Genomic DNA, 41,331 nt, shown 5'->3' with positions numbered 1-41,331 from the left:
AAAAACAAACACGCTGTTGAGTTCTCAAGAATCGGACACACACCTGCGGTCCGGACCTGGTCGGTCTTTGTCCGCCCGGGGCAACCTCTCCAGCCTACCCGATCCTCCGGCCCGGTGTCACATCCGTGGGAGGTGACCGTGTGGGGGGATGGATCCTGGTCCTGCTGGCGCGTCCTCCGCTTCTGCGTCGGCCGCGAGGAACAACACTACACGCCCGCAGGACCGAGGTGCAAACTCAGCCCGTGGCCGAGGTGCGGCGGACCTGGATCCCCAGCTGGCCGCCGCTCTCGCCGGCGGCCATACGCGCCAGTGCGGAGCGGGTGTCGGCCAGTCCGACGACCCCGCCCACGGCGGGCCGGAGCCGCTCCCGGGACACGAGGCGGGCCAGGGCCGCCAGCTCGTCGCGGGTCCCCATGGTGGAGCCCTGGACGCGCAGCTGCTTGAAGAAGATCTTGGTCAGCTCGGCCTTCTCCGGTGCGTCCCCCGACGTCGCCCCGCAGATGACGATGGTGCCCCCCGGCCGGAGGGAGTTGACCGAGTGGGACCAGGTGGCCGCACCGACGCTCTCCAGCACGGCGTCGACCCGACCCGGGAGTCGCTCGCCCGTCTCGAAGGTCGCGTCGGCACCCAGCTCCTGCGCCCGGACCCGCTTGGCCTCCGAACGGCTGGTCACCCACACGGTGAGCCCTGCCGCGGCACCGAGCTGGACGAGGGCGGTCGACACCCCACCGCCGGCCCCCTGCACGAGCACGGTGTCGCCCGGTCGGACCCGGGCCTGGGTGAAGAGCATGCGGTAGGCCGTGAGCCAGGACGTGCACAGGGCCGCGGCCTCCACGGCGCTCAGGTGCTCGGGCCGTGGCACCCAGGCACCCTCCGGCACGCTGACGAGCTCGGCGAGGGTGCCCTGGTGCTGCTCCGACAGCAGGGATCGCCGGGGGTCGAGGGTGGGGTCCCCCTCCCACGAGGGCGTGCCGGTCACCACGGGGTGGATGACCACCTCCCCCAGCTCGGGGTGCTCCGCCACGGCGTCGCACCCCAGGATCATCGGCAGCCGGTCCTCCGTCAGTCCCACCCCGCGCAGCGACCACAGGTCGTGGTGGTTCAGGCCGGCGGCCACGACGGGGAGCACGCGCCAGCCGGGCCGCTCCTGCGGCTCCGGGCGCTCGCCCACCACCAGCCCGCTCAGCGGGTCGTCGGGGTGGAGGCTCTCGGCGTAGGCGGCCAGCATCTGCTCATCCAACCAGATCAGTCGGGGCGCTGCGCCCGGACGGCCCGGCTCTCCTCACCGCGCCGGCGCTGCCTCTCCACGGTCTCGGGGTAGGTGATCTCCTCCAGGCAGAGTCCGTGGGCGGGCATGACCCGCACCCCGGGGTCGCGGCGCCGGGCCTGCTGGACCTGCTCCGGCCAGCCGGGCGGACGGCGGCCCTCCCCCACCGGCACGACGGCGCCGACGAGGGCGCGCACCATGCTGTGGCAGAACGCGTCGGCCACGACGGTCCCCACGACGACCCCGGCGTCGTCCCTGCGCCAGCGGAAGTCCAGCAGCGTGCGGATGGTGCTGGCCCCCTCGCGCCGCTTGCAGAAGGCCGCGAAGTCGCGCAGCCCGACGAGGGTCCGGGCCGCCTCGTCCATGGTGTCGACGTCGAGCCGGTGCCGCACCACGACGGTGTCGTGCCGGCGCAACGGGTCCGCGTCGGCAGCACGGTCCTGCAGCCGGTAGCTGTAGCGGCGCCGCAGGGCCGAGAAGCGGGCGTCGAAGTCGGCGTGCACCTCGGTGGCGGACCGCACCGCGACGTCGGCGGGCAGCACCCCCCGCAACCGCGTCACCAGCGCCTCACCGGGCGGGCGGTCCGACCGGCCGGGCACGAGCCGCCACACCTCCTCCTCCACGTCCAGGTGGCAGACCGACCCCCGCGCGTGGACACCGGCGTCCGTCCGTCCCCCCACGACCAGCCTCGGGGGGTCCACCCGCAGCACCCGCCCCAGGCCGTCCGCGAGCGTCTCCTCGACCGTCCGCAGGCCCGGCTGCCGGGCCCACCCGGAGAAGTCGGTGCCGTCGTAGGCGAGGTCGATCCTGATGCGCACCCGCCCATCCTGCCCTGCGCCCCGCGGTGGGGGACGGCGAGGGCCGCCCACCCCTTCAGGGGATGGGCGGCCCACCGGTGCGTCAGGGACGCGAGCTCACTTCGCGGTGTCGTCGTCCTCCGCAGGCTGCTCGGCGTCGTCGGCTCCACCGGAGACCATCGCGGCCTCGGTGGTGTCGTCGGCGGCCTCGTTGTCCGCGACCTCGGTCAGCTCGCCGTCGGCGGCCGGCTCCGCGCCCTGCTCGGCGGCGGCGTCGGCGGCCTCGACCTCGGCCTGCGCCTGGTCGACCTCGGCGGCGTCGGTGGTGGTGGGCTCCTCCGCCTCGAGCTCGGCGTCGCTGATCGCGGCGGCCTGGCGGTCCTTGGCCGAGCGCCGGGTGGCACCCTCGGCCTGGGTGACCACGGCCTTGCGCTCGACCGGCTCACGCACCAGCTCGATGACCGCCATCGGGGCGTTGTCGCCCTTGCGCGGGGCGATCTTGGTGATGCGGGTGTATCCACCCTGACGCTCGGCGACGTCCGGGGCGATCTCGGTGAACAGCCGGTGCACCACGCCCTTGTCCCGCACGATGGCCAGGACCTTGCGACGGTTGTGCAGGTCTCCGCGCTTGGCGAAGGTCACCAGGCGCTCGGCCAGCGGCCGCAGCCGCTTGGCCTTCGCCTCGGTGGTGGTGATCCGGTCGTGCTCGAACAGAGCGGTCGCCAGGTTGGACAGGATCAGGCGCTCGTGCGCCGGACCGCCGCCGAGGCGCGGACCCTTCTTGGGGGCAGGCATGGGTTCTCCTTAAGCCTTCTCGTGTCTCAGTACTGCTCGTCCTCGGCGAAGGCGGCGTCGCCCTCGTCGTCGTACGTGCCGTCCTCGTAGGCGGCCGCACCCTCGAACCCGGGCGGGCTGTCCTTGAGGGCCAGGCCCATCTCCGCCAGCTTGTCCTTGACCTCGTCGATGGACTTGGCGCCGAAGTTGCGGATGTCGAGCAGGTCGGCCTCGCTGCGGCCCACGAGCTCACCCACGCTGTGGATGCCCTCGCGCTTCAGGCAGTTGTAGGACCGGACGGTGAGGTCGAGCTCCTCGATCGGCAGCGCCAGGTCGGACGCCAGGGCGCCCTCCCCCGCGGACGGGCCGATCTCGATGCCCTCTGCCTCGACGTTGAGCTCACGGGCCAGCCCGAACAGCTCGACCAGGGTGCGGCCCGCGGAGGCGACGGCGTCGCGGGGAGCCATCGAGCTCTTGGTCTCGATGTCGAGGACGAGCCGGTCGAAGTCGGTGCGCTGCTCCACGCGGGTCGCCTCGACCTTGTAGGTGACGGCGAGGACCGGGGAGTAGATGGAGTCGACGGGGATGCGCCCGATCTCCTGGTCGCCCGACTTGTTGAGCTGGGCGGAGACGTAGCCCCGGCCGCGCTCGACGGTCATCTCCATCTCCAGCGAGGCGGACTCGCCGAGGGTGGCGATGTGCAGGTCCGGGTTGTGGACCTCCACGCCGGCCGGCGGGGCGATGTCGGCCGCGGTCACGGCGCCGGCGCCCTGCTTGCGCAGGTACATGACGACCGGCTCGTCGTGCTCGCTGGAGACCACGAGCGACTTGAGGTTGAGGATGACCTCGGTCACGTCCTCCTTGACCCCGGGGATCGTCGAGAACTCGTGGAGCACGCCGTCGATGCGGATGCTGGTCAGGGACGCACCGGGGATGCTGGACAGCAGGGTCCGGCGCAGGGAGTTGCCGAGGGTGTAGCCGAAGCCGGGCTCGAGCGGTTCGAGGGAGAACCGGGAGCGGCTGTCGGAGACGACCTCCTCGGTCAGGGTGGGGCGCTGTGCGATGAGCACGTTTCGTTCCTTTCCACGGGCGACCGCCATATGACGCCGCGTGCGGGAGCCCGGCATACCTCTGTCCGTATGCCGGGGCCCGGGAATCCGGCGAGCGGAGCGAGGCCTGGATTCCCGGAACGACCAGGAGCGCGAGCGAAGCGAGCTCCTGGTCGTGGGGGTAGGTGGGGGCGAAGCCCCCACCCGATCAGTTCTTGGAGTAGAGCTCCACGATGAGCTGCTCGGTGAGGATCGTGTCGATCTGCTCACGGGTTGGCAGCTGGTGGATGAGGATCTTCAGCGAGCCGGGCACGACCTTCATCCAGGCGGGGACCGGCCGGTCGCCGTAGGTCTGGCGGGCCAGCTCGAACGGGAAGGTCTCGACCGACTGCGGACGGACCTCGACGATGTCGTACTGCTCGACCCGGTAGCTGGGCACGTCGACCCGCTTGCCGTTGACCAGGAAGTGACCGTGGGTCACCAGCTGACGGGCGGCGCGACGGGTCCGCGCCAGGCCGGCGCGGTACACGACGTTGTCGAGGCGGGACTCCAGGATGATGAGCAGGTTGGCGCCGGTCTTGCCGGGACGGCGGGCCGCCTCAGCGTAGTAGCGACGAAACTGCTTCTCCATGACGCCGTAGGTGAAGCGGGCCTTCTGCTTCTCCTGCAGCTGGGTCAGGTACTCCTTCTCCTGGCTGCGACGGCGGCCGTGCTGCCCCGGGGGGAAGGGACGCAGGTCGAAGTTCTTGTCGCCGCCGACGAGGTCGACCTTGAGCCGGCGGGACTTCTTGGTGATGGGTCCGGTGTAACGGGCCATGATGTGTCTACCTTGTTCCTTCCGGGGCGGTCAGTTGCGACGCTTCTTGGGCGGGCGGACGCCGTTGTGCGCCTGCGGCGTCACGTCGGAGATCGCGCCGACCTCCAGGCCGGCCGCGGTCAGCGAGCGGATCGCGGTCTCGCGACCCGAGCCCGGACCCTTGACGAAGACGTCGACCTTCTTCATGCCGTGGTCCATCGCGCGACGCGCGGCGGCCTCGGCGGCCATCTGGGCGGCGTAGGGGGTCGACTTGCGCGACCCCTTGAAGCCGACCTGGCCCGAGGAGGACCAGGCGATGACGGCACCGGTCGGGTCGGTGATCGAGATGATGGTGTTGCTGAACGTGCTCTTGATGTGAGCCTGCCCGAAGGCGACGTTCTTCTTCTCCTTGCGGCGCACCTTGCGGGCGCCGGTGGCCTGACGGCTCTTGGGGGGCATGTGGTTCTCCTAGCGGAAGAGCAAGACTGAGGTGTCGGGGCGAGGCCGCGACAGGATTACTTGCCGGCCTTCTTCTTGCCGGCGACGGTGCGCTTGGGTCCCTTGCGGGTGCGCGCGTTGGTCTTGGTGCGCTGACCGTGCACCGGGAGCCCGCGGCGGTGCCGCAGCCCCTGGTAGCTGCCGATCTCCACCTTGCGGCGGATGTCGGCGGCGACCTCGCGGCGGAGGTCGCCCTCGAGGCGGAAGCTGCCCTCGAGGTGGTCGCGCAGGGAGACCAGCTGCTCTTCCGTCAGGTCCTTGACCCGGGTCGACGGGTCGACGCCCGTGGCCTGGAGAGTCTGCTCGGCGCGGGTGCGGCCCACGCCGAAGATGTAGGTGAGAGCGACCTCGACGCGCTTGTCGCGCGGCAGGTCGACACCGATGAGTCGTGCCATGTGGCAGTGCTCCTTGGGAGTCGTGCGAGAGTCTGGTGCAGCACCGGTCCGCATCGTCTGGTGGGCTCGGTCGCCCGCGGTCCCCGGCTCTCGCGGCCAGGGGTGACGTCCCGCCGGTCGGCGGGGGTCGGGTGCTGCGTCATCTGGGTGGTGACGGTATGCAGTTGTGGTCGACGCATCGAAGCTGCGACGCGTGCGCTGGGTGGTGGTCTGCTCAGCCCTGACGCTGCTTGTGGCGCAGGTTGTCGCAGATCACCATGACCCGCCCGTGACGGCGGATCACCTTGCACTTGTCGCAGATCTTCTTCACGCTCGGCTGAACCTTCATGGCTTCCTGCCTTCGGTGGAGTGGATCTGTGCGGGGGTGGGGTGAGGATCGCGGCCGGGAGGCCGCGGACCTCAGCGGTAGCGGAAGACGATGCGACCGCGGGTCAGGTCGTACGGGCTGAGCTCCACCACCACGCGGTCCTCGGGGAGGATCCGGATGTAGTGCTGCCGCATCTTCCCGGAGATGTGAGCCAGCACCACGTGACCGTTGGTGAGCTCGACCCGGAAGTTCGCGTTCGGGAGGGCCTCGACAACCGTGCCCTCGATCTCAATGACGCCGTCCTTCTTCGCCATGTCCTCCACATTCCCTGTATTGCACTGGACTCGGCCCACGCAGGGCCGACGCACCATCCTACGGGAACGGCAACCCCCAAGGCCAATCGCCCGGACCCCCAGCGGGCCCGCTCCGGTCCTAGGACGCCCGCGTCAGTCGCACAGGGGGGCGAAGTCCGCGCCGACGCGGGCGAGCCCGGCCGCTCCCCCGTCGGTCGCCGTGAGCACCCACAGCCCCGCGTCGGTGACCGCGACGGTGTGCTCCCAGTGGGCCGCGCGGCTGCCGTCGGAGGTGACGACCGTCCAGTCGTCGGCGAGGGTCCGCGTCTCGATGCTGCCGAGGGTGACCATCGGCTCGATGGCGAAGGTCGACCCGGAGGGGACCGTGGGTCCGCTCGAGGTGACCCCGTAGTTGGGCACGTGCGGGTCCATGTGCATCTCCCGGCCGATCCCGTGACCGGTGTAGTCCTCGAGGATGCCGTAGACCTGCACCCCCGGCACCCCCTCCCGACGGCGTCGCTCCAGGGCCGCGTCGACGGACTCCTCGACCGCGTCCCCCACGGCGTACAACCGGCCCCCCGGACGCAGCGCCGCGATGCCGGCCCACAGCGATGCCTCGGTGTCGTCCATGAGGGCGAGGTCCGCGGCGCGAGCCCGGTCCCGGCCGCCGACGACGAGGCTGACGGCGGCGTCCCCGTGCCACCCCTCGACGATGGCCCCGCAGTCGATGGAGACGAGGTCCCCGTCGGCCAGGACACGCGGTCCGGGTATGCCGTGCACCACCTCGTCGTTGACCGAGATGCACAGGCTGCCGGTGAAGCCGTGGTAGCCCAGGAAGCTCGGTGTCGCCCCGGCGCTACGGATCGCCTCCTCGGCCAGGGTGTCGAGCTCGCGGGTGCTCGTCCCGGCGCTGGCGTGCTCGGTGGCCAGGGCCAGCGTCCGCGCCACCACCTGGCCCGCCCGCCGCATGGCGATGAGCTGGTCCGGGGTCTTGGCCTCGATGCGGGGCCGACGCCGGAGGAGGGACATCAGCTCTCGCCGGTGGTGCCCGGCGTGCCGGCGGCAGCGGCCGGCACCTGCGACAGGGCGGCCTCGATGCGGCCGGTGACCTCCTCGACGGACCCCATCCCGTCGACCCGCCGGAGCAGGCCGCGCGCCTTGTAGTGGGCGGCGAGCGGGGCCGTCTCCTCGGCGTACATCCGCATGCGCTCGCGGATGACCTCCTCGGTGTCGTCGGCCCGGCCCTGCTCCTGGGCCCGGGCGAGCAGCCGCTGGACGACCTCGTCGGTGTCGACCGTCAGCTCGACCACGACGTCCAGCTGGTGGCCGGCGTCGCCGAGCATCTCGTCGAGCGCCTCCACCTGGCCGGTGGTCCGGGGGTAGCCGTCGAGCAGGAAGCCCGCGGCCGCGTCGGGCCGGGCCAGGCGGTCCCGCACGATCGCGTTGGTGATCTCGTCGGGGACGTAGCCCCCGGAGGCGGTGATCTGCTTGACCTGCAGGCCGAGGTCGGTCTCGTCCTTGATGTTGGCCCGGAAGATGTCACCGGTGGAGATGGCGGGGACGCCATGGGCGGCGGACACGTGGGCGGCCTGGGTGCCCTTGCCGGCACCGGGGGGCCCGAGCAGGATGAGGCGCATCAGCGGAGGAACCCTTCGTAGTCGTGCTGCTGGAGCTGGGACTCGATCTGCTTCACCGTCTGCAGGCCGACGCCCACGATGATGAGGATCGAGGCGCCGCCCAGCGGGAAGTTGGCCACCCCCATGACGTTGAAGGCGATGAGCGGGATGACGGCCAGTCCGGCGAGGTAGAGCGCACCGGGGGTGGTGATGCGGTTGATGACGTACTCGAGGTACTCGGCGGTGGGACGACCGGCCCGGATGCCCGGGATGAAGCCGCCGTATCGCTTCATGTTGTCCGCCACCTCGGTCGGGTTGAACGTCACCGACGTGTAGAAGAAGCAGAAGAAGATGATCATGGCCGCGTAGAGCAGCATGTAGACCCAGTGGGTACCGGAGCCGGTGGCACCCATGGACAGGTAGCGGTCGATGAAGCCCACCCAGGCGGGAGCCGTGGCCCCCGGCTCCGTCGGCCGGTTGAAGTTGGCCAGCAGCGAGGGGAGCATGAGGATCGAGCTGGCGAAGATGATGGGGATGACGTTGGCCATGTTGAGCTTGAGCGGGATGTAGGTCGAGGTCCCGCCGTACTGGCGACGACCCACCATCCGCTTGGCGTACTGCACCGGGATGCGGCGCTGGCACTGCTCGACGTAGACGACCAGCGTCATGATGACCAGACCGAGCAGCATGACGAGCACGAAGGTGGTCACCGAGCTCTGGTAGATCGTGCCCAGGGCCGCCGGGAACCCCGCGGCGATGGAGATGAAGATCAGCAGCGACATCCCGTTGCCGACACCCTTCTCGGTGATCAGCTCGCCCAGCCACATGATGAGGCCGGTGCCCGCGGTCATCGTCAGCACCATGAGCGCCAGCGTCCAGATGCCGTCGTCGGGCATCACGGTGGTGCACGTGGTGCCGAACAACCGGGCCGGCTCCCGGGCGATGGTCACGAGGGTGGACGCCTGGAGGACCGCGAGGCCGATCGTGAGGTAGCGGGTGTACTGGGTCATCTTGGTCTGACCCGACTGCCCCTCCTTCTTGAGCTGCTCGAACCGCGGGATGACCACGGTGAGCAGCTGCACGATGATCGCCGCGGTGATGTACGGCATGATCCCCAGCGCGAAGATGGACAGCTGCACCATGGCCCCGCCGGAGAACAGGTTGACCATGCCCAGCACGTTGCCCGAGAGCTCGGCGGTGTTGAGGCACTGCTGCACCAGGCCGTAGTCGACGCCGGGCGTCGGGATGTGCGTCCCGAGCCGGTACAGCGCCATGATGGCGAGCGTGAAGAGGATCTTCTTGCGAAGATCGGGCGTCTTGAACGCGCGCACGAAGGCGGAGAGCATTCAGGTCCTCCTGTGGGTCTCCCCCGACGCCGGTCGTCGCGGTCGACGACGCGCCCGGGGAGGCGAGCATGAGTCGCCCCCGACGATAACACCAGGGGTGGTGGGGGTGGGTAGCAGTGAGGCCCCGCGCCGCGGGGCGACGCAGGGCCTCACTGGAGGTGTGGCGGGGCCGGGCCCGGAACCTCAGGCCTCGGTGGCGCTCCCACCGGCAGCCTCGATCTTCTCCTTGGCGGAGGCCGAGAACTTCGTGGCGGTCACGTCGAGCGCGACCGACACCTCGCCGGTGCCGAGCACCTTGACGGGCTGGCCCTTGCGGACCGCACCCTTGGCGACGAGCTCGTCGGTCCCGACGGTGCCGCCCTCGGGGAAGAGGGTGGCGAGGGTGTCGAGGTTGACGACCTGGTAGGTCACCTTGAACGGGTTCGTGAACCCACGCAGCTTGGGCAGCCGCATGTGCATGGGGGTCTGGCCGCCCTCGAAGGTCGCCGGCACCTGGTACCGGGCCTTCGTGCCCTTGGTGCCACGACCCGCGCTCTTGCCCTTGGACGCCTCACCGCGACCCACACGGGTCTTCGCGGTCTTGGCGCCGGGGGCCGGACGCAGGTGGTGCACCTTCAGCGCGGCCGCCTCGCGGCGGGTGGTGCTGTCGGCCATATCAGTCAACCTCCTCCACGGTCACCAGGTGGGCGACCGTGCGGACCATGCCCCGGAACTCCGGGCGGTCCTCCTTGACGACGGTGTCCCCGATCCGCTTGAGGCCCAGGCTCCGGACGGTCTCCCGGTGCATGTGCTTCGTGCCGACGGTGGACTTGATCTGGGTCACCTTGAGCTTGGCCATCAGGCACCTGCCTTCGCCTCGGCCGCGGCCTCCGCACGAGCCTTGAGCATGGCGTGCGGCGCGACCTCCTCGAGCGACTTGCCCCGACGGGCCGCGACGGCCTCGGGCTGCTCGAGACCCTGCAGCGCCGCGACGGTGGCGTGCACGATGTTGATGGAGTTGCTCGACCCGAGCGACTTGCTCAGGACGTCGTGGATCCCCGCGCACTCGAGCACGGCGCGCACCGGACCACCGGCGATGACACCGGTACCCGGGCTGGCCGGCTTGAGCATGACGACACCGGCGGCGGCCTCGCCCTGGATCGGGTGCGGGATGGTGCCGGCGATCCGGGGGACGCGGAAGAAGTTCTTCTTCGCCTCCTCGACGCCCTTGGAGATCGCGGCCGGCACCTCCTTGGCCTTGCCGTAGCCGACGCCCACGGTGCCGTCGCCGTCCCCCACCACGACGAGCGCGGTGAAGCTGAAGCGGCGGCCACCCTTGACGACCTTGGCCACGCGGTTGATCGTCACGACGCGCTCGAGGTACTGGTTGCGGTCGTCGTCCCGACCCCCGCGGCCACCACGGCCGTCACGGTTGTCTCGGTTGTTGCTGTCCCGGCCGCCGCGACGGTTGTCGCGGGCGTCGCCGGACGTGGAACCGGACCCGGTTCCACGTCGCTGGAAGTCACCAGCCATCGAAAAGTCCTCTTTCCTCGTTCTCGCAGGTCCGAATCAGAGCGCCAGGCCGCCCTCGCGGGCGCCCTCCGCGATCGCGGCCACGCGGCCGGCGTACCGGTTGCCGCCACGGTCGAAGACCGCCGCGTCGACGCCCGCCGCCTTGGCACGCTCGGCGATCAGCTCGCCGACCCGCCTGGCCTTGGCCGTCTTGTCGCCCTCCAGGGCACGCAGGTCCGCCTCCATGGTGGAGGCAGAGGCCACGGTGGCGCTCTTGGTGTCGTCCACGAGCTGGACGAAGACGTGACGCGAGGACCGGTTGACCACGATGCGCGGACGCTCCGCGGTCCCGGTGACCTTCTTGCGCAGCCGCACGTGACGACGGCCCCGTGCTGCGCTCTTGCTCTTGGCGCGCTTGACGATCTGTGCCATGGCTTACTTACCAGCCTTTCCGACCTTGCGGCGGATGCGCTCACCCTCGTAGCGCACGCCCTTGCCCTTGTAGGGGTCCGGCCTGCGCAGCTTGCGGATGTTCGCGGCGACCTCGCCGACCTGCTGCTTGTCGATGCCCGTGACCGAGAACCGCGTGGGGTTCTCGACCGTGAAGGTGATGCCCTCCGGGGCCTGGATGAGGATGGGGTGGCTGTAGCCGAGCGCGAACTCGAGGTCACTGCCCCGGGCCACCACGCGGTAACCGGTGCCGTGGATCTCGAGCTTCTTGGTGTAACCGTTGGTCACACCCTCGACCATGTTGGCGATGAGGCTGCGGGTGAGCCCGTGCCGCGAGCGCGAGTCGCGCTCGTCGTCGGGTCGGGTCACCTCGATGCTGCCGTCCTCGCCCGCAGCCACCGAGATGGGCTCGACGACGTCGAGCGCGAGCTGACCCTTGGGCCCCTTGACCGTGACGGTCGAGCCGTCGATGGCCACGTCGACACCGGAGGGGACGGTGACGGGGAGTCGTCCGATACGAGACATTCTTGTGAGCTCCTTACCTTCTGCTCCGGGTCACCAGACGTAGGCGAGCACTTCGCCGCCGACGCCCTTCTCGGCCGCCTGACGGTCGGTGAGCAGGCCGGAGGACGTGGAGATGATCGCCACGCCCAGGCCGCCCAGCACGCGGGGCAGGTTGGTGGACTTCGCGTAGACACGCAGGCCCGGCTTGGAGACGCGGCGCACGCCGGCGATGGAGCGCTCCCGGTTGGGGCCGTACTTGAGGTCGATGATCAGCGTGGTGCCCACCTCGGCATCCGCGGAGGACCAGGAGGCGATGTAGCCCTCGGCCTTGAGGATGTCGGCGATGGTCGCCTTCAGCTTGGAGTACGGCATGGAGACCTGGTCCTTGTGCGCCGAGTTGGCGTTCCGGATCCGGGTCAGCATGTCCGCGATCGGGTCGGTCATGGTCATGGGCTTCGTGCCCTTTCTCACCGCGGTTTCCCCCCGGGCATGGTGCCCGGGGCGACCTTCGATGTTCCAGGTAGGTGGTTACGTCAGTGGGGGGTGTGCCGGAGGACGGGCGGGACGGCCCGCCTCACCAGCTCGACTTGGTGACACCGGGCAGCTCGCCGCGGTGCGCCATCTCGCGCAGGCAGATGCGGCACAGGCCGAACTTGCGGTAGACCGAGTGCGGGCGGCCGCACCGCTGGCAGCGGGTGTAGGCGCGCACCTTGAACTTCGGCTTGCGGTTGGCCTTGTTGATGAGAGCGGTCTTGGCCATGCTCAGTTCTCCTTGAACGGGAAGCCCAGGTGCTTGAGCAGCGCCCGGCCCTCGTCGTCGGTCGAGGCCGTGGTCACCAGCGTGATGTCCATGCCGCGGACCCGGTCGATCTTGTCCTGGTCGATCTCGTGGAACATCGACTGCTCCACCAGGCCGAAGGTGTAGTTGCCGTTGCCGTCGAACTGCCGCGGGGACAGCCCGCGGAAGTCACGGATGCGCGGCAGCGCGAGGGAGAGCAGCCGGTCGAGGAACTCCCACATCCGGTCCCCGCGCAGCGTCACGTGGGCGCCGATCGGCATACCCTCGCGCAGCTTGAACTGGGCGATGGACTTGCGGGCCTTGGTGACGGACGGCTTCTGGCCGGTGATCGTCGCCAGGTCCCGGATGGCGCCCTCGATGAGCTTGCTGTCGCGAGCGGCCTCCCCGACACCCATGTTGACGGTGACCTTCACCAGGCCGGGCACCTGCATGGGGTTGGCGTAGCCGAACTGCTCGGTCATGGCCGGGACGATGTCCTGGCGGTACCGCGCCTTGAGCCGGGGTGCCGCCGCGGCCGAGGAACCGGCCTGCGTCTCGGTGGTCTCGGTGATCGTGTCAGTCATGCTCAGAGGTCCTTACCCGAGCGCACCGCCACGCGGGTGCGCACCGTCTTGTCACGGCCATCGCGGTCCACCTGCTCGACACGGGTCTTGATCCGCGTCGGCTTCTTGGTCTCCGGGTCGACCACCATCACGTTGGACACGTGGATGGGGGCCTCCTGGACCTGGATGCCGCCGGTGTTGACGCCGCGCTGGCCACCGGCACGCGTGTGCTTGGTGATGCGGTTGACGCCCTCGACCAGCACGCGTCCGGTGTCGGTGTGCACGGCGATGACGCGGCCCTGCAGGCCCTTGTCCTTGCCGGCGATGACCTGCACCAGGTCGTTCTTCTTGATCTTCATCTTCGCCATGTCTCAGATCACCTCCGGCGCGAGCGAGACGATCCGCATGAATCGCTTGTCGCGCAGCTCGCGGCCCACCGGGCCGAAGATGCGGGTGCCGCGGGGGTCTCCGTCGTTCTTGAGGATGACCGCGGCGTTCTCGTCGAAACGGATGTAGCTGCCGTCGGGACGACGGCGCTCCTTGCGGGTGCGGACGACGACCGCCTTGACGACATCGCCCTTCTTGACGTTGCCGCCGGGGATGGCGTCCTTCACGGTCGCCACGATGGTGTCCCCGATGCCCGCGTAGCGGCGGCCGGAACCGCCGAGCACGCGGATGCACAGGAGCTCCTTGGCACCGGTGTTGTCGGCGACGCGCAGTCGCGACTCCTGCTGGATCACTGTTCGTTCTCCTACTGCCGGCTGGTTCTCGCCCGCGGGGGCCGAGCCTGGCCAGACGTCGTGGATGAAAGGGTTCGTTGGCGGGACCCGGGGGGTCCCGCACGGGTTCGGCCTACTTGGCCTTCTCGAGGATGTCGACCAGCCGCCACCGCTTGGTGGCGGACAGCGGGCGGGTCTCCATGATGAGGACCCGGTCGCCGACGCCCGCGGTGTTGGCCTCGTCGTGCACCTTGACCTTGTTGGTCGTGCGGATGACCTTGCCGTAGAGGCCGTGCTTCACGCGGTCCTCGACCTGGACGACGATGGTCTTGTCCATCTTGTCGCTGACGACGTAGCCCTGACGGGCCTTGCGGTAGTTGCGGTCTCCGCCGTGCCCGAGCGAGCTCTCGCTGGGCTCGTGCGCCTCGACCGACGCGGGGGCCGTGTCGGCCTGGGTCTGGGTGCTCTCGCTCATGCTCAGCCCACCTTCTCGTTCTCGTCGGACGCACGGCCGATGCCGAGCTCGCGCTCGCGCATCTCCGTGTAGATCCGCGCGATGTCCTTGCGGACCGCGCGCAGCCGGCCATGGCTCTCCAGCTGCCCGGTGGCGGACTGGAAGCGCAGGTTGAACAGCTCCTTCTTGGCCTCGGCCAGGGCATCGGCCAGGGGGCCGTCCTCCAGACCGCGCAGCTGCTCGGGGGTCAGGTTGTCGGAACCGACAGCCATCAGATGTCACCACCCTCACGGGAGACGAAACGGGACTTCATGGGCAGCTTGTGCATCGCCAGACGCAGCGCCTCGCGGGCGACGTCCTCGGACACACCGGACAGCTCGAACATGACGCGGCCCGGCTTGACGTTGGCCACCCACCACTCGGGCGAGCCCTTGCCGGAGCCCATGCGGGTCTCGGCCGGCTTCTTGGTCAGCGGACGGTCGGGGTAGATGTTGATCCACACCTTGCCGCCTCGCTTGATGTAGCGGGTCATGGCGATACGAGCCGACTCGATCTGCCGGTTGGTGACGTAGGCCGGCGCGAGGGCCTGGATGCCGTAGTCACCGAACGCGAGCTGGGTGCCACCCTTGGCGGTGCCGGAGCGGCCCGGGTGGTGCTGCTTGCGGTGCTTGACGCGACGGGGAATCAACATCAGGACTGCTCTCCCTCGGTGGTAGCGGGGGCGGCGGTCGCCGAGTCGGCCTGCGCAGCCGCGGGGGCCTGCTCGGAGGTCGCGGCCTCGTCGCGGCGCGGGGCACGGCCGCGGCGCTCGCCACGCTCGCCCCCGGGGCCGCCACGGCCACCGCGGCCGCCGCGCCGGTCGCCCCGCCCGCTGGGGGCCTGGGCCTCCTCGCGCGCGAGCTCCTTGGCGGTCAGGTCGCCCTTGTAGATCCAGACCTTCACGCCGATCCGGCCGAAGGTCGTCTTGGCCTCGTACAGGCCGTAGTCGATGTTGGCGCGCAGGGTGTGCAGCGGCACGCGGCCCTCGCGGTAGAACTCCGACCGGGACATCTCGGCACCGCCGAGACGGCCCGAGCACTGGATCCGGATGCCCTTGGCGCCGGCGCGCAGGGCGGACTGCATGCCCTTGCGCATCGCGCGACGGAAGGTCACGCGGGCGGCCAGCTGCTCGGCGATGCCCTGGGCCACCAGCTGGGCGTCCACCTCGGGGTTCTTCACCTCGAGGATGTTGAGCTGGACCTGCTTGCCGGTGAGCTTCTCCAGGGCGCCCCGCAGACGGTCGGCCTCGGCACCGCGGCGCCCGATGACGATCCCCGGGCGGGCCGTGTGGATGTCGACGCGGACGCGGTCGCGGGTGCGCTCGATCTCGACCTTGGAGATGCCGGCCCGGTCCATCCCGGTGGACAGCAGCTCACGGATCGCGACGTCTTCCTTCACGTAGTCGCGGTAGCGCTGCCCCTCCTTGGTGGAGTCGGCGAACCAGCGGCTGCGGTGGTCGGTCGTGATGCCCAGGCGGTAGCCGTTCGGGTTGATCTTCTGCCCCATCAGCGGGCACCTCCCTTGGTCTTCTCGGCGACGACCACGGTGATGTGGCTCGTGCGCTTGTTGATGCGGCTGGCGCGGCCCTGGGCGCGCGGCCGGAACCGCTTCATGGTCGGGCCCTCGTCGACGAAGGCGGAGGCGACGACGAGGCGGGCCTCGTCGATGCCCGTGCCGCTGCTGTCGGCGGCGTGCCGGGCGTTGGCGACCGCGCTGTTCAGGACCTTGAGCACCGGCTCGCTGGCGCTCTGCGGGGCGAACCGCATGAGGGCCTGCGCCTCCGGGACGCTCTTGCCCCGGATGAGGTCGACGACACGGCGGGCCTTCATCGGCGTCACGCGGACGAACCGCGCCTGCGCCCTGGCTTCCATGACGAATCCTTCTTCCGTGGTGTTCGTGGTGGTCGTCATCGGCGGCGACCCTTCCTGTCGTCCTTCTCGTGACCCTTGAACGTGCGGGTCGGAGCGAACTCACCGAGCTTGTGGCCGACCATCGACTCGGTCACGAAGACCGGGACGTGCTTGCGGCCGTCGTGCACGGCCAGGGTGTGGCCGAGCATGTCGGGGGTGATCATCGACCGGCGGGACCAGGTCTTGATGACGTTCTTGGTTCCGGCCTCGTTCTGCGCGTCCACCTTCTTGGTGAGGTGGTCGTCGACGAACGGGCCCTTCTTCAGGCTGCGAGGCATACTTCGGACTGCTCCTAAACTCAGCGCTTCTTGCCGGTCCGGCGACGACGCACGATGAGCTTGTCGCTGGGCTTGTTGGGCTTGCGGGTACGACCCTCGGGCTGACCCCAGGGGCTCACCGGGTGACGGCCACCGGAGGTCCGGCCCTCACCACCACCGTGCGGGTGATCCACCGGGTTCATGACCACACCGCGGACGGTCGGGCGCTTGCCCTTCCACCGCATCCGGCCGGCCTTGCCCCAGCTGATGTTGCTCTGCTCGGCGTTGCCGACCTCGCCGATGCTGGCGCGGCAGCGGGCGTCGACGTTGCGGATCTCCCCGGAGGGCATGCGCAGCTGCGCCATGCTGCCCTCCTTGGCGACCAGCTGGACCCGGGCCCCGGCCGAACGGGCGATCTTGGCTCCCCCACCGGGCCGCAGCTCGATGGCGTGGATGACGGTACCGACCGGGATGTTGCGCAGCGGCAGGTTGTTGCCGGGCTTGATGTCGGCGGACGGGCCGTTCTCGACGGTGTCGCCCTGCTTGAGCCGGTTCGGCGCGATGATGTAGCGCTTCTCGCCGTCGGTGTAGTGCAGCAGGGCGATGCGGGCCGTGCGGTTGGGGTCGTACTCGATGTGCGCGACCTTGGCGTTGACGCCGTCCTTGTCCGCACGACGGAAGTCGATCACCCGGTAGGCACGCTTGTGCCCGCCACCGATGTGCCGCGTCGTAATGCGACCGGAGGCGTTGCGCCCACCCGTCTTGGACAGCGGCTTGACCAGCGACTTCTCGGGGGTCGTCCGGGTCACCTCGACGAAGTCGGCCACGCTCGAGCCACGTCGGCCCGGCGTCGTCGGCTTGTACTTGCGAATAGCCATTCTCGAAAGTCCTCTAGCTTCTCGTCTCGTGCCCCGGCGCTCAGAGCGTGCCGAAGATGTCGATGGATCCCTCACGAAGCGTGACGATCGCCCGCTTCGTGTCCTTGCGGCGGCCCATCCCGAACCTCGTGCGACGGGCCTTGCCCTGCCGGTTCATCGTGTGGACCGAGGAGACCTTCACGTCGAAGATGGCCTCGACGGCCTTCTTGATCTCCGACTTGTTGGCGCGGGGGTCGACCAGGAAGGTGTACTTGCCCTGGTCCAGCAGCGCGTACGACTTCTCGGACACGACCGGCGACAGCAGGATGTCCCGGGGGTCCTTCTGGGTGCTGAAGGTGCTCATGCTCACTGGCTCTCCTCGGCAGTCGTGGCGCTCACGCCGGAGATGAAGGTGTCCAGGGCGGCCTGGGTGAAGACCACGTCGTCGGAGCACAGCACGTCGTAGGTGTTGAGCTGGTCGACGAACAGGACGTGCACGTCGGGCATGTTGCGCACGGAGCGCAGCCCGAGGTCGTCCGCGCGGTCCAGGACCACGAGGAAGTTGGGCCGGTCCGACAGGCCCTGCAGGACCGTGCGCGCGGTGCGGGTGGAGGGGGCCTCCCCCTCGACCAGCGCCGAGAGCACGTGGATGCGTCCGTGACGGGCGCGGTCCGAGAGGGCACCGCGCAGGGCGGCGGCCTTCATCTTCTTGGGCGTCTTCTGGGCGTAGCTGCGCGGCTGCGGGCCGTGGACCGTGCCACCGCCGGCGAACTGGGGGGCGCGGGTCGAACCCTGACGGGCGCGGCCGGTGCCCTTCTGGCGGTAGGGCTTGCGGCCACCGCCGCGGACCTCGCCGCGGGTCTTGGTGGCGTGCGTCCCCTGCCGGGCCGCGGCCAGCTGGGCCACGACGACCTGGTGGATGAGGGGCACGTTGGTCTGCACGTCGAAGAGCTCCGCGGGCAGGTCCACCGTGCCGGCGTCCCCACCGGCGGGCTTGGTGATGGTGATGGTGGTCATGTCAGGTTCACGCACCCTTCGCGGCCGTGCGCACGAGGACGACGCCGCCGCGGGGGCCGGGAACGGCACCCTTGATGAGCAGCAGGCCCTTGTCCGCGTCCACGGCGTGGACGGTCAGGTTCGAGGTGGTCTGGCGCTCGCCGCCCATCCGGCCGGCCATGCGCAGGCCCTTGAAGACGCGGCCCGGGGTGGCGCAGCCACCGATGGAGCCCGGCTTGCGGTGGTTGCGGTGAGCACCGTGGGAGGCGCCGACGCCGGAGAAGCCGTGCCGCTTCATGACGCCCGCGAAGCCCTTGCCCTTCGTGGTGCCGGTGACGTCCACCTTCTGGCCGCCCTCGAAGGTCTCGGCGGTGATCTCCTGGCCGAGCTCGTAGTCGCCGGCGTCCGCCGTGCGCAGCTCGGCGACGTGCCGTCGCGGGGTCACCCCGGCCTTGGCGAAGTGGCCCTTGAGCGGCTGGGTCACCTTGCGCGGGTCGATCGCCCCGAAGGCGATCTGGACCGCGTCGTAGCCGTCGGTCTGCGCGTTGCGGACCTGGGTCACGACGGCGGGGCCGGCCTTGATGACCGTGACCGGCACGAGACGGTTCTCGGCGTCCCAGACCTGGGTCATGCCGAGCTTCTCGCCGAGCACGCCCTTGACGGTGCGCCGGGTGGTCGATGCAGTGGTCGCAGTAGTCATCGTCGTCACACTCACAGCTTGATCTCGATGTTGACGTCCGCCGGGAGGTCGAGACGCATCAAGGAGTCGACCGCCTTGGGGGTGGGGTCGACGATGTCGATCAGCCGCTTGTGGGTTCGCATCTCGAAGTGCTCGCGGCTGTCCTTGTACTTGTGCGGCGACCGGATGACGCAGAAGACGTTCTTCTCCGTCGGGAGCGGCACCGGGCCGACCACCGTGGCGCCAGCACGGGTCACCGTGTCAACGATCTTGCGCGCCGAGCTGTCGATGACCTCGTGGTCGTACGACTTCAGCCGGATGCGGATCTTCTGTCCCGCCATCGCTTGTCTGACTCTCTCTCGTCGTCCGTCTGGAACATTCGTGGTCCGGTCCGACGGGCCTTCCACCGACCCCCGCGGTCGGGCGTGTCGCGCCTCCCGCGGACGTCACCCATGGATCCTCAGATCGTTCTGGGCGGTGTCCGTGCCCGGCTCGGCCGGGGCTTGCGCTGCCGTCGCCCGCGCCCCGGGGGGCGCGTGCCGGACGGCCGGCGGCGCACACATGGGTGAGCACCGCGCGTCAAGCAACCTGTCCAGTGTGCCATGCGGCGTCGGCATACCTCAAATCGGCGCCAGGAGGACCCTGGAGGGTCTCCCTCGCACCGGTGCCAGCAGGACCCGGTACGCCGTGCTCACACCGCTGCCCCCAGGCATTCCAGCAGCTCCTCCCGCGACCAGGCCTCCTCGACGACCGGGGTGGCCCGCAGGTAGTCCACCACGGCCTCCGGGCTCATGCCGTGGCTCTCGCGCAGGCCCTCGGCGATGGTGCGCAGGTAGGGCGCGGTCGGCGCCCGCGAGCCCAGCGCGTCCACGTCCTCCGCGGTGAAGGTCAGCACCGGGAGGTCCTCGATGGTCCCGACGCGGTGGATGGTCTCGTAGCGCCCCGGCCCGGCGACGTCGTAGCCCTCGGCCAGCACCCGGGACAGGTCCAGCCTCCCCCGGGGCTCGCGGTGCATCTCCTGGGCCGCGACGTCCAGGAACTGCTCCGCGGTCAGCAGGTAGGCGCGGGCCGCGACCCCGCGCGGGTCCTCGCCGGGGACGTAGAAGGCGATACCGCCGCCCCACGTCACCGACTCCCACCCGAAGTGCAGCCGGCCGGGGAGGTGGACCGGCCGGTCCCCCGTGGGTGGCTGGGGGTCGCGGGCCCCGGTCTGCGTCCGGCGGGCCCCCGAGGCCGTACCCCCCTGCAGGTAGGTGAGGAAGCGGTGGCGGCTGAGGTTCGACCCGTAGGCGGCATACCAGACCCTCATCCCCCCAGCCTGCCACGCGCGACCCCGGCCTCCGGAGCCGCACCTGCCCGGGGACGCCAGGAGCCCCCGTCACCGAGATCGGCGACGGGGGCTCCTGCGCGGGACGAGCCCGGCTCAGGTCACTTGAGGATCTTGGTGACCCGGCCGGCGCCGACGGTGCGGCCGCCCTCGCGGATGTTGAACATCAGGCCCTCCTCCATGGCGATCGGCTGGATCAGCTCGACCTTCATGTCGGTGTTGTCCCCGGGCATGACCATCTCGGTGCCCTCGGGCAGGTGCACGACACCGGTGACGTCCGTGGTCCGGAAGTAGAACTGCGGACGGTAGTTGTCGTAGAACGGCGTGTGCCGGCCACCCTCGTCCTTGGACAGGATGTAGGCCTGCGCCTCGAACTCGGTGTGCGGGGTGATGGTGCCCGGCTTGACGATGACCTGGCCGCGCTCGACGTCCTCGCGCTTGGTGCCACGCAGGAGCAGGCCGACGTTCTCGCCCGCGCGACCCTCGTCGAGCAGCTTGCGGAACATCTCGATGCCGGTGACGGTCGTCTTGCTCGAGCCCGGGCGGATGCCGACGATCTCGATCTCCTCGTTGACCTTGAGGATGCCGCGCTCGATGCGACCGGTGACGACGGTGCCACGACCGGTGATCGTGAAGACGTCCTCGACGGGCATCATGAACGGCTTGTCCAGGTCGCGCTCGGGCTCCGGGATGTACTCGTCCACGGTGTCCATGAGCTCGAGGACGGTGTTGGCCCAGGCCTCGTCGCCCTCCAGCGCCTTGAGCGCGGAGACCTTGACGACGGGCAGGTCGTCACCGGGGAACTCGTAGGAGGACAGCAGCTCGCGGACCTCCATCTCGACGAGCTCCATGATCTCCTCGTCGTCGACCATGTCGGCCTTGTTGAGGGCCACGACGATGTAGGGGACGCCGACCTGGCGGGCCAGGAGGACGTGCTCCTTCGTCTGCGGCATCGGGCCGTCGGTGGCGGCGACCACGAGGATGGCACCGTCCATCTGCGCAGCGCCGGTGATCATGTTCTTGACGTAGTCGGCGTGACCCGGGCAGTCGACGTGCGCGTAGTGACGCTTCTCCGTCTGGTACTCGATGTGCGCGATCGAGATCGTGATGCCGCGCTGCTTCTCCTCGGGCGCCTTGTCGATGGAGTCGAAGGGCGACGCCTGGTTCAACTCCGGGTACTTGTCGTGCAGCACCTTGGAGATGGCAGCCGTGAGGGTGGTCTTGCCGTGGTCGATGTGACCGATGGTGCCGATGTTGACGTGCGGCTTGCTCCGCTCGAACTTGGCCTTCGCCACTGGGGTGTCCTCCTGTTGGACTCGGGATGTGCGATCGTCACCGGTGCAGGACCGGGGGCGACGTCTGGATGGGTGTTGCTCGGTCCATCACTCCGCGGACGGAGTGAACGGGCTCACTCGCCGCGGACCTTCTTGATGATCTCCTCGGCGACGTTCTTGGGAACCTCGGCGTAGGAGTCGAACTGCATCGTGTAGTTGGCACGACCCTGGGTCCGGGACCTGAGGTCACCAACGTACCCGAACATCTCGGACAGCGGGACCACGGCCTTGACGACCTTGGCACCGGAGATGTCCTCCATGGACTGGATCTGCCCACGGCGGGAGTTGAGGTCGCCGATGACGTCCCCCATGTAGTCCTCCGGGGTCCGGACCTCGACGGCCATCATGGGCTCGAGCAGCACCGGGTTGGCGCGGCGGGCGGCCTCCTTGAAGGCCATCGAGCCGGCGATCTTGAACGCCATCTCCGAGGAGTCGACGTCGTGGTAGGCACCGTCCAGCAGGGTGGCCTTGATGCCCACGACCGGGTAGCCGGCCTGGATGCCCACCTGCATCGCGTCCTGGATGCCCTGGTCCACCGAGGGGATGTACTCCTTGGGCACCCGGCCGCCGGTGACCGAGTTGGCGAACTCGTAGAGCTCGCCCTCGGAGGTCTCCATCGGCTCGAAGGTCAGCTGCACCTTGGCGAACTGGCCCGACCCACCCGTCTGCTTCTTGTGGGTGTAGTCGTACTTCTCCACGGCCTTCTTGATGGTCTCGCGGTAGGCGACCTGCGGGGCGCCGACGTTGGCCTCGACCTTGAACTCGCGCTTCATGCGGTCCACGAAGACGTCCAGGTGCAGCTCGCCCATACCGCCGATGACGGTCTGACCGGTCTCCTCGTCCAGCCGGACGGTGAAGGTCGGGTCCTCCTGGACCAGCTTCTGGATCGCGGTGGACAGCTTCTCCTGGTCGCCCTTGGTCTTGGGCTCGATGGCGACGTGGATGACCGGCTCCGGGAAGCTCATCGACTCCAGCACGATGTGCTGGTTCATGTCGGAGAGCGTGTCACCGGTGGTGGTGTCCTTGAGGCCGATCATCGCGTAGATGTGGCCGGCCGAGGCCGAGCCCACCGGGTTCTCCTTGTTGGAGTGCATCTGGAACAGCTTGCCGATGCGCTCCTTCTTGCCCTTGGTCGCGTTGTACACGGGCTGACCGGCGTCGATCTTGCCCGAGTAGACGCGCACGTAGGTCAGGGTGCCGAAGAACGGGTGGGTCGCGACCTTGAAGGCCAGACCGGAGAACGGCTCGCTGGAGTCCGGGCGCCGGGTCAGCTCGACGGTCTCGTCGTCGGGGTCGTGGCCGATCATCGGCGGGACGTCCAGCGGAGAGGGCAGGTAGGAGATGACCGCGTCCAGCATCGGCTGCACGCCCTTGTTCTTGAACGCCGAGCCGCACAGGACCGGGTAGGCCTGCGAGGTGACGGTCATGGCACGGATGCCCGCGACCAGCTCCTCCTCGGTCAGCTCACCCTCCTCGAGGTAGCGCTCCATGAGCTCGTCGGTCGCCTCGGCGACCTGCTCGACGAGCTTCTCGCGGTACTCCTCGGCCTGGGCCTGCAGGTCCGCGGGGATCTCCTCGACGGCGTAGTCCTCGCCCTTCTCGACCTCGCCGCGCCACGTGAGCGCACGCATCTTGATGAGGTCGATGACACCGATGAAGTCGCTCTCGGCGCCGATGGGCAGCTGGACGACCAGCGGGGTCGCGCCCAGGCGGTCCTTGATGGTCTGCACGGTGAAGTAGAAGTCGGCACCGAGCTTGTCCATCTTGTTGACGAAGCACACGCGCGGGACGTCGTACTTGTCGGCCTGGCGCCACACGGTCTCGGACTGCGGCTCGACACCCTCCTTGCCGTCGAACACCGCGACCGCGCCGTCGAGGACGCGCAAGGAGCGCTCCACCTCGACGGTGAAGTCGACGTGCCCCGGGGTGTCGATGATGTTGATCTGGGTGTCCTTCCAGAAGCAGGTCGTCGCGGCCGACGTGATCGTGATGCCGCGCTCCTGCTCCTGCTCCATCCAGTCCATCGTCGACGCGCCGTCGTGCGTCTCACCGATCTTGTAGTTGATGCCGGTGTAGAACAGGATCCGCTCGGTGGTCGTCGTCTTGCCGGCATCGATGTGAGCCATGATGCCGATGTTGCGGACCTTGTTGAGGTCCGTGAGGACGTCGAGTGCCACAGTCTCTCTTCTCTGGTTGTCTCTCGTGGTCAGTGCGATGCCGGTGCGCGGTCGGGGCGGGGGCGCGGCCGGCGCGCCGTCCCTGCCCCGACCCGCAGGTCACCAGCGGTAGTGGGCGAACGCCTTGTTGGCGTCGGCCATCTTGTGGGTGTCCTCGCGACGCTTCACCGCGGCGCCCAGGCCGTTGCTCGCGTCGAGGATCTCGTTCATGAGGCGCTCGGTCATGGTCTTCTCCCGGCGCTGCCGCGAGTAGCCCACGAGCCAGCGCAGGGCCAGCGTGGTGCTGCGGCCGGGCTTGACCTCGATCGGCACCTGGTAGGTGGCGCCACCGACGCGGCGGGACTTGACCTCCAGGGCCGGCTTGACGTTGTCCAGCGCGCGCTTGAGCGTCTGCACGGGGTCGGTGCCGGTCTTGGCGCGGCAGCCCTCGAGGGCGCCGTAGACGATGCGCTCGGCAGTCGCCTTCTTGCCGTCCAGGAGGATCTTGTTGACCAGCTGGGTCACCAGGGTCGAGCCGTAGACCGGGTCGTTGATGAGGGGACGCTTGGGAGCAGGGCCCTTACGAGGCATTACTTCTTCTCCTTCTTCGCGCCGTAGCGGGACCGGGCCTGGTTGCGGCCCCGGACGCCCTGGGTGTCCAGGGACCCGCGGATGATCTTGTAGCGGACACCGGGCAGGTCCTTCACCCGGCCGCCGCGGACGAGCACGATCGAGTGCTCCTGGAGGTTGTGGCCGACCCCCGGGATGTAGGCCGTGACCTCGACGCCGCTGGTCAGGCGCACACGGGCGACCTTGCGCAGGGCGGAGTTCGGCTTCTTGGGGGTGGTGGTGTAGACACGGGTGCAGACGCCGCGGCGCTGCGGGTTGCCCTTGAGGGCCGGGGAGTTGGTCTTCTTGACCTTGTCCTGCCGGCCCTTGCGGACAAGCTGGTTGATCGTAGGCACTGATGCTCCGTCAGTCGTGGATGGTCTTCGCTGGCCGCGCGGGGGTCCGCACGGGTCACGCTCCTTGGGTTGCGCCGCTCCTCGACCCCCGCACCCGGGTGTGTCGGAACCGCTGCTCTCCCCTGCACTTCCCGTCCGGACCACCGAGCGGCAGGGACGCCGCGCGAGACCCGGGCGGACTGCCCGGCGAGAGGTGGGTGCGGGCCTGGCGCCCGCGTACGCGCAGGACCTAGCCTGCACACAGTTCTCCAGGATACCGGGAGCGGGGGCGCAGGGACAAATCCGTCAGCAGGCGCACGCGCCAGGGGCGGGTATGCCGTGGGTCACGGCATACCCGCCCCTGGCGGTGTGCGAGGTCGGCCCTGCGCTCAGTAGCGCGGCTCGTCCATGGGGACGTCGTCGAGGCGGACGGCCTCGCCGCTGCCCTGGCCGAACGTGCCGGCGTAGTCGAAGTCCTCGTAGTCCGGGACCGCGTAGGCCGCGGCCTTGGCCTCCTCGGTGGGCTCCACCGTGAGGTTGCGGTACCGCGTCAGGCCGGTCCCCGCGGGGATCAGCTTGCCGAGGATGACGTTCTCCTTCAGGCCCAGCAGCGGGTCGCTCTTGGCCTCCATCGCGGCCTCGGTGAGGACGCGGGTGGTCTCCTGGAAGGAGGCCGCGGAGAGCCAGGAGTCGGTCGCCAGCGAGGCCTTGGTGATGCCCATGAGCTCCGGACGGCCCGAGGCCGGGCGCCCACCCTCGGAGACGACCCGACGGTTCTCGGTCTCGAAGCGACCACGCTCGGAGAGGGTGCCGGGCAGCAGCTCGGTGTCCCCCGCCTCGATGATCGTGACGCGCCGCAGCATCTGCCGCACGATGACCTCGATGTGCTTGTCGTGGATCGACACACCCTGCTGGCGGTACACACCCTGGACCTGGTCGACCAGGTGCTGCTGGGTGGCCCGTGGGCCGAGGATGCGCAGGACCTGCTTGGGGTCGATCGCGCCGACCACGAGCTGGGTGCCGACCTCGACGTGGTCGCCGTCGGCGACCAGCAGGCGGGCCCGCTTGCTCACCGGGTAGGCGTGCTCGTCGCTGCCGTCGTCCGGCGTGAGGAGGAGCCGGCGCGACTTGTCCGTGTCCTCGACCTCGATCCGGCCGGTCGCCTCGGCGATCGGGGCGACCGCCTTGGGCGTGCGGGCCTCGAACAGCTCGACGACACGCGGCAGACCCTGCGTGATGTCGTCACCGGCCACACCACCGGTGTGGAAGGTGCGCATCGTCAGCTGGGTGCCGGGCTCACCGATGGACTGGGCGGCGATGATGCCGACTGCCTCGCCGATGTCCACCAACTTGCCGGTCGCGAGGCTGCGTCCGTAGCACTTGGCGCAGGTGCCCACCAGCGACTCGCAGGTCAGGACCGAACGGACCTTGACCTCCTCGACGCCGGCGTTCACCAGGGTGTCGATGACGACGTCACCCAGGTCGATGCCGGCCTGGGCGAGCACCTGGCCGTCGACCTCCACGTCCGCGGCGAGGGTCCGCGCGTAGACCGCGGTCTCGACGTCGTCGTGCTCGCGCAGCGCGCCCTCGGCGCCGGCCTGCGCGATCGGCATCACGAAGCCGCGGTCGGTGCCGCAGTCGTTCTCCCGGATGATGACGTCCTGGCTCACGTCGACCAGCCGCCGCGTGAGGTAGCCCGAGTCGGCGGTCCGCAGCGCGGTGTCCGCCAGGCCCTTGCGGGCACCGTGCGTGGAGATGAAGAACTCCAGCACCGACAGGCCCTCACGGAAGTTGGACTTGATCGGACGCGGGATGATCTCGCCCTTGGGGTTGGCCATGAGGCCACGCATCCCGGCGATCTGCCGCAGCTGGAACCAGTTGCCTCGGGCGCCCGAGGTCACCATCCGGTAGATGGTGTTGTCCTTGGGCATCGAGGTCTCCAGCTCCTTGGCGACCTCGTTGGTGGCCTGGGTCCAGATCTCGATGAGCTCCTGGCGACGCTCGTCGTCGGTGATGAGACCGCGCTCGTACTGCAGCTGCACCTTGGCGGCCTTGGCCTCGTAGGAGGACAGGATCTCGGTCTTGCGCTCCGGCGTCTGCACGTCGGAGACCGCGACCGTGGTGCCCGAGCGGGTGGCCCAGTGATAGCCGGCGTCCTTGAGCGAGTCGAGGCTCGCGGCGACCTGCACCTTGGTGTAGCGCTCGGCCAGGTCGTTGACGATCCCGGAGAGCCGCTTCTTGTCCACGACCTCGTCGACGTAGGCGTAGTTGGGCGGCAGGGCGTCGTTGAACAGCGCCCGGCCCAGCGTGGTCTCCATGACGAAGGTGTCGACGACACCGTCCTCGCTCACCTGGGCGCCCTCGGGCAGGGCGAAGCCCTCCGGCGGCGCGGTCTGGTTGAGCCGCAGCCGGATGGCCGTGCCCAGCTCGATCTGCCCGGCGTCGAAGGCCATGCGGGCCTCCGCGACCGAGCCGAAGCTGCGCAGGTGCTGGGTGCCGTCCTCGTCCACGAGGTAGGCCGACCCCGCCTCGCCACGGGTGCTCCCCGAGGTGAGGTGGAACAGGCCGATGATCATGTCCTGGGTGGGCATGGTCACCGGACGGCCGTCGGCCGGCTTGAGGATGTTGTTGGAGCTGAGCATGAGGATCCGGGCCTCGGCCTGGGCCTCCGCGGACAGCGGCACGTGGACCGCCATCTGGTCACCGTCGAAGTCGGCGTTGAAGGCGGTGCACACCAGCGGGTGGATCTGGATGGCCTTGCCCTCGACCAGCTGCGGCTCGAAGGCCTGGATGCCCAGCCGGTGCAGGGTGGGTGCGCGGTTGAGCAGCACGGGGTGGTCGGTGATGACCTCCTCGAGCACGTCCCAGACGACGCTGCGTCCCCGCTCGACCATGCGCTTGGCCGACTTGATGTTCTGCGCGTGGTCCAGGTCGACCAGCCGCTTCATGACGAACGGCTTGAACAGCTCCAGCGCCATCTGCTTGGGCAGGCCGCACTGGTGCAGCCGCAGCTGCGGGCCGACGACGATGACCGAGCGGCCGGAGTAGTCGACGCGCTTGCCCAGCAGGTTCTGGCGGAACCGGCCCTGCTTGCCCTTGAGCATGTCGGACAGCGACTTCAGCGGCCGGTTGCCCGGGCCGGTGACGGCGCGTCCGCGGCGGCCGTTGTCGAAGAGGCTGTCGACGGCCTCCTGCAGCATGCGCTTCTCGTTGTTGACGATGATCTCCGGCGCGCCCAGGTCCAGCAGCCGCTTGAGGCGGTTGTTGCGGTTGATGACGCGGCGGTAGAGGTCGTTGAGGTCGGAGGTCGCGAAGCGGCCACCGTCCAGCTGGACCATGGGGCGCAGGTCCGGCGGGATGACCGGGACGCAGTCCAGCACCATGCCGGCCGGCTCGTTCTTGGTCTGCAGGAAGCTGGTGACGACCTTGAGCCGCTTGATGGCCCGGGTCTTGCGCTGCCCCTTGCCGGTCGCGATGGTCTCGCGCAGCGACTGCGCCTCGGCGTCGAGGTCGAAGCTCTCCAGCCGCTTCTGCAGCGCGGCCGCACCCATGCCTCCCTCGAAGTACATGCCGAAGCGGTCACGCATCTCGCGGTAGAGGATCTCGTCGCCCTCCAGGTCCTGGACCTTGAGGTTCTTGAAGCGGTCCCAGACCTGCTCCAGACGCTCGACCTGGGCGTCGGCGCGCCGACGGATCTGGTTCATCTCCCGCTCGGCGCCGTCCTTGACCTTGCGCTTGGCGTCGGACTTGGCGCCCTCGGCCTCGAGCTCGGCGAGGTCGGACTCCAGCTTCTTGGCCCGCTCCTCGACGTCGGAGTCGCGACGGTTCTCCATCGCCTTCTTCTCGGTCTGGATCTGCGCCTCGAGGCTGGGCAGGTCCTGGTGGCGCCCCTCCTCGTCGACCGTGGTGATCATGTAGGCCGCGAAGTAGATGACCTTCTCGAGGTCCTTGGGAGCCAGGTCCAGCAGGTAGCCGAGCCGGCTCGGGACACCCTTGAAGTACCAGATGTGGGTGACCGGGGCGGCGAGCTCGATGTGGCCCATCCGCTCGCGGCGCACGCCCGCACGGGTCACCTCGACGCCGCAGCGCTCACAGATGATGCCCTTGAAGCGCACCCGCTTGTACTTGCCGCAGTAGCACTCCCAGTCCCGGGTCGGGCCGAAGATCTTCTCGCAGAAGAGGCCGTCCTTCTCGGGCTTGAGGGTGCGGTAGTTGATGGTCTCGGGCTTCTTGACCTCGCCGTGGCTCCAGGTCCTGATGTCCTCGGCCGTCGCCAGGCCGATGCGCAACTCGTCGAAGAAGTTGACGTCTAGCACTTCGTGCTTCCTTCTCTCGTATGCAGAAATCTCACGTTCATAGACCGCGGGCTACGCCCGCCCGACAGACGCGGACGGGCTGCGCCCGCCGGTCTCGACACAGGTGTGACAAGGCGCTGCGCGCCGTCACACCTCCTCGACCGAGCTGGGCTCGCGGCGGCTCAGGTCGATCCCGAGCTCCTCGGCGGCCCGGAACACCTCGGTGTCCGACTCGCGCAGGTCGATCTGGCTGCCGTCGGAGGACAGGACCTCGACGTTCAGGCACAGCGACTGCATCTCCTTGATGAGCACCTTGAAGGACTCGGGGATGCCGGGCTCGGGGACGTTGTCGCCCTTGACGATGGACTCGTAGACCTTGACCCGACCGGTGACGTCGTCGGACTTGATGGTCAGGAGCTCCTGCAGGGCGTAGGCGGCGCCGTACGCCTCCAGCGCCCACACCTCCATCTCACCGAAGCGCTGGCCACCGAACTGGGCCTTACCACCGAGCGGCTGCTGGGTGATCATCGAGTACGGCCCCGTGCTGCGCGCGTGGATCTTGTCGTCCACGAGGTGGTGCAGCTTGAGGATGTACATGTAGCCGACCGAGATCTCCTCCGGGAAGGGCTCGCCCGAGCGACCGTCGAACAGCTTGGTCTTGCCGCTGTTGTCGATGAGCCGCTTGCCGTCACGGGTCGGCGTCGTCGAGTCCAGCAGCCCGGCGATCTCCTCCTCGCGCGCACCGTCGAAGACGGGGCTCGCGACGCGGGTCCGCGGCTGCGCGCTGCGGGCGTCCTCGGGGATGAGCTCGGCCCACTCCGGCTGACCGGCGATCTCCCAGCCCTGCGCCGCGGCCCAGCCGAGGTGCAGCTCCAGGATCTGGCCGATGTTCATCCGGCCCGGGACGCCCAGCGGGTTGAGCACGACGTCGACCGGCGTGCCGTCCTCGAGGAAGGGCATGTCCTCGACCGGGAGGATCTTGGAGATGACGCCCTTGTTGCCGTGCCGGCCGGCGAGCTTGTCGCCGTCGGTGATCTTGCGCTTGTTGGCGACGTAGACGCGGACCAGCTGGTTGACGCCCGGAGGAAGCTCGTCGCCCTCCTCGCGGTCGAAGACCTTGACGCCGATGACCGTGCCGGTCTCGCCGTGCGGCACCTTCATCGAGGTGTCCCGGACCTCACGGGCCTTCTCGCCGAAGATGGCGCGCAGCAGGCGCTCCTCCGGGGTCAGCTCGGTCTCACCCTTGGGCGTGACCTTGCCGACGAGCAGGTCGCCGTCGCGGACCTCGGCGCCGATCCGGATGATGCCGCGCTCGTCGAGGTCGGCCAGGACGTCGTCGGAGACGTTCGGGATGTCCCGGGTGATCTCCTCCGGACCCAGCTTGGTGTCGCGGGCGTCGATCTCGTGCTCCTCGATGTGGATCGAGGAGAGCACGTCGTCCTGGACCAGCCGCTGGGAGAGGATGATCGCGTCCTCGTAGTTGTAGCCCTCCCACGGCATGAACGCCACGAGCAGGTTGCGGCCCAGCGCCATCTCGCCACCGTCGGTCGCGGGACCGTCGGCCAGCAGCTGCCCCGCCTCGACGTGGTCGCCCACGTCGACCCGGACCTGCTGGTTGTAGCAGTTGCCCTGGTTGGAGCGGGTGAACTTGTTGATCTTGTAGGACTGGTAGGTCCCGTCGTCGTTGGCGACGGTCACCAGGTCGGCGGAGACCTCCTGGACCGCGCCCGCCTTGGCGGCGCGCACGACGTCACCGGAGTCCAGCGCGGCGCGGTGCTCCATACCGGTGCCCACGAGCGGCGCCTCGGCGCGCACCAGCGGCACCGCCTGACGCTGCATGTTGGCGCCCATGAGCGCGCGGTTGGCGTCGTCGTGCTCGAGGAACGGGATCATCGCGGTCGCCGCGGACACCATCTGGCGCGCCGAGACGTCCATGTAGTCCACGTCGGAGGCGGGCACGTCGACGGCCTCGCCCTCACGGGCCCGGACCAGGACGCGCTCGTCGAGGAAGGTGCCGTCGTCGTCCAGCTTGGCGTTGGCCTGGGCGATGACGAACCGGTCCTCCTCGCCGGCCGACAGGTAGTCGACGACGTCGGTGACCTTGCCGTCGCGGACCCGCCGGTAGGGGGTCTCGACGAAGCCGAACGGGTTGATCCGGCCGTAGGACGCCAGCGAGCCGATGAGACCGATGTTGGGACCCTCAGGGGTCTCGATCGGGCACATGCGGCCGTAGTGGCTGGGGTGCACGTCGCGCACCTCCATGCCGGCCCGGTCACGGGACAGACCACCCGGGCCCAGCGCGGACAGACGACGCTTGTGCGTCAGCCCGGAGAGCGGGTTGTTCTGGTCCATGAACTGCGACAGCTGGCTGGTGCCGAAGAACTCCTTGATGGAGGCGACGACCGGCCGGATGTTGATGAGCGTCTGCGGCGTGATCGCCTCGACGTCCTGGGTGGTCATCCGCTCGCGGACGACCCGCTCCATCCGGGACAGGCCGGTGCGCACCTGGTTCTGGATGAGCTCGCCGACGCTGCGCAGGCGGCGGTTGCCGAAGTGGTCGATGTCGTCGACCTCGGCCGGGACCTCGCCGCTCGGGCTGGTCACGGCCTGCTCGCCGGCGTGCAGCGCGACGAGGTACTTGATCGTCGCGACGATGTCGTCGATGCCGAGCACGGACTCGCCGAGCGGCGCCTGCAGCCCCAGCTTCTTGTTGACCTTGTAGCGGCCGACCTTGGCAAGGTCGTAGCGCTTGGGGTTGAAGTAGAGGTTGTTGAGCAGCGTCTCGGCCGCGTCGCGCGTCGGGGGCTCGCCCGGACGCAGCTTGCGGTAGATGTCCAGCAGCGCCTCGTCCTGGTCGGTGGTGTGGTCCTTCTCCAGGGTGAGCCGGATCGACTCGTAGTCGCCGAACTCCTCGAGGATCTGGTCCGTGGTCCAGCCGAGGGCCTTGAGCAGGACGGTGACGCTCTGCTTGCGCTTGCGGTCCACGCGGACGCCGACCTGGTCGCGCTTGTCGATCTCGAACTCCAGCCAGGCACCGCGGCTGGGGATGACCTTGGCGGAGTAGATGTCCTTGTCCGAGGTCTTGTCGAGGCTGCGCTCGAAGTAGACGCCCGGGCTGCGCACGAGCTGGGACACCACGACCCGCTCGGTGCCGTTGACGATGAAGGTGCCGCGCGGCGTCATGAGCGGGAAGTCACCCATGAACACGGTCTGGCTCTTGATCTCGCCGGTGGAGTTGTTGATGAACTCCGCCGTGACGAACAGCGGGGCGGAGTAGGTCATGTCCTTCTCCTGGCACTCCTCGACGGAGTACTTCTGCTCCTCGAACCGGTGGTCGCGGAAGCTCAGCGACATGGAGCCGGAGAAGTCCTCGATCGGCGAGATCTCCTCGAAGATCTCCTCCAGACCGGAGGTGGTGGGGATGTCGTCGCGCCCCTCGGCCTGAGCAGCGGCGACCCGCGCCTGCCAGGACTCGTTGCCGAGGAGCCAGTCGAAGCTCTCGGTCTGGAGCGCCAAGAGATCCGGGACCTCGAGGGGCTCCCTGATCTTGGCGAAGCTCAGTCGTCCGGAGGGCGTCTGAGCGGTGGACACAGTCTTCTTCGCAGTGCGCGAGGCAGCCAAGGATGGTCCTTCCACGGGCCTAAATGTGTGCGGCGGTCAGGCGCCGCCCGACCTGTTCTCGGATGCAGCGCGAGGAGACGGTGTCCAGCGCCTCGGCGGACCGGCCGGGGCGCGCACCGATCTCTTCAGCGGGATCGAGGGCAGGTGAAGGGCAGCGCAAAGAATCATCCTACACGCCGCATGGCCCGACGTCCAACCCTGGACGACGGGGACGGCCGCGGCACCGGACGTCGGCTCAGGGGCGGGCGCGCCCCTGGTGGATCCCGACCTCCGCCACCGGCGGATACGTCCGACGATGGTGCTCCCTGGGCCCCCCGCCCGTCAAGCACGACCGCTCCCCCGCGTGTCCGCCGGCCGGCGACCGCCCGGACGCACCGCGGGCGGGGCCGGGCACCCGAGGGTGCCCCGACCCCGCCCGCGGCGGAGGTGAGAGGTGCCGGTGGGCAGTCACGGCATACGCCGTGCCCCCACCGACGGGCTCACTTGAGGGTGACGGTCGCGCCGGCGCCCTCGAGCTGCTCCTTGGCCTTCTCGGCGGCCTCCTTGTCGACCTTCTCCAGGACCGGCTTCGGCGCACCGTCGACCAGGTCCTTGGCCTCCTTCAGGCCGAGGGAGGTCAGCGCACGGACCTCCTTGATGACCTGGATCTTCTTGTCACCGGCGGCCTCGAGGACGACGTCGAACTCGTCCTGCTCCTCGGCGGCGGCGGCCTCGCCGGCACCACCGGCGGGGGCACCGGCGGCAGCCACGGCGACCGGGGCGGCGGCGGTGACCTCGAAGGTGTCCTCGAAGGCCTTGACGAACTCGGACAGCTCGATGAGGGTCATCTCCTTGAACTGGTCAAGGAGCTCCTCGGTGCTCAGCTTCGCCATGATGGGCGTTCCTTCCTGTTGTATGCCGTGAGTGGCGTTGTGTGGATGCGCTGCTCGCGCGGCCCGGGGGCCGGCACGCTCAGCCCTCGTCGCCACCCTCGGCGACGTCGGTGCCCGCCTCGGCCTCTGCCGGTGCGGTGGTGTCGGCGGAATCCGCCGACGGGGTCTCGTCGGCAGCCGCCGACGTCGCCCCGGAGAGGGGTCCGCCCTGCTCCTCGACCTTCGCGCGCAGCGCGTCGACGACCCGGGCGGTCGAGGACAGCGGAGCGGCGAACAGGCCGGCAGCCTTGGACAGGTTGCCCTTCATGGCACCTGCCAGCTTGGCCAGCAGGACCTCGCGGGACTCCAGGTCCGCGAGCGTGGTGATCTCGGCGGGGGTCAACGGCCTGCCGTCGAGCACCCCACCCTTGATGACCAGGGCCGGGTTGGCCTTGGCGAAGTCACGCAGACCCTTGGCCGCCTCGACCGGGTCACCGGTGACGAAGGCGATGGCCGTGGGGCCCTGAAGGTGCTCGTCGAGGCCCTCGATGCCGGCCTCGGCAGCAGCACGCTTGGTGAGCGTGTTCTTCACCACGGCGTAGGTGGCGTGCTCTCGCACGGAGGCACGGAGCTCGGTGATCTGGCTCACCCGCAGCCCGCGGTACTCCGTGAGCACGGCCCCACCGGAGCTGCGGAACTTCTCCGTCAGCTCGGCGATGGCAGCAACCTTCTCGGGTGTCGCCATTCTGGCCTCCTATCACGTGATGGTGCCGGATACCCCCGGGCCCGGCATGACGAGAGCCCCGGCGCAGGCGCACCGGGGCTCGCAGGACGCTCGTCGACGACAGTCGGACGGCTCGTGCTCGGTACACCTACGCTGGTCGCCCCGACAGTGGTCGGAACCTTCGGCCGACGCCGCCCGACCCGACTCGCGCCGGACCCGGGCACGCCGACAACCGGCGGTCTTGGGTATGTCCTCAGGGTACGGCATACCCGGGGGTGGCCCAAATCCCGGTGCCGGTCTCCGGTGCGGTCGGGCCGCCCGGCATCATGGGGCCGGTGAGCGAGCAGTCGACACGGGCGCGGTGGTACCACCGGTTCGTCAGCGAGGATCCGCAGGCCGAGAGCGACTTCGGCGGGAGCGACCGGGTGAGCCGTGGCGGGCTGCGGCTCATCGGTGCCAACGCCCTGCAGAGCATCGGCGACCAGGTCGTCAACGCCAAGACGGTCCTCCCCTGGTTGCTCACCCTCGTCGGCGCGCCCGCCGCGCTGGTGGGGCTGCTGGTGCCCGTGCGCGAGGCCGGGTCGATGCTGCCGCAGGCCGCGCTGACGCCGTGGGTGGTGGCCCGCCCGCGCCGCACCCGGGTGTGGATGCTCGGTGCGGCCGGCCAGGCCGGGGCGACGGCGGCCATGGCGGCAGCGGCCCTGGCGCTCGACGGGTGGGTGGCGGGGGCCGCCGTCCTCGCGGCGCTCGCGGTCTTCGCCCTCGCGCGCTGCCTGTGCTCGATGGCGGCCAAGGACGTGCAGGGCCGGACGGTGCCGAAGGGGCAGCGCGGCCAGGTGACCGGGGCCGCGACCATGGTGTCGGGGGTGGCGGCCCTGGTCATCGGGGTGGCCCTGCAGCTGCTCGGGCCCGGCCTGGACGCGCCGGCGCTGGCGGCCTTCCTGCTCGGTGCGGCGCTGATATGGGCGCTCGCGGTCCTGGTCTACGCGGGGATCCCCGAGGAGCCCCAGGAGCCCGAGGAGGAGCGCCAGCACTGGTGGACCGACACGGTCGGCCTCCTGCGGGACGACGCCGGGTTCCGCCGGTTCGTCCTGGCCCGGGGGCTGCTCCTGGTGTCGGCGCTCGCGCCGCCCTTCCTCGTGACCCTGGCGGTCGACGCGGGCCGGTCGGGCGGCCAGGGCACGGTCGCCGCGCTGCTCGGCGGGCTCGGGTCGTTCGTCATCGCGCAGGGCGTCGCCTCGGTGGTCGGCGGGAGGGTCTTCGGGTCGCTGGCCGACCGGTCCAGCCGGCTCGTCATGGTGCTCGGCGCGCTCGTCGCCTCGGTCGTCGTGCTCCTCGCGGTCGTGGCCGTCCTGGCGCTGCCGGGGCGCCCGGGGGCGCTGCTCGCGGTGCTGGTCACGGCATACCTCGTGCTGAGCCTCGTGCACGTGGGCGTGCGGGTGGCCCGCAAGACGTATGTCGTGGACCTCGCCGAGGGCGACCGGCGCACCCGCTACGTGGCCGTCTCCAACACCGCGATGGGCGTCGTCCTGCTCCTCACGGGTGCGGTGAGCGCCGCCCTGGCCACGCTCGGCGCCGTCCCGGCGCTGGTCTTCCTGGCGGCGCTGGGGCTGGTCGGGGCCGCCGTCTCCTGGCGGCTGCCCGAGGTGTCCCGGGGCTGAGCAGCCGAAGGGGTCCCGGGGCTGAGCAGCCGCACGGGCCCGCAGGCCCCCGCCACCCCGGCCGCCCCACGGGTCACAGAGGCCACACCCTGCGGGGACAGTGCCCCCTGCCGGGGTTACTTCCCCGGCAGATGGTCACATCCCCGCACCGTGAGACCCCCGTGAGTGGTGAGGCCGACGGGACGGCGCCCGCCCGTACGCATGAGGCAATGGACGGGACGCATGAGGCGACCGACGCGACGACGCCCCCGGAGCACTCGAGGTGCTCCCGGGGGCGTCGTCGACGGCGGGTGGGCCGTGGCCGCTCAGGCGGGCCTCACTCGGCCGGTGCGGTCTCCAGGACGCTCGCGACGCGCGCGGGGTCCATGGGGATGCCCGGGCCCATCGTGGTCGACATGGTCGCCTTGGTGACGTAGCGACCCTTGGAGCTGGTCGGCTTCAGGCGCAGGATCTCCTCGATCGCCACGGCGTAGTTCTCCGCGAGGGTGGCCTCGTCGAAGGAGGTCTTGCCGATGATGAAGTGGAGGTTGCTGTGCTTGTCCACGCGGAACTCGATCTTGCCGCCCTTGATGTCGGACACGGCCTTGGCGGTGTCCATCGTGACGGTGCCGGTCTTGGGGTTCGGCATGAGCCCGCGGGGGCCGAGCACCTTGCCCAGCCGGCCGACCTTGCCCATGAGGTCCGGGGTGGCGACGACGGCGTCGAAGTCCGTCCAGCCGCCGGAGACCCGCTCGATCATGTCGTCCGAGCCGACGTAGTCCGCGCCCGCGTCCAGGGCGGCCTGCGCCTTGTCGCCGTTGGCGAAGACGAGCACGCGGGCGGTCTTGCCGGTGCCGCCGGGCAGGTTGACGGTGCCGCGGACGAGCTGGTCGGCCTTGCGCGGGTCGACGCCCAGGCGCAGGGCGACCTCGACGGTCGCGTCGTACTTCGTGGTGCTGGTCTCCTTGGCCAGGCGGATCGCCTCGCGGGGGGTGTAGACCGACCCCTCGCCGAGCTTCTCCGCGGAGGCGCGGTAGGCCTTGCTGCGCTTCATGTGTGACTCCTCGTGGTGATGGTGGAGCTGTGGTCGGACGGGCCGAAGCGGGCCCTGCCACAGGGTTCGGGGTATGCCGTCCGCCGGTCGGGCGGGACGGCACGCCCCGGGGGGGTTCAGCTGGTGGTGATGCCCATCGACCGGGCGGTGCCGGCGATGATGCGCTTGGCCATGTCCAGGTCGTTGGCGTTGAGGTCGGCCATCTTCATCTCGGCGATCTCGGTGAGCTGCGCGTCGTTCAGCGTGCCGACCTTGGTCTTGTGCGGCTCGCCCGAGCCCTTGCCGACGCCCGCGGCCTTCTTGATGAGCTCGGCGGCCGGCGGGGTCTTGGTGATGAAGGTGAACGAGCGGTCCTCGTAGACCGTGATCTCGACCGGGATGACATTGCCACGCTGGGACTCCGTCGCGGCGTTGTACGCCTTGACGAACTCCATGATGTTGACGCCGTGCTGGCCCAGCGCGGGGCCGACGGGCGGGGCCGGGGTGGCGGCGCCGGCCTGGATCTGCAGCTTGATGAAGCCGCTGACCTTCTTCTTGGGGGGCATGGTGCTCTCCTTGGATCGTGGGCCGACGCCCTGGGCGATGACCCGGTTGCATGCCGTGCACCGGACGGTGACGACGGGGGGCGGAGCCCCCGGGGGATCAGATCTTGGCGACCTGGTTGAACGACAGCTCGACGGGGGTCTCGCGGCCGAAGATCGAGACCAGCACCTTGAGCTTGTTGCTCTCGGGCAGGATCTCGGAGATCGTGGCGGGCAGCGTCTCGAACGGCCCCTCCATGACGGTGACCGACTCGCCGACCTCGAAGTCGACGTGCGGCTGGGCCGGACGGCTGAAGCCGTCGTCCGCGGTCGCGTCGCCGCCGCCCGCGGCGCTGGGCGCCGGGGTCGGGGTGTCGAACTTGGGGGCCAGCATGCTGACGACCTCGTCGATGCTCAGCGGCACCGGCTGGTGGGCGTTGCCCACGAAACCGGTGACCCCGGGGGTGTGCCGCACGGCGCCCCAGGACTCGTCGGTCAGCTCCATACGCACGAGCACGTAGCCGGGCATCCGCACGCGGCGCACCTGCTTGCGCTGGCCGTTCTTGATCTCCGTCACCTCCTCCATGGGGACCTCCACCTCGAAGATGTAGTCCTCCATGTTGAGGCTGGTGATGCGGGTCTCCAGGTTGTGCTTGACGCGGTTCTCGTAGCCCGCGTAGGAGTGGACGACGAACCAGTCGCCGTACTTTCCGCGCAGGACCGAGGTGAACTCCTCCAGCGGGTCGACCGCCTCGAGGACCTCCTCCGCGTCGGCGGGCTCCTCGGAGGCCACCTCGTCGTCCTCGCCGTAGACGGCCTCCTCCACGGGGTCGGCCGGGTCGTCACCGTCGTGACGCTCGGCGGCCTCCACGTCGGCGTCCTGGACGGACTGCTCGGCGGTGACCTCGTCGTGGTCGGGGGTCTGCTCGGACATGCCCTACTTCCTCAATGTCGTGTCGCGGCGCCGATCGGCACCGGATGCTGCTCGCGGTCAGGCCCCGAAGACGAGACCGACCAGCCACTGGAACAGCTGGTCCAGACCGAAGACGAACGCCATCATCACCAGCACGAAGACGAAGACGACGATCGTGTAGGTGATGAGCTCGTTGCGCGTGGGCTGGACGACCTTGCGCAGCTCGGCCATGACCTGCTCGACGAAGGTCGCCGGACGGCCACCCTGCCCGGCGCCGGGCTGGCTGCGGGCGACGCCGTCGGTGTCGCGGGCGGAGTCGGCCACGGCTCACCTTCCTGTCGCTGGTCTGGGTCTGCCGGGGGCAGGCTGCCTCCCGGTCACGCAGGGCAAGAGGGACTCGAACCCCCAACCGCCGGTTTTGGAGACCGGTGCTCTACCAATTGAGCTATTGCCCTTCACCAGGTCCTCGCGACGCCGACCCGCTGCTGGGGGGCAGGCTGGCGCGTGGTGCGAGCACCCGAACGCTCAGCATACGGGACGGCCGACAGGTTGGCCAAAGACGACCACGGGCTGACGCCGCGTGAAGCGTCGATGCCATGATGGGACACGTGAGCGAGCAGACCCGCATCAGCACCCGCATCGGATCCATCGCCGAGTCGGCCACCCTGGCCGTCGACGCCAAGGCCAAGTCCCTCAAGGCGCAGGGGCGGCCGGTCATCGGCTTCGGCGCCGGCGAGCCGGACTTCCCGACCCCCGACTACGTCGTGCAGGCCGCCGTCGACGCCTGCTCGGACCCGGTCAACCACCGCTACTCCCCCGCGGGCGGTCTCCCCGCCCTCAAGGAGGCGATCGTCGCCAAGACGCGCCGCGACTCGGGGTATGCCGTGGAGCCCGCCAACGTACTCGTCACCAATGGCGGCAAGCAGGCGGTCTACAACACCTTCGCGGCGTTACTGGACCCGGGCGACGAGGTCATCCTTCCCACCCCCTACTGGACGACCTACCCCGAGGCGATCCGTCTCGCCGGCGGCTCGCCCGTGGAGGTCTTCGCCGGCGCGGACGCCGAGACGGCATACCTCGTGACCGTCGAGCAGCTGGAGGCGGCGCGGACCGAGCGCACCAAGGCGCTGCTGTTCTGCTCCCCCTCCAACCCCACCGGCGCGGTCTACCCGCCGGAGCAGGTCGAGGCGATCGGCCGCTGGGCGCTGGAGCACGGCATCTGGGTCATCACCGATGAGATCTACGAGCACCTGCTCTACGACGGCGCGCAGGCGCCGTCCATGCCGGTGCTCGTGCCCGAGCTGGCGGACACGTGCGTCGTCCTCAACGGGGTGGCCAAGACCTACGCCATGACCGGCTGGCGGGTGGGTTGGATGATCGGCCCCCAGGACGTCATCAAGGCGGCGACCAACCTGCAGAGCCACGCGACCTCCAACGTCGCCAACGTCTCCCAGCGGGCGGCCATCGCGGCGCTCGAGGGCAGCCTGGACGCCGTGGACGAGATGAAGGTCGCCTTCGACCGGCGACGCACCCTCATGGTCGACATGCTCAACGTGATCGAGGGCGTGGAGTGCCCGGTGCCGCAGGGTGCGTTCTACGCCTACCCCTCGGTCGAGGGGGTGCTGGGCAAGCAGATCCGGGGGCGGACGCCGCAGACCAGCGCTGAGCTCGCCGCGCTGATCCTGGACGAGGTCGAGGTCGCAGTCGTGCCCGGTGAGGCCTTCGGTCCCAGCGGCTACCTGCGGCTGAGCTATGCCCTCGGCGACGAGGACCTGCGCGAGGGCGTCGGGCGGATCCAGGCGTTGCTGGGCGAGGCCCGCTGAGCATGCGGTAACCTGCGGACCAGGGGGGTGAGGACGTGGTTGGTGGGGATCCAGCACGGCTGAACGACGCGGGTAACACGATGATGACTTGCGCGACCGACCTCCAGGGTGCCGACACCACCTTGGGTGGTTACCGCAGTTTCGACGTCTCGTGCCTGGGTGACGCGGCCGCCGCCTCGAACGTCGCCGACGTCTTCGACACGGCGGTGTCGACCTTGCTGGCCGCTTCCGGGCGGCTAGGCGCCACCTGCGCCACGGACGGTCACTACCTCCAACAGGCCTCCCGTGAGCTGGACCAGGCGGCGAACTCCTCTGGCGGCAGCGATGGTGGAAGCAGTGGCGGTGGTAGCGGCTCAAAGGGCGACGGCGGCGGAGTCCCCCGATGAAGCCGGTGCAGAGCCTCGCCGTCGTGAGCGCGGTCGCGATCTTCCTGGCCGGATGCACCCAGCAGGGAGACGGTATGCAGGACGAGCAGCAGCCCGGCACGAGCACGAGCGAGGACGTCACGGCGGGGGATGACACGGAGCAGTCCACCGCGCCGGTCGAGGCCGACCTGAGGGCCTCAGTCACCGGCTCCGCCGAGATCGCCACCGCGCCGGAGGGCTTCACGAGCGGCATCGAGGGCGTCCTGGTGTCCTACACCGTCACCAACGAGGGCCCGGAGCCGATCAAGGTCGCCCAGGACCGGGCGGCCTCTCAGGCTCGTTCCGCGACCCAGGCTCCCGCCGCCGCATGGGTCAGCGCCGGGAGCGAGGAGGGCGTCGTGCGCCTGTCGAAGCAGGTCTTCGGCATCCCCGAGGGGGTTCTGCCCGCCGCCCTGCACCGGGCCTCCAGCACGACGGTCGAGCCGGGTGGCGCCGCCGAGGACACCGCCTTCGTCCTCCTTCCGCTCCGCACGGACCTGCCCAGCGGGTCCGAGACGATCACCGTGACCGAGGATCCCCTCTCAGACCCCGGTTCCGTGACCGCGCTCGAGATCTGCGTGCAGATCGCCCCCGGTCCCACACCCGGGCAGGAGGAGCCCTTCGCCTCGACCATCGCCGCCGACGCGCCGGGGACCGCTCTCGTCTGCAGCGATCCGATCGAGCTGCCGGAGCCGGGCCGATGAGCAGCATCACCGTCGATGACGTCTGGGACCTCGACGCCGACACGGGATGGCTGCTGACCGCTCGCACACGCCTCACGTCCTTCGCTACCGCGCTGGCGGATGCCGCGGCGACGGTGAGGACCACTCGTGACGACCTCACCGAGCATTGGGAGGGGAACCGGGCGGAGTCCTACCTCTCCTATGCC

Annotated in this window: 51 protein-coding genes and 1 tRNA gene (1 of these 52 cut by a window edge); 5 read left to right on the top strand and 47 right to left on the bottom strand. The window is 69.7% G+C overall.

From position 1 onward, the window contains the following. Positions 1 to 235: 235 nt before the first annotated feature. The 42 genes from AVL62_RS05530 to rplJ form a co-directional block, all read right to left on the bottom strand. Entirely contained in the window at positions 236 to 1,228 is a 993-nt protein-coding gene (locus AVL62_RS05530) for a zinc-binding dehydrogenase (RefSeq protein WP_058890655.1), read from the bottom strand. A 17-nt stretch (positions 1,229 to 1,245) separates the two neighbouring features. Continuing rightward, entirely contained in the window at positions 1,246 to 2,085 is an 840-nt protein-coding gene (gene truA, locus AVL62_RS05525; RefSeq protein WP_058890654.1) for a tRNA pseudouridine(38-40) synthase TruA, read from the bottom strand. A 96-nt stretch (positions 2,086 to 2,181) separates the two neighbouring features. Beyond that, complete coding sequence (gene rplQ / locus AVL62_RS05520; RefSeq protein ID WP_058890653.1) at positions 2,182 to 2,859, bottom strand: 50S ribosomal protein L17; 678 nt, start codon at positions 2,857 to 2,859, stop codon at positions 2,182 to 2,184. 26 nt (positions 2,860 to 2,885) lie between these two features. Further along, positions 2,886 to 3,908: a DNA-directed RNA polymerase subunit alpha gene (locus AVL62_RS05515; RefSeq protein ID WP_058890652.1), complete on the bottom strand. Its 1,023-nt coding sequence runs from the start codon at positions 3,906 to 3,908 to the stop codon at positions 2,886 to 2,888. 187 nt (positions 3,909 to 4,095) lie between these two features. Then, positions 4,096 to 4,704, bottom strand: coding sequence for a 30S ribosomal protein S4 (gene rpsD, locus AVL62_RS05510; RefSeq protein ID WP_058890651.1), 609 nt, complete (start codon positions 4,702 to 4,704; stop codon positions 4,096 to 4,098). Between the two features lie 30 nt (positions 4,705 to 4,734). Continuing rightward, positions 4,735 to 5,142, bottom strand: a complete 408-nt coding sequence (gene rpsK, locus AVL62_RS05505) for a 30S ribosomal protein S11 (protein ID WP_058890650.1) — start codon at positions 5,140 to 5,142, stop codon at positions 4,735 to 4,737. 56 nt (positions 5,143 to 5,198) lie between these two features. After that, the gene (gene rpsM / locus AVL62_RS05500; protein ID WP_058890649.1) at positions 5,199 to 5,576 is read right to left on the bottom strand and encodes a 30S ribosomal protein S13; all 378 of its coding nucleotides are present in this window, start codon (positions 5,574 to 5,576) and stop codon (positions 5,199 to 5,201) included. Between the two features lie 214 nt (positions 5,577 to 5,790). Next, positions 5,791 to 5,904, bottom strand: coding sequence for a 50S ribosomal protein L36 (gene rpmJ / locus AVL62_RS05495; protein WP_022925314.1), 114 nt, complete (start codon positions 5,902 to 5,904; stop codon positions 5,791 to 5,793). Between the two features lie 71 nt (positions 5,905 to 5,975). Then, positions 5,976 to 6,197, bottom strand: a complete 222-nt coding sequence (gene infA / locus AVL62_RS05490; RefSeq protein ID WP_022925313.1) for a translation initiation factor IF-1 — start codon at positions 6,195 to 6,197, stop codon at positions 5,976 to 5,978. 132 nt (positions 6,198 to 6,329) lie between these two features. Further along, positions 6,330 to 7,205 (bottom strand): type I methionyl aminopeptidase, encoded by an 876-nt coding sequence (map, locus tag AVL62_RS05485; RefSeq protein WP_058890648.1) that lies wholly within the window; start codon positions 7,203 to 7,205, stop codon positions 6,330 to 6,332. Beyond that, complete coding sequence (locus tag AVL62_RS05480; protein ID WP_058890647.1) at positions 7,205 to 7,813, bottom strand: adenylate kinase; 609 nt, start codon at positions 7,811 to 7,813, stop codon at positions 7,205 to 7,207. Before AVL62_RS05480 ends, map begins: the two co-directional genes overlap by 1 nt. Further along, complete coding sequence (gene secY, locus AVL62_RS05475) at positions 7,813 to 9,138, bottom strand: preprotein translocase subunit SecY (protein ID WP_058890646.1); 1,326 nt, start codon at positions 9,136 to 9,138, stop codon at positions 7,813 to 7,815. The genes AVL62_RS05480 and secY overlap by 1 nt, the downstream gene beginning before the upstream one ends. A 183-nt stretch (positions 9,139 to 9,321) precedes the next feature. Continuing rightward, positions 9,322 to 9,792, bottom strand: coding sequence for a 50S ribosomal protein L15 (gene rplO / locus AVL62_RS05470; protein ID WP_058890645.1), 471 nt, complete (start codon positions 9,790 to 9,792; stop codon positions 9,322 to 9,324). Between the two features lies 1 nt (position 9,793). Then, positions 9,794 to 9,976 carry a 50S ribosomal protein L30 gene (gene rpmD, locus AVL62_RS05465; protein ID WP_010148653.1) on the bottom strand — a complete coding sequence of 61 codons (183 nt, stop codon included), beginning with the start codon at positions 9,974 to 9,976 and terminating at the stop codon, positions 9,794 to 9,796. Continuing rightward, a complete protein-coding gene (gene rpsE, locus AVL62_RS05460) occupies positions 9,976 to 10,650 on the bottom strand; it encodes a 30S ribosomal protein S5 (protein ID WP_058890644.1) in 675 nt (224 codons plus the stop codon). Before rpsE ends, rpmD begins: the two co-directional genes overlap by 1 nt. A gap of 36 nt (positions 10,651 to 10,686) precedes the next feature. Then, the gene (gene rplR / locus AVL62_RS05455; RefSeq protein ID WP_058890643.1) at positions 10,687 to 11,061 is read right to left on the bottom strand and encodes a 50S ribosomal protein L18; all 375 of its coding nucleotides are present in this window, start codon (positions 11,059 to 11,061) and stop codon (positions 10,687 to 10,689) included. Positions 11,062 to 11,064: 3 nt separating this feature from the next. Then, positions 11,065 to 11,604: a 50S ribosomal protein L6 gene (rplF, locus tag AVL62_RS05450; RefSeq protein ID WP_058890642.1), complete on the bottom strand. Its 540-nt coding sequence runs from the start codon at positions 11,602 to 11,604 to the stop codon at positions 11,065 to 11,067. Between the two features lie 30 nt (positions 11,605 to 11,634). Further along, positions 11,635 to 12,033 (bottom strand): 30S ribosomal protein S8, encoded by a 399-nt coding sequence (gene rpsH / locus AVL62_RS05445; protein ID WP_010148657.1) that lies wholly within the window; start codon positions 12,031 to 12,033, stop codon positions 11,635 to 11,637. A gap of 124 nt (positions 12,034 to 12,157) precedes the next feature. Then, the gene (locus AVL62_RS05440; RefSeq protein ID WP_009483068.1) at positions 12,158 to 12,343 is read right to left on the bottom strand and encodes a type Z 30S ribosomal protein S14; all 186 of its coding nucleotides are present in this window, start codon (positions 12,341 to 12,343) and stop codon (positions 12,158 to 12,160) included. Between the two features lie 2 nt (positions 12,344 to 12,345). Further along, entirely contained in the window at positions 12,346 to 12,945 is a 600-nt protein-coding gene (gene rplE, locus AVL62_RS05435; protein WP_058890641.1) for a 50S ribosomal protein L5, read from the bottom strand. A gap of 2 nt (positions 12,946 to 12,947) precedes the next feature. After that, the gene (rplX, locus tag AVL62_RS05430; protein WP_058890640.1) at positions 12,948 to 13,292 is read right to left on the bottom strand and encodes a 50S ribosomal protein L24; all 345 of its coding nucleotides are present in this window, start codon (positions 13,290 to 13,292) and stop codon (positions 12,948 to 12,950) included. Between the two features lie 3 nt (positions 13,293 to 13,295). Further along, complete coding sequence (gene rplN, locus AVL62_RS05425; protein ID WP_058890639.1) at positions 13,296 to 13,664, bottom strand: 50S ribosomal protein L14; 369 nt, start codon at positions 13,662 to 13,664, stop codon at positions 13,296 to 13,298. 112 nt (positions 13,665 to 13,776) lie between these two features. After that, a complete protein-coding gene (gene rpsQ / locus AVL62_RS05420; RefSeq protein ID WP_058890638.1) occupies positions 13,777 to 14,118 on the bottom strand; it encodes a 30S ribosomal protein S17 in 342 nt (113 codons plus the stop codon). A gap of 2 nt (positions 14,119 to 14,120) precedes the next feature. Continuing rightward, the gene (rpmC, locus tag AVL62_RS05415; RefSeq protein ID WP_058890637.1) at positions 14,121 to 14,369 is read right to left on the bottom strand and encodes a 50S ribosomal protein L29; all 249 of its coding nucleotides are present in this window, start codon (positions 14,367 to 14,369) and stop codon (positions 14,121 to 14,123) included. Next, a complete protein-coding gene (gene rplP, locus AVL62_RS05410; protein ID WP_058890636.1) occupies positions 14,369 to 14,788 on the bottom strand; it encodes a 50S ribosomal protein L16 in 420 nt (139 codons plus the stop codon). The genes rpmC and rplP overlap by 1 nt, the downstream gene beginning before the upstream one ends. Beyond that, positions 14,788 to 15,642: a 30S ribosomal protein S3 gene (gene rpsC, locus AVL62_RS05405; protein WP_058890635.1), complete on the bottom strand. Its 855-nt coding sequence runs from the start codon at positions 15,640 to 15,642 to the stop codon at positions 14,788 to 14,790. Before rpsC ends, rplP begins: the two co-directional genes overlap by 1 nt. Next, complete coding sequence (gene rplV / locus AVL62_RS05400) at positions 15,642 to 16,007, bottom strand: 50S ribosomal protein L22 (RefSeq protein ID WP_058890634.1); 366 nt, start codon at positions 16,005 to 16,007, stop codon at positions 15,642 to 15,644. The genes rpsC and rplV overlap by 1 nt, the downstream gene beginning before the upstream one ends. 35 nt (positions 16,008 to 16,042) lie before the next feature. Continuing rightward, the gene (gene rpsS, locus AVL62_RS05395; protein ID WP_010148667.1) at positions 16,043 to 16,324 is read right to left on the bottom strand and encodes a 30S ribosomal protein S19; all 282 of its coding nucleotides are present in this window, start codon (positions 16,322 to 16,324) and stop codon (positions 16,043 to 16,045) included. Positions 16,325 to 16,344: 20 nt separating this feature from the next. Continuing rightward, on the bottom strand, positions 16,345 to 17,181 hold the full coding sequence (rplB, locus tag AVL62_RS05390) for a 50S ribosomal protein L2 (RefSeq protein WP_058890633.1): 837 nt from the start codon (positions 17,179 to 17,181) through the stop codon (positions 16,345 to 16,347). A gap of 40 nt (positions 17,182 to 17,221) precedes the next feature. Further along, positions 17,222 to 17,524 carry a 50S ribosomal protein L23 gene (rplW, locus tag AVL62_RS05385; protein ID WP_058890632.1) on the bottom strand — a complete coding sequence of 101 codons (303 nt, stop codon included), beginning with the start codon at positions 17,522 to 17,524 and terminating at the stop codon, positions 17,222 to 17,224. Between the two features lie 2 nt (positions 17,525 to 17,526). Beyond that, the gene (rplD, locus tag AVL62_RS05380; RefSeq protein ID WP_058890631.1) at positions 17,527 to 18,177 is read right to left on the bottom strand and encodes a 50S ribosomal protein L4; all 651 of its coding nucleotides are present in this window, start codon (positions 18,175 to 18,177) and stop codon (positions 17,527 to 17,529) included. Positions 18,178 to 18,184: 7 nt separating this feature from the next. Beyond that, positions 18,185 to 18,856 (bottom strand): 50S ribosomal protein L3, encoded by a 672-nt coding sequence (rplC, locus tag AVL62_RS05375; RefSeq protein WP_058890671.1) that lies wholly within the window; start codon positions 18,854 to 18,856, stop codon positions 18,185 to 18,187. Positions 18,857 to 18,867: 11 nt separating this feature from the next. After that, positions 18,868 to 19,176 (bottom strand): 30S ribosomal protein S10, encoded by a 309-nt coding sequence (gene rpsJ / locus AVL62_RS05370; RefSeq protein ID WP_006946210.1) that lies wholly within the window; start codon positions 19,174 to 19,176, stop codon positions 18,868 to 18,870. A 350-nt stretch (positions 19,177 to 19,526) separates the two neighbouring features. Continuing rightward, a complete protein-coding gene (locus AVL62_RS05365) occupies positions 19,527 to 20,144 on the bottom strand; it encodes a hypothetical protein (protein ID WP_058890630.1) in 618 nt (205 codons plus the stop codon). Between the two features lie 119 nt (positions 20,145 to 20,263). Further along, entirely contained in the window at positions 20,264 to 21,457 is a 1,194-nt protein-coding gene (gene tuf, locus AVL62_RS05360; RefSeq protein WP_058890629.1) for an elongation factor Tu, read from the bottom strand. A 113-nt stretch (positions 21,458 to 21,570) separates the two neighbouring features. Beyond that, the gene (gene fusA / locus AVL62_RS05355; RefSeq protein WP_058890628.1) at positions 21,571 to 23,673 is read right to left on the bottom strand and encodes an elongation factor G; all 2,103 of its coding nucleotides are present in this window, start codon (positions 23,671 to 23,673) and stop codon (positions 21,571 to 21,573) included. Positions 23,674 to 23,772: 99 nt separating this feature from the next. Beyond that, positions 23,773 to 24,243 carry a 30S ribosomal protein S7 gene (rpsG, locus tag AVL62_RS05350; RefSeq protein ID WP_058890627.1) on the bottom strand — a complete coding sequence of 157 codons (471 nt, stop codon included), beginning with the start codon at positions 24,241 to 24,243 and terminating at the stop codon, positions 23,773 to 23,775. Then, a complete protein-coding gene (rpsL, locus tag AVL62_RS05345; protein WP_022925287.1) occupies positions 24,243 to 24,617 on the bottom strand; it encodes a 30S ribosomal protein S12 in 375 nt (124 codons plus the stop codon). The genes rpsG and rpsL overlap by 1 nt, the downstream gene beginning before the upstream one ends. 368 nt (positions 24,618 to 24,985) lie before the next feature. Beyond that, positions 24,986 to 28,912, bottom strand: a complete 3,927-nt coding sequence (locus tag AVL62_RS05340; RefSeq protein ID WP_058890626.1) for a DNA-directed RNA polymerase subunit beta' — start codon at positions 28,910 to 28,912, stop codon at positions 24,986 to 24,988. 126 nt (positions 28,913 to 29,038) lie between these two features. After that, positions 29,039 to 32,512: a DNA-directed RNA polymerase subunit beta gene (rpoB, locus tag AVL62_RS05335; RefSeq protein ID WP_058890625.1), complete on the bottom strand. Its 3,474-nt coding sequence runs from the start codon at positions 32,510 to 32,512 to the stop codon at positions 29,039 to 29,041. A 479-nt stretch (positions 32,513 to 32,991) separates the two neighbouring features. Then, positions 32,992 to 33,384, bottom strand: a complete 393-nt coding sequence (rplL, locus tag AVL62_RS05330; protein ID WP_058890624.1) for a 50S ribosomal protein L7/L12 — start codon at positions 33,382 to 33,384, stop codon at positions 32,992 to 32,994. 79 nt (positions 33,385 to 33,463) lie between these two features. Beyond that, positions 33,464 to 34,108 carry a 50S ribosomal protein L10 gene (rplJ, locus tag AVL62_RS05325; RefSeq protein WP_058890623.1) on the bottom strand — a complete coding sequence of 215 codons (645 nt, stop codon included), beginning with the start codon at positions 34,106 to 34,108 and terminating at the stop codon, positions 33,464 to 33,466. Between the two features lie 314 nt (positions 34,109 to 34,422). Here rplJ and AVL62_RS05320 point away from each other — a divergent pair, with 314 nt between their 5' ends. Further along, positions 34,423 to 35,748, top strand: a complete 1,326-nt coding sequence (locus AVL62_RS05320; RefSeq protein ID WP_153011675.1) for an MFS transporter — start codon at positions 34,423 to 34,425, stop codon at positions 35,746 to 35,748. 316 nt (positions 35,749 to 36,064) lie between these two features. Here AVL62_RS05320 and rplA read toward each other — a convergent pair whose 3' ends face one another. The 5 genes from rplA to AVL62_RS05295 all read right to left on the bottom strand — a co-directional run bounded on the left by rplA (position 36,065) and on the right by AVL62_RS05295 (position 38,670). Beyond that, entirely contained in the window at positions 36,065 to 36,781 is a 717-nt protein-coding gene (rplA, locus tag AVL62_RS05315) for a 50S ribosomal protein L1 (protein WP_058890622.1), read from the bottom strand. A gap of 116 nt (positions 36,782 to 36,897) precedes the next feature. After that, a complete protein-coding gene (gene rplK, locus AVL62_RS05310; protein WP_058890621.1) occupies positions 36,898 to 37,326 on the bottom strand; it encodes a 50S ribosomal protein L11 in 429 nt (142 codons plus the stop codon). 97 nt (positions 37,327 to 37,423) lie between these two features. Further along, positions 37,424 to 38,236, bottom strand: coding sequence for a transcription termination/antitermination protein NusG (gene nusG, locus AVL62_RS05305; RefSeq protein ID WP_058890620.1), 813 nt, complete (start codon positions 38,234 to 38,236; stop codon positions 37,424 to 37,426). Positions 38,237 to 38,293: 57 nt separating this feature from the next. After that, positions 38,294 to 38,539, bottom strand: coding sequence for a preprotein translocase subunit SecE (secE, locus tag AVL62_RS17770; RefSeq protein WP_058890619.1), 246 nt, complete (start codon positions 38,537 to 38,539; stop codon positions 38,294 to 38,296). Between the two features lie 58 nt (positions 38,540 to 38,597). Then, positions 38,598 to 38,670: transfer RNA gene (locus AVL62_RS05295), tRNA-Trp, on the bottom strand. Between the two features lie 144 nt (positions 38,671 to 38,814). Here AVL62_RS05295 and AVL62_RS05290 point away from each other — a divergent pair. The 4 genes in view from AVL62_RS05290 to AVL62_RS05275 are tightly spaced (at most 35 nt apart) and all read left to right on the top strand, a layout consistent with a single transcriptional unit that may run on beyond the window. Further along, the gene (locus AVL62_RS05290; protein ID WP_058890669.1) at positions 38,815 to 40,038 is read left to right on the top strand and encodes a pyridoxal phosphate-dependent aminotransferase; all 1,224 of its coding nucleotides are present in this window, start codon (positions 38,815 to 38,817) and stop codon (positions 40,036 to 40,038) included. A gap of 35 nt (positions 40,039 to 40,073) precedes the next feature. Further along, entirely contained in the window at positions 40,074 to 40,424 is a 351-nt protein-coding gene (locus AVL62_RS17245; protein ID WP_161937840.1) for a hypothetical protein, read from the top strand. Then, positions 40,421 to 41,146 (top strand): hypothetical protein, encoded by a 726-nt coding sequence (locus AVL62_RS17240; RefSeq protein WP_058890617.1) that lies wholly within the window; start codon positions 40,421 to 40,423, stop codon positions 41,144 to 41,146. The genes AVL62_RS17245 and AVL62_RS17240 overlap by 4 nt, the downstream gene beginning before the upstream one ends. Further along, a protein-coding gene (locus AVL62_RS05275; protein WP_058890616.1) for a M91 family zinc metallopeptidase crosses the window boundary here: on the top strand, positions 41,143 to 41,331 show its start. The gene runs 1,680 nt beyond the window's last position; only the first 189 of its 1,869 coding nucleotides appear in the window; the start codon lies at positions 41,143 to 41,145; the stop codon falls past the right edge of the window. Before AVL62_RS17240 ends, AVL62_RS05275 begins: the two co-directional genes overlap by 4 nt.

Origin of the sequence: Serinicoccus chungangensis, from assembly GCF_001483745.1 — a bacterium.
GTDB classification, from domain to species: Bacteria; Actinomycetota; Actinomycetes; order Actinomycetales; family Dermatophilaceae; genus Ornithinicoccus; species Ornithinicoccus chungangensis_A.
Note: the sequence above shows the minus strand (reverse complement) of the source record. Positions and strands in the feature narration are given on the sequence as shown.

Coding starts and splice junctions, on each gene's coding strand:
- AVL62_RS05530 (WP_058890655.1), bottom strand. CDS start 1,228: ATGCTGGCCGCCTACGCCGAGAGCCTCCACCCCGACGACCCGCTGAGC.
- rplQ (WP_058890653.1), bottom strand. CDS start 2,859: ATGCCTGCCCCCAAGAAGGGTCCGCGCCTCGGCGGCGGTCCGGCGCAC.
- rpsD (WP_058890651.1), bottom strand. CDS start 4,704: ATGGCCCGTTACACCGGACCCATCACCAAGAAGTCCCGCCGGCTCAAG.
- rpsK (WP_058890650.1), bottom strand. CDS start 5,142: ATGCCCCCCAAGAGCCGTCAGGCCACCGGCGCCCGCAAGGTGCGCCGC.
- rpsM (WP_058890649.1), bottom strand. CDS start 5,576: ATGGCACGACTCATCGGTGTCGACCTGCCGCGCGACAAGCGCGTCGAG.
- rpmJ (WP_022925314.1), bottom strand. CDS start 5,904: ATGAAGGTTCAGCCGAGCGTGAAGAAGATCTGCGACAAGTGCAAGGTG.
- infA (WP_022925313.1), bottom strand. CDS start 6,197: ATGGCGAAGAAGGACGGCGTCATTGAGATCGAGGGCACGGTTGTCGAG.
- map (WP_058890648.1), bottom strand. CDS start 7,205: ATGTCCCTCCTCCGGCGTCGGCCCCGCATCGAGGCCAAGACCCCGGAC.
- AVL62_RS05480 (WP_058890647.1), bottom strand. CDS start 7,813: ATGCGCCTCATCCTGCTCGGGCCCCCCGGTGCCGGCAAGGGCACCCAG.
- secY (WP_058890646.1), bottom strand. CDS start 9,138: ATGCTCTCCGCCTTCGTGCGCGCGTTCAAGACGCCCGATCTTCGCAAG.
- rplO (WP_058890645.1), bottom strand. CDS start 9,792: ATGGCCGACAGCACCACCCGCCGCGAGGCGGCCGCGCTGAAGGTGCAC.
- rpmD (WP_010148653.1), bottom strand. CDS start 9,976: ATGGCCAAGCTCAAGGTGACCCAGATCAAGTCCACCGTCGGCACGAAG.
- rpsE (WP_058890644.1), bottom strand. CDS start 10,650: ATGGCTGGTGACTTCCAGCGACGTGGAACCGGGTCCGGTTCCACGTCC.
- rplR (WP_058890643.1), bottom strand. CDS start 11,061: ATGGCACAGATCGTCAAGCGCGCCAAGAGCAAGAGCGCAGCACGGGGC.
- rplF (WP_058890642.1), bottom strand. CDS start 11,604: ATGTCTCGTATCGGACGACTCCCCGTCACCGTCCCCTCCGGTGTCGAC.
- rpsH (WP_010148657.1), bottom strand. CDS start 12,033: ATGACCATGACCGACCCGATCGCGGACATGCTGACCCGGATCCGGAAC.
- AVL62_RS05440 (WP_009483068.1), bottom strand. CDS start 12,343: ATGGCCAAGACCGCTCTCATCAACAAGGCCAACCGCAAGCCGAAGTTC.
- rplE (WP_058890641.1), bottom strand. CDS start 12,945: ATGACTGACACGATCACCGAGACCACCGAGACGCAGGCCGGTTCCTCG.
- rplX (WP_058890640.1), bottom strand. CDS start 13,292: ATGGCGAAGATGAAGATCAAGAAGAACGACCTGGTGCAGGTCATCGCC.
- rpsQ (WP_058890638.1), bottom strand. CDS start 14,118: ATGAGCGAGAGCACCCAGACCCAGGCCGACACGGCCCCCGCGTCGGTC.
- rpmC (WP_058890637.1), bottom strand. CDS start 14,369: ATGGCTGTCGGTTCCGACAACCTGACCCCCGAGCAGCTGCGCGGTCTG.
- rplP (WP_058890636.1), bottom strand. CDS start 14,788: ATGTTGATTCCCCGTCGCGTCAAGCACCGCAAGCAGCACCACCCGGGC.
- rpsC (WP_058890635.1), bottom strand. CDS start 15,642: ATGGGGCAGAAGATCAACCCGAACGGCTACCGCCTGGGCATCACGACC.
- rplV (WP_058890634.1), bottom strand. CDS start 16,007: ATGGAAGCCAGGGCGCAGGCGCGGTTCGTCCGCGTGACGCCGATGAAG.
- rpsS (WP_010148667.1), bottom strand. CDS start 16,324: ATGCCTCGCAGCCTGAAGAAGGGCCCGTTCGTCGACGACCACCTCACC.
- rplB (WP_058890633.1), bottom strand. CDS start 17,181: ATGGCTATTCGCAAGTACAAGCCGACGACGCCGGGCCGACGTGGCTCG.
- rplW (WP_058890632.1), bottom strand. CDS start 17,524: ATGAGCACCTTCAGCACCCAGAAGGACCCCCGGGACATCCTGCTGTCG.
- rplD (WP_058890631.1), bottom strand. CDS start 18,177: ATGACCACCATCACCATCACCAAGCCCGCCGGTGGGGACGCCGGCACG.
- rplC (WP_058890671.1), bottom strand. CDS start 18,856: ATGACTACTGCGACCACTGCATCGACCACCCGGCGCACCGTCAAGGGC.
- rpsJ (WP_006946210.1), bottom strand. CDS start 19,176: ATGGCGGGACAGAAGATCCGCATCCGGCTGAAGTCGTACGACCACGAG.
- AVL62_RS05365 (WP_058890630.1), bottom strand. CDS start 20,144: ATGAGGGTCTGGTATGCCGCCTACGGGTCGAACCTCAGCCGCCACCGC.
- rpsG (WP_058890627.1), bottom strand. CDS start 24,243: ATGCCTCGTAAGGGCCCTGCTCCCAAGCGTCCCCTCATCAACGACCCG.
- rplL (WP_058890624.1), bottom strand. CDS start 33,384: ATGGCGAAGCTGAGCACCGAGGAGCTCCTTGACCAGTTCAAGGAGATG.
- rplJ (WP_058890623.1), bottom strand. CDS start 34,108: ATGGCGACACCCGAGAAGGTTGCTGCCATCGCCGAGCTGACGGAGAAG.
- rplA (WP_058890622.1), bottom strand. CDS start 36,781: ATGAAGCGCAGCAAGGCCTACCGCGCCTCCGCGGAGAAGCTCGGCGAG.
- rplK (WP_058890621.1), bottom strand. CDS start 37,326: ATGCCCCCCAAGAAGAAGGTCAGCGGCTTCATCAAGCTGCAGATCCAG.
- nusG (WP_058890620.1), bottom strand. CDS start 38,236: ATGTCCGAGCAGACCCCCGACCACGACGAGGTCACCGCCGAGCAGTCC.
- AVL62_RS05290 (WP_058890669.1), top strand. CDS start 38,815: ATGGGACACGTGAGCGAGCAGACCCGCATCAGCACCCGCATCGGATCC.
- AVL62_RS17240 (WP_058890617.1), top strand. CDS start 40,421: ATGAAGCCGGTGCAGAGCCTCGCCGTCGTGAGCGCGGTCGCGATCTTC.